Origin of the sequence: Alkalicoccus chagannorensis DSM 18086 (genome assembly GCF_000429725.1) — a bacterium.
Lineage (GTDB): Bacteria > Bacillota > Bacilli > Bacillales > Salisediminibacteriaceae > Alkalicoccus > Alkalicoccus chagannorensis.
The window spans coordinates 226,538-284,208 of record NZ_KE386944.1; the positions used below are offsets into that span (position 1 = coordinate 226,538).

The following is a 57,671-nucleotide window of genomic DNA, read 5'->3' on the forward strand; positions in this document are numbered from 1 at the left end:
AAAGTGTCCGAGGAAGAGCTGACTTTTTTGACGGGGGAAGAAGATCTCGACCGAGGCGCAGCGAGGCTGGAACCGTATGCTATTCCGCTGCTTGTCGTCACGCTCGGAGCAGACGGCAGCTGGCTGTACCTGCAGGGGGAAGAACCGGTCCACGTGCCCGCAGTGAAGGTGGAGGCGGTCGATACGACAGGCGCCGGCGATGCCTTTGTCTCGGGGATGCTGTATCAGCTTGCCCGGCTGGAGCATGACCTGCGTGAACTCTCTCCCGAGGAAGCGGCTGACATGGCACGATTTGCTGCTGTGTCCGGGGCTCTCGCCGCTTCGACAAAAGGGGCCATGACCGCACTTCCGACGCTCGATCAGGTAAAGGAGGCACTCTCATGACGGATAGAGAACAAGAGCTGCGCAGGCTTGCAGCGGAAAGTACAGCTGAGAAGAAAGACCTTGCCGCATCCGACCCGCACCGGCAGCGTTATCATCAAATGCCGACAGCAGGCCTGCTGAACGACCCGAACGGCTGGGTGCAGTGGAAAGGGACGTACCATCTGTTTTTTCAGTGGAACCCGTTTCAGCCGGATCACAGTCAAAAATTCTGGGGACACTGGACATCGAAAGATCTGGTGCACTGGACCGAGCATGAACCGGCGCTCGTCCCGTCAGAATGGTATGAAAAGAACGGCTGCTATTCCGGAAGCGGATTCGAAAAAGATGGGAAGCTTCATCTCCTCTATACCGGGAACGTCAAGGATGCTGAAGGGAATCGGGAATCCTATCAATGTCTCGCCGTCTCGACGGACGGGCGGACGTTTGAAAAGCAGGGGCCGGTCGTGAATACACTGCCTGCCGGTTATACGGCCCATTTCCGTGACCCGAAAGTATGGGAAGAAGACGGCACGTACTACTTTGTGATCGGCGCACAGACGGAACAGGAGACCGGGCAGGTGCTGCTCTACCGCTCGGAGGATGCGCATACGTGGACGTTTGCCGGTCCGCTTGCCGGATCCCATTTGAACGGCCTCGGCGCGTTCGGTTACATGTGGGAATGCCCGGACGCCTTTCATCTTAACGGGACGGACGTGCTGGTTGTTTCGCCGCAGGGACTCGATTCGGAAGGGAATCGATTCCAGAACGTGTACCAGGCAGGATACTTCCTCGGCACTATCGACAAAGAAATGCCGTCCTTTGACCACGGCGCCTTCCATGAGCTGGATGAAGGTTTTGATTTTTATGCGCCACAGACGACCGAAGACGAGCTCGGACGCCGCATTCTCGTCGGCTGGATGGGCGTGCCGGATTCCGATGAAGCGTATCAGCCGACCGTCGCCTACGAATGGGTGCACTGCATGACGATCCCGCGCGAGCTGCAGGTGACAAATGGCCGTCTGATCCAGCGGCCCGTCGACGAGCTTAAGACTCTCCGTTCCGGAGACCCGCTGGAAATGAGGATGCAGCTCTCGTTCGGGCAGGAAATTGCAGTCACGCCGGCTGCAGAAATCGACATCGACTGTTCGGCTGCCAATCGGATCGAGCTGGAGCTGCGCAGCGAAATGACGCTGTCCTGGGACAAAGATACCGGGGAGTTGACGCTGCAGCGTCCGAGCTTCCGCGACGGCAGCACGGAAACCCGCAGCTGCACGGTGCCGGAGCTGCATCACCTGCAGCTGTTTCTCGATCATTCTTCTGTGGAAGTATTTGTCAACGGCGGCGAAGCGGTGCTGACGTCGAGGTACTTCCCTCATCCGCAGCACAACGTGGTCGCTGCCGGCGGCGACGGTACGGTCGTCTGGACCTCGTGGGAACTTCGTAAAGAGGAGTAGCAGCCGATTTTTCGATCGAATATGGAAGAGACCATGGTTTCTCTTTCCTGTGCGTGTGAGCCCCCTCTGCTGTGTGCGGACGGGGCTCGTTCCTCGTTCAAATGATGACATAAGATTGGATAAGAGAAAGGCACCGCCTGCATACGCTGGATGGAAAGGAAGAACGGTTTGTTCTCCATCCTGTGAAGCGACAGCCGGCAACGAAGGAAAACACAGGACGGGAGGTGCTGGCGTGTACTTGTTTCTGGTGCGGAGTGGACGTTCCCGCCGCCGGCTCGGACGTTCAGCAGCAGCGGGCGGTCACCCAGCGGGCGGAAGCGGCCGTTCAGAAGGGAAAAGCGGCCGTTCGGGCGCTGGGCGGTCACTCCGTGACTGGTCTCGGACATTCAGCACGAAGCAGCGGACGTTCAGAGATAAGTGGCGGCCACTCCGCTTAGGCTGCGCGACCGTAGTCTGCCGTTATGTTGATAGGACATCTGATGCATTCTTATAAACGAAGCTCTGTTAAAGCTTGTTGCTCTTACTTGATGAAAGTAGCGATAGGCGGTGACGCTCAAGGGATAAGCGCCGTCCGAAAATCCTCCTTCGCTTCGCGAAGGATAGTTGAGGACAAGCCCCTGAGCAAGCGTCCGCCGAAAGCGGATGAAATCAACAACGAACGATAACATAGCCATAAACGAAAAAACCACCTCGGAAGAGAAACCTTCCGGGGTGGTCTGCGCAGCAGCGTTTCCTAGGTGATAAGAATGTACACGCCGTTCCGATCAAAAAGGCGCTGCGCGCTTTATTCAGCATCAGGAAGCCCGTTCTTCTGATGTTGCTTCGTCGGGTTCCTCGAGTGCATGCGGCAGTTCTCCGTCTGATGGTGTTTCTTCGGTTACGCGGAACTGCTGCACGGCCTGCTGCATGTCTTCAGCCATCCGACTGAGCGTTTCAGCAGAAGACGTGATCTCTTCCATGGAAGCGTGCTGTTCTTCGGCGGAAGCGGCCACGTTCTGTGTTTGATCGGACGCCGTTCTGGCAGCTTCTGCTGCCTCGCCGGCGCTCGTCTGAAGATCTGATGTACCTGCGGTGATCTGCTGGGCGGCCGCCGAAATATCGGTCATACGCGAGCTGACATCCTGGACCGACGCTTGAATGGCCTGGAACGCTTCGCCGGCAGCCTGCGCCCGGCGCTGTCCTTCTTCGGCAGACGTCCGGCCGTTTTTCATCGCAGCAGCGGAAGCATTCACGCCCTGCTGCATGTCCTCGAGCAGGCGCTGAATGTCGCCGGCAGAGCGTCCGGACTGTTCCGCCAGCTTGCGCACTTCATCGGCGACGACAGCGAAGCCTTTGCCGTGTTCCCCGGCTCGTGCCGCTTCGATGGCGGCATTCAGGGCCAGCAGGTTCGTCTGCTCGGCGACGTTTGTGATCAGGTCAATGATGGAGCCGATTTCCTGCGACTGCTGCTGCAGGGTGACCATGGATTCCGATGCCGCAGCAGTACTGCTGCTGATGTCATGCATCTGGGCGATTGTATCCTCCATGACGCGGGAGCCCTCCTCGGATCGGGAGGCAGCTTCTGCTGAAGCGTTGTTGGTCTCTTCAATCCCCGCTGAAATCTGTTCCATTCCTTTCGACATATCGTCGGTTGTCCGGGTGAAATCGGACGAGCGCTGCTGCTGCTGGTCCGCACCGCTGGAAAGTTCTTCGATCGAGCCGGTGATCGTCTCCGTCGCCCGGCTGGACTCTTCGGCACTTGCCGTCAGTTCTTCCGCGGAGGCGGCGACCTGCTGGGCGTGGTCGGTAATGGAGAGAAGCAGCGTGCGCAGCTGGTCTGTCATGTCATTCATATAGCTTTCCAACGTGCCGAATTCATCCTTCGTCTCCGCCGGCAGCGGCTCCGCGGGAATATCCCCTTCGCTGATCCGGCTCGCCCTTGTCATGATCCGCTGCAGGCTTCTCGTGATCGTTCTTGTCAGCAGCCAGATGATGACGGCGGCCGCTGCTGCCGCCAGAGCCATGACGACGATATACGTGGTCTGTGCGGCGGTGAGGGCGCTCTGTGCGTCTTCGCCAGCTTCGTACACATCCGCCATCGTTAAATCACGGAGGTTTTCGGAAGCAGTGCTGGAAGCCGAACGGTAAGATTCCAGCGCTGCGAGCTGAGACGGATCCTCATCTCCTTCGGCCACCGAGAGCACGTCATCGATGTTGTTATTGGAAGCGCTCAGCGTGGAGAACCAGCGCTCATGATCATTGGACGTAAGCTGTCCATCCAGCGCTGCTGCATGTTCTTCAAACATTTCGTTGTACTGCTGGAGGCGGTTGTCGTCGAAGTAACCGTCGGAGACAGCGCGCTCCGCCTGTATGTATTTCGCTCGAACGAGGGAGCCCATGTCCGTTGCACGGACAGCCTGCTCCGCCCGGTCTTCCAGCTCGCTGACTTCGTCGTTCACCATCTGCAGCGCGATGAAACTGCCGATCAATCCTCCGAGGAAGACGAGCAGAATGGCACCGAAGGCACCAAACAATTTCACTCGGAGTGAACTATTTTTCCATTTATTCATAAAAAACGCCTCCTCTGATCCTAGCCGGTCAGGGAGAAGATGTCCCTGCAGCTGGCTGGCATGGCCTCTCGGCTTCAGCCCCTTTAGCTTTGCGTCACTGCATTTCTGCAGCTTTGCCTATGTGTGAGCTTAATATACATCTTTATGCCCATGAAAGCAATCAATATTTTAGATTTGTTGAGAAGTGAAACAGGTATTTATCCCTGCACAGCGGATATCGCTGCCGTCTTCCCCACGTGAGGAGGAGTCTGTGCCTCCGACGACGAAAAAAAAGCACCGGAAGGGAGATGACTTCCGGCGTCTTTTTTTCAGGATGACAGCGCCAGCGTGGGTGGTCCTTTTGCGGAAAGGACATCAAGAACACAGCGGCAGTGGTGCTGCTCCTGCGTCACGACGCGTCGGTCGTGCTATTTACTCATGGCCTTCTCGAGCGATTCCTTGATCCGGGCTTCGTCGAAAGGCTTTACAATGAAATCCACGGCGCCTTTCTGAATAGCATCAACGACCATGTTCTGCTGTCCCATGGCAGAGCACATGACAACTTTGGCGGAAGGATCCTGTTCGCGGATTTTCTCCAGCGCTTCAATCCCATTCATTTCCGGCATGGTGATATCCATCGTGACCAGATCTGGTTGATGTTCTTTATACATCTCGACAGCTTCCTGTCCATTCTCCGCTTCTGCTACGACTTCATAGCCCGCGTCGGTAACCATTTTTTTCAGCGTCATCCGCATGAATGCAGCATCGTCGGTAATCAATAGTTTCGCCATTTCGTCATACAGCCTCCTCAGCACAACCTCATATTGTGGGTATTAAGAATGATGCATTATTGCGTTTCTTCCAATCGAAAGTCCTTTATTATTATGCCATACTTTCGAAAGAGAGGGAAGTCATCTGGGATAAATGTCTTTCGACAGGAGAAAAAAGACGCAGAAAGGGGGATCATCTCTCTGTAAGGATTCTACTCCGGCAGTATCGAAGGTAAGCGTCAAAGAATACGTATCTTCAAGACACGTGCGCTTTATCTATACTGAAAGCAAGCCAGTAGATAAGAGGCATGAGGTCAAGTCTGTTGTTGTTTCTATAAAAACAACAGAAATTATTTGGAATACGGAGGGACGCTCTGCTTCCGCTGGTCTGCCTCCGGCAGCCGGATCTTCGAATCGGCCTGATCCTCCCGGAGTCGCCGGCTTCGCGCCGCTCTTTTTTTAAAAAGCTCTGTGATTGTTTATTGTTGATAATGACAGAAAACGCCGCTGCAACTCGGCAGGCTTGCCGTGGAGGGAATCTCCAGCTTCCTCGGTCTAACGCCCTGCGGGATCTTCCGATCTCCTTCTTCCACAGGCGTCCGCCGGTCTTCGCTGCGTCCTTCTGAAAGAGGGGAAGAAGGACTTGAAGACAAGCCCTGCGGAAAACCCGGCGCGGCAGGCACGCCAGCGCCTGATTTCCGTACGTATTCTTTGACGCTTACTATCGAAGGACGTTTGCTGATGCCAAAAAGCAGGAAAATAAGGGTTGTATGAAGAAAAAGGAGGAGAGGACGGATGGCAGACGCATTCGCGAATGACTGGCAGGAAATTGTTGGCGGTGAAATGGAGAAATCGTACTTTCAGGAACTGAAGCAGTTTTTGAAGGAAGAGTACGAACAGCAGCGGGTCTATCCGCCAAAGCCGCTCATCATGAACGCCCTGTATACGACCCCTTACCGGAAAACGAAAGTAGTGCTCATCGGACAGGATCCCTACCATGGGGAAGGCCAGGCTCATGGTTTGAGCTTTTCCGTCCGGCCCGGCGTGAACGTGCCGCCGTCATTGAAAAATATATTTAAAGAGCTTCAGGAGGATCTCGGGCACCCGGTGCCGCAGCACGGTTGTCTGCAGCCATGGGCGGAGCAGGGAGTGCTGCTGCTCAATACGGTCCTCACCGTCCGGGCTGGAGAACCGCAGTCCCATCAGGGAAAAGGATGGGAGACGTTTACGAACGAAGTCATCGATCAGCTCAACCTCCGGGAAGAACCAGTGATTTTTCTACTGTGGGGGCGATCGGCCCAGGCGAAGAAGGAACGTATTGATACGTCCCGTCACGCCGTGCTGGAATCCCCGCATCCGAGTCCCTTTTCCGCCAACCGCGGATTTTTTGGGAGTCGGCCGTTTTCGACAATCAACACCCAGCTCGAGTCATGGGGCATGGACCCGATTGACTGGGAGCTGCCGGTGACATGGGAGGAATCAACGTGAAACACCTGCAGGATACTGTCAAGCTCCATAATGGAACAGAGATGCCGTGGGTTGGTCTCGGCGTCTACAAGGTCGATGAAGCAACCGAAGTCGAACAGGCCGTGGAAACAGCGCTCGAGACCGGGTACCGCAGCATCGATACCGCGTCTTTCTACGATAACGAGGCCGGGGTGGGCCGGGCTGTGAAGCGGTCCGGTGTCCCGGAGGACGAGATTTTCATCACGACGAAAGTATGGAATGACCAGCAGGGATACGAGGAGACGCTCCGCGCGTTTGAAGCAAGCCGGGAGAAGCTCGGAATGGATATCGACCTGTACTTGATCCACTGGCCGGTCAAAGAAACGTACCGCGACACGTGGCGTGCGCTGGAAAAACTGTATGCACGCGGGGACGTCCGTGCCGTCGGGGTCAGCAACTTCGAGCCGCATCATCTGCAGGAGCTCCGGCAGGTATCCGATCTGGTGCCAATGGTCAACCAAGTGGAGTATCATCCGTGGCTTGCCCAGAAAGAACTGCTCGAATACTGCCGAACGAACGGCATACAGCTCGAAGCGTGGAGTCCGTTGACGCGGGGCCGGAAGCTCGACGATCCGATCGTCGGCAGAATCGCCGGGCGCCATGGCAAAACTCCGGCGCAGGTCATTCTCCGCTGGGATCTGCAGCAGGAGGTTGTCACGATTCCGAAGTCTGTTACGCCGGCGCGGATCCGGGAAAATGCGGACATCTTTGACTTTGAGCTCTCTGCGGAGGAGCAGCGGGAATTGAATGCGCTCGACGCCGGCATCCGGTTCGGGAAGCATCCGGACGAATTTGCCTGACTGTACGACGGGGTGGAACAACCGAACAGCGGCCGTGAACGAAGGCTTGCTGAGAGCGGCATCATAACGCAGAAAGGATGAGAAAGGATGAAGACAGCATTTATTGGAACGGGTGTGATGGGCGCGGGCATGGTCCGCAACCTGATGAAAGGCGGCCACGAACTGATTCTGTATACGAGGACGAAGGCGAAAGCAGACCCGCTGCTCGCCGAGGGCGCTTCCTGGGCTGACTCTCCAGCAGAAGCCGCCGCCGGAGCAGATGCTGTTATTACTATGGTTGGGTATCCGGAAGACGTCCGTCAGGTGTATGATGAAATCATACCAGCAGCTTCAGAAGGAACGCTGCTGATTGATATGACAACCTCCCGTCCGGACCTGGCGGCAGCCATTGCCGCCGAGGCGGAGAAAGCCGGGCTGCACGCACTGGATGCGCCCGTCTCCGGAGGGGATACCGGAGCGCGGGATGGAAAGCTCGCGATCATGACAGGCGGCAGCACGCGTGCTTTCACTCTGGCCGAACCTTTGTTTCAGCTCATGGGAACGAACATCCAGCATCTTGGTGACGCGGGAGCGGGGCAGTACACGAAAATGGCGAATCAGATTTCGGTTGCCTCGATTATGATGGCAGTGAGTGAATCGCTCGCTTATGCGGACAAAGCCGGTCTTGACCCGCGGCAGGTGCTGGAGACGATCGAGACTGGGGCGGCAGGAAGCTTCGCGTTGACGAACCTCGGCCGCCGCATGCTCAACGAAGACTATGAACCCGGATTTTACGTGAAACACTTCATCAAGGATATGCGGATTGCGATTGAATCCGCACAGGATATGGGACTGGAGCTTCCAGGATTGACGCTCGCGGAGAAGCTCTATACAGAACTGGCAGAAAACGGGGAGGAGAATGCAGGGACGCAGGCGCTGATCAAAGCGTATCTCTCCTGACCCGCAGGGGGGAGTCTATGTTTCAACATTTACGAGGAAAGCTGTTTGCGTTTATGCTGCTCGTTTCGCTCGGACCGATGCTGCTGATCGGTATCGCGGGCTTTACCGCGCAGCAGGAAGAGATGTCAGAAGGCGCCGAACAAGCGCTGCAGGACCAGAGCGGCAGGCTCTCGGATGAAGTCGGCCGATATCTGCAGGAGCGGATGCAGGATGTGGAATACTTATCACAGAATCCGATCCTCCGCATGGGCAGTACAGGCGCCGAAGCATCCGGCACCGAGCTGGAGACGTTCCTCGAAACGCATGACATGTATGAGGACGTGTATCTTGCGTACACGAGCGGCATCATTCTCACCGACGTGCACAGCGGCTTCCGTGGAGAAAACCTCCGCGACCGGCCGTGGTTTTCAGACATAACGTCGGGAGAAGCCGTGATCTCCCGCATGTACTACTCGGATCTGCGTGAGGAGCCGGTGATGGTCATGGCGGCCCCGCTGTATGACGCGGGCGGTCAATGGACGAGAATCATCATTCCGGCTTTCGATATCGAATCCTTTCACAGGGAAATGACAGGATTTTTAGAACGGGAAAGCGGCGCCTGGGAGACGGACAGCGTGCTGATGAACGAATCGGGCGAGGTCATTATCCACGAAGACATGGATCAGGTGCTCCGTGACAATTACCTGGAACAAAGGAACATCGAGCAGGCAGTGGAAGACGACGCGCTCGTCCGTGCGAATGGGGATGTTCATGCCTTTACATCGGTGGACAGCTTCCCGGGGTTTGACCATAACTGGTACATATCCGTCTCCGCGGCTGAAGAGGAGATGTTTGCCCCGCTGGATGCCCTGCTCCGGGACTACCTGCTCATTGCCCTCCTGGTGCTGCTCGGCGTCATTCCGGCGGTGTTCTGGCTCTCGAGCAGGCTGACGGTGCCTGTCCATCAGCTCATGGAAAAAGCCGCTGCTCTTGCTGCCGGACGGGAGCCGGTGCCCGCTTTTAAAGGCACGTACGCCGAGATCACCCAGCTGAACGAGACGTTCGATTCGATGGCAAACGAAATCAAAGACCGCGAAGAACTGCACCGGCGCTCCACGCTCGTACTCGAATCAACAGACAACGGCGTGTTCTCCTTTGAAGCAGCTTCCGGCAGCATCACGCTCTGGAACCGGCGCTGCCGCAGCATGTTCGGTCTCGACAAGCCGGATACCATCGCCGATATCGCAGCAGCTTCCCCGGCGTTCCGCACGCTGCTGCCGTCGCTGTCTTTCTCTGCCGGCAGTACCGAACGGGAGATGAAGCTGGAAGAGGACGGCTCCGTGCGGACGTTTACAGTTTCGACCACCCCGCTGGACGGGGCGGAGAAAGAAGAGTGGCTCGTGCTCTTTTTTGATATGACCGACAAGCGGAACATGGAGCAGGAGATGGTCCGGTCGGAGAAGTTGAAGGTCATTGCCCAGATGGCGGCCGGTTTTGCCCACGAAGTGCGCAATCCGCTGACGACCATCCGCGGGTTCATTCAGCTGGCCCATGAGAAGCAGGAGCCGATCGGAGAAGCGTATTATTCGCTCGTCATGGAAGAGATCGACCGGGTGAACAAGATCATCCATGAACTGCTGCAGACGGCAGATCCGGACCCGGATACCGAGGTCACGGTGATCGATGTCAATCGCGTGCTTCACGATGTGATGGCGCTGCAGGAGATGCAGCTGCGCTCCCGTTCGATTTCCTGGGTGCAGGATCTCGATCCGCAGGTGCCCCAGGTTTTCGCCGACGAAGGGAAACTGAAACAGGCGCTGATCAACCTGATCCAGAATGCGGTGGAAGCGATGCCGGCAGGCGGAGAGCTGACGATACGCACGTTCCCGAAGGAGGAAGCGGCGGCGGTCGAAATTGAAGATACCGGCATCGGCATGGATGAGGACACGATGGACAAGCTGGGCACCCCCTTTTTCACGAAGAAAGAGACGGGAACGGGCCTCGGCCTGACGGTGAGCTACGGTCTGGTGGAGGAGATGCAGGGCCGGATGGTGGTCGCTTCCCGTCCGGAAGAGGGGACATGTTTTCAGATGATGCTTCCGGCTTATGATCCGGCCGGATAGCTGCGTAGAACAAAACGGCTTCGCGCTTTTGTTCTATGCTGGATTGCTGTAGGATACAAAGTAGGACAATAGGTACTGATACTATAAAACCGAGGTGAAGCAGATTGAAAAAAGCACTGGTAGCCGGGGCAACCGGCCTGATTGGAAGAGAACTTGTGACACAGCTGACAGAGAGCGGGGAGTACGAAGAGATCCACCTGCTGACGCGGCGCCGGACGCCGTTTTATGAAGAAGAAAAAGTGACCGAGCATGTCGTGTCGTTTGAGGAGCTGGAGGAGAACAAGCATCTGTTCGATGGTGTGGACGATGTGTTTGTCACGCTTGGCACAACGATGAAAAAGGCGAAGTCACGCGAAGGTTTCATGCAGGTTGACTACTTGTATCCGCTGAAGCTGGCGGAAATTGCGAAGGAGCAGGGAACAGAACGGTTTCTCGTGATTTCAGCCGCAGGAGCGGACCGGGACGCGCGCTTTTTCTACAGTCAGGTGAAGGGAAGCATGGAAGAGAGCCTTATGTCGCTTGATATGAAGGCCCTCCATATCATCCGGCCGTCACTCATTACCGGGGACCGCTACGAATTCCGCCTCGGAGAGAAGTCGGCAGAGCTGCTGTCGAAACCGCTGCAGGGACTCATGACAGGTGCGCTCGGCAAGTATAAGCCGATCGAAGCGGCCGCAGTGGCCGAAGCCATGGTATGGATCGCGCGCACGGACAGCACCGGGCTGCACATGTATGAAAACGAGGACCTGCATGACATCCAGACGGCGCTTCATGGAGAGCCGGAACAGGAGAAAAAGCAGGAGCCTTCCGAGCAGAAATACAGCCAGCAGTGGAATCTCGACACGATTTTCCCCGGTGGAAGCAGCTCGAAGCAGTTCCAGCAGTTTCTCGTGAACGTGGAAACCGACTTGAGCCTGGCGAAGACGAAAGTCGATAAGGCGCGGGAGAAGGACACGCCGGACCAGGAAGAATGGGCCGGTATCATCACGAAGATTCAGCAGATCGGCATGAAAGTGCGGGAAGTGAACGCCTTTGTCAGCTGTCTGACTGCGCAGGATACAACCGATGAGGATGCCGTGCTGCTCGGCGGCCGTACGAAGCAGGCAGCATCTGCGTACGGACAGCTGCTCTCCGCGATCGATGAAGAGCTGCTGCACATGACCGATGCCCAGTGGCAGGATTTCGTGAAGCAGGACAGCATGCAGCAGATTCTTTTCAACCTGGAAGAACGTCGTGAGCGCGCGAAGGAAAAACTTCCTGCTGATAAAGAACAGCTCATTCAGAAGCTTGCTGTCGACGGCTACCAGGCATGGGGCGATCTGTATAACGTGATTACCGGCCGCATGAAGGTCGAGATCCGCGAAAAAGGGCGCCGCCGGAAGTACTCCGTCGGGCAGGCAGCCAACAAGCTTTCCGATAAGAACCGGAATGTGCGCAAGCACGTCTTTGAGCAGTTTGAGAAAGCGTGGGAAGACGAAGCGGATCTGTTTGCCTCGTCGCTGAACCACCTCGCCGGCTTCCGGCTGGAAACGTACGATGCACGCGGCTGGGACAGTGTCCTGAAAGAGCCGCTCATGATCAACCGTATGCAGCAGGAAACGCTGGACGTGATGTGGGATACGATCACGAAGAACAAAGATGTTTTCACGGGCTACCTGCACCGCAAGGCAGAGCTGCTCGGCGTGGATAAGCTCGCCATGTATGACATCAGTGCGCCGCTGTCCAAAAAAGTACCGCAGGTCAGCTACGACGACGCCGCGGATATGATTGTGACGCAGTTCGGTAAATTCAGCCCGCAGATGGCCGAATTCGCCCAGACGGCGTTTGATAATGAATGGATCGAAGCGGAAGACCGGGACAACAAGCGTCCGGGCGGCTTCTGTACGAGCTTCCCGATCCGCGAGCAGTCGCGTATTTTCATGACGTATGACGGATCGGCGTCGAACGTGGCCACCCTTGCCCACGAGCTCGGTCACGCGTACCACCAGCACGTCATGAACGATCTGCCGTACATGGCTCAGGGGTATGCGATGAATGTGGCGGAGACGGCATCAACGTTTGCCGAGATGATTGTAGCCGATGCCTCGATTAAGCAGGCGTCTTCGGAAGAGGAGCGCATTCAGCTGCTCGACGACAAGCTGAATCGCAGCATTGCCTTCTTTATGAACATTCATTCCCGGTTCCTCTTTGAGACCCGCTTCTACGAAGAACGCCGGAACGGGCTCGTCAGCAAAGACCGGCTCAATGAACTGATGACCGAAGCGCAGGAAGAAGCCTACTGCGGGGCACTCAGTGAATATTCACCGACGTTCTGGGCATCGAAGCTGCACTTCCACATTACCGGCGTTCCGTTCTACAACTTCCCGTACACGTTCGGCTACCTCTTCAGCATGGGCATCTATGCGAAGGCGGCGAAAGAAGGCGCTGATTTTGACCAGAAGTATGTAGATCTGCTCCGGGATACCGGCCGTCTTGACGTGGAGACACTCGCGGACAAGCACCTCGGTGTCGACTTGACGAAGCCGGACTTCTGGCAGGAAGCGATTGATTTCCTGAAAGAAGACGTGCGTACGTTCATGGCATTGACGGAAGAAAGAGTGAAAGGCTAAAGACAGGCAGCGGGGGCGGCTCATCCAAGGATGGACCGGCCCCTGATGCGCGAAGGGGAAAAGGAGAAGATCGTTATGGATATTCCAGCAAAACTGGTCGTTGAGAAAATGGAATCCGAGCTCGCGCGGTTGAAAGAAACGCTGGATGACAGCAGTGCCGGATCGTACCGGGATCATGCCCAGTCGTTGAAAACGTACTGCGAGCTCCTGCTGGAATCCCAGCATACCGGCACGTACTACAAAGCACCGCCGGTACAGCATGCATCCCCGGAAGACGTGCGGCAGCCGCAGACGCCGGCGGAGTCGTACAAGCCGGGAGCCGCTGCAGAAAAGCAGCCGAAACAGCGGCCGTCGTTTTACGACGAAGGCGATAAGCCGGAAAGTGACAGCCTGCTCGACTTTTGATGTCATCGACACGTTGAAACCAGCGTGCATCGTTATTTCTAATGGCTATGTTATCGTTCGTTGTTGATTTCATCCGCTTTCGGCGGACGCTTGCTCAGGGGCTTGTCCTCAACTATCCCTTGAGCGTCGCCGCCTATCGCTGCTTTCATCAAATAACAACATCAAGTTTTAACAGCGCTTTTCTAATAAAGAAAGCTGCCTTTCTGGATGGAGCCAGGAAGGCAGCTTTCTTAGCATGTATGAAAGTATAGAGTGTCATCAAAGGCAGGCAGAGCACTCTACCTGCTTACGACATCTTTGCCGCTTGCTGGGTAGAAACGTTTGGTCACGTTTTTGGCTGCAGTCGACGAGGTTCAGATGCGAGTCGACAGGCTTTGTGTGAGCAGCCTTCTCCTCCTGCTCTATCCTCAGGAGAAATCAGGGTTCCGCCACTCCACCAGCACCCCGTAGTTCCCGGATTCTTCATCATCCAGATAGTCCGGGATGGCCTCTACGATATGCAGCCCCTGCTTCAGCATAAAGGAGAGCACTTGATCTTTTTTCTCCCCGGCTGCCACGGCTTCCAGATACGCGTCGATACCAAGCTCCTGTCCCTGGAAGTCCGGAATGCGGGCGCCTGCTACGTACCGGCGGAGACCGAGGCGTCGTACCAGGTCAAAACGCGCCTGATACAGCGCACCTGCAGCGCCGGCTCCCCGGAACGACGGCCGCACGCACAGATCAATCCCGTACAGCGTATCCCCGTCCGGATCGTGCGTACCACGGATATATCCGTCATCCGCCACTTCCTCCCACGTATGATGCCCGTTTTGCAGCGTCGTCACGAGCGAAGTCGCCGACCCCGCCGGCTCCCCATCTGCAAACACCATCATCCCCCCTTCGGGAAACGTGGATACGTGTGCCTCGATGTGCTCCCGCGACCACCACAGCTCCTCAGGAAACGGGGGCGGAAAAGCTTCCTTCTGTATCTGCAGCAGGGCATCAAAATCAGCGATTGTATACGGACGAACGGTTAGTTCCGGCATGTAAGCACCTCCTGAATAGTCGTCCCTTCATTATAGTAGGACGTCGGCGCAGGCGCAAAAGAGAGCCCGACAAAGCGAGAGACAGAGCGGGTTCACATTTTCTCCATTCCTGTCCGGGCCGAATCCTGATAAGATAGACGAGAGACTCTACGGAAAAAGAGGGATATCTATGCAGTTATTTTTGATTATCGGAGGCATCATGGCCTTTTTGTTTGTTGCGATCGGTGCATTCGGCGCGCATGCGCTGGAGGCGAGACTCGAAGAACTCGGCCGGACCGCCACGTTCGAGACGGGTGTGCAGTATCATATGATCCACGCCCTGGCGATCGTCGCTGTCGCCATCCTGACGCAGCACTTGGAAGCTTCCGGCCTGCTCTACGGCGCCGGCTGGGCCTTCACAATCGGCATCATCATTTTCTCCGGCAGCCTCTACGTGCTGAGCCTGACCGGCATCGGCATCCTCGGTGCGATCACCCCGATCGGCGGCCTAGCCTTTCTCACCGGCTGGGTGCTGCTCGTGATTGCCGCTGTTTCAGGCGGCGCGTAACCAAACAGAGGTTCAGCAGCCAAGCTGCTGTACGCTCCAACGCTTGATGCTTATACGATACAAAAAGAGCGCCGTCTCCCTGATAAAGGAACGGCGCTTTTTTCATAGTATAGGAATGTATACGTGTTCATACAAGAAGCCTGCAGCGATGCCGCACACCGTTCCGACCTAAAGGCGCTCTGCGCCCTTTGTTCTGACGTGCAGATGACGGCCAACGTGGTGGATCAGACAGCAAAGAGCGGCTTCACGTCGTCTTCACTCATCGTCTTTCCGACGTAAAAGGTACCGAAGTCGCCATATCTGGCGCTGACTTCGTCAAAGCGCATTTCATAGACGAGCTTTTTGAATTCCAGCACGTCGTGCGCGAAGAGCGTCACGCCCCATTCCCAGTCGTCGAATCCGACAGAGCCGGAAATGATCTGGCGCACTTTCCCTGCGTACTGCCGGCCGATCATACCGTGGGAGCGCATCATGCTGGACCGCTCTTCCATCGACAGCATGTACCAGTTATCGTTGCCCTGGCGGCGTTTGTCCATTGGATAGAAGCAGACATACTTCCATTTCGGCAGAATCGGTTTCAGCCGTGCCTGAATCTCCGGATCTTCGTTTGGATCTTTTTCTGCCGGAAGATAGTTACTCAGTTCTACTACAGAGACATAGGAATAGGTCGAGGTCAGGAACTCTGCCAGCCGTGTTTTGTTGAACTGCTGTTCCAGGTCCATCAGCTCGTCCATCGTCGGACGGAGCCAGAAAAACATGATGTCTGCTTTCTGTCCCATAATCTGATACATGCCGTGACTTCCTTCGAGCTTGTCCTGTACGCTGGACCATTCCTGCTGCAGATCGAGGAACTCCTGTAAAATCTGATGCCGCTCTTCTTCCGAGATCTTCTTCCATTCTGCCCAGTTCACTTTGCGCAGGTCGTGGTAGCAGTACCACCCATCCAACGTTTTTGCCGGTTCTGCCATATTAGGTCACTCCATTTCATCATCTAATCTCACAGGGACCATTATACAAGGCAGAGCGTACAAAAGCCAAATCTACTGCCGGTTCCGCTGAACGAATGCCTGCAGCGCCTCCTGGTGGGCGCGGGATCGTCCGGCGATGCGCTGGGAGCGGACCTCCATGTCGAGGATGTCCGGAAGGGACGCGTCAAAGCCGTGTTTCATGTTCTGCTTCATCAGTCCGTACGCCGGCAGCGGGGCAACGACAAGCCGTTTTAAAAGCTCTTCCGGCCAGCCGGTGCCGTGGATCAGCCCGATTTCTTCGGCCTCTGCCGGAAGGACTTTTTTGCCGGTGCCGAGTTCGAGGGCTTTCGAGAGGCCGACGAGGCGCGGAAGGTAGTAGGAAGCGCCCGCGTCTGGAGCAAGCCCGATGTTGAGAAAACTGAGCGAGCAGACGGCGTCCGGCGCGGCGTAACGGAAGTCACAGGCGAGCGCGATACTCAGCCCTGCTCCGACGGCCATGCCATTCAAATAGGCAACGGTCGGTTTTTCCATCCGCTCCAGCAGGAAAATAAGCCGGTTGTACGTTTCTTCGAGGTAGTCGCCGTGATCAAACGTCTCTAATTCCTCGAGCGGAATGCTCTTCAGATCGGCCCCGCTGGAGAACGCATCGCCGGAACCAGTCAGGATGACGACACGCACTTCGGGATCTTCGTTCGCTCTCGAAAGACAGTTGTACAGGTCCTCGTGCATCTCTTTGTTGATGGCATTTTTAACATCGGGACGGTTCAACGTAATAACACCCGTCTTCTGTTGTTTTTCATACGTTACGGTTCGCATCAGGATAACCCCTCTCTTGGATTAAAGTGCCCGGCCGGTGACGGCACCATCATAAATGGCTTTTTTCGCATCGAGTCCAAGGGCGTCGGCGGCTCCACCGATGACGTGGACACTCCGGCCTCGTGCCTGCAGCTCGTCTGCCAGTGTCGTATTCGTCAGCTGCCCGGCAGCGGTGACGACGACGGCAGCTTCGATCGTCCGTGGCTGTCCATCGATCGTGACGTGCACGGCACCGGGTTCAATCCGATCGTACGATTCGATGCCGCCGGTCATGCGGATGCCCTTCTGCTTCATCTCCATCAACGTTGCCCAGCGCGTCGTTTTGCCGAGGCCGCGGCCGAAAGAGGTGGAGCGCTGCAGCAGCTGAATCGGGGAAGTGCCCCGTTCGGCGCTGTAGAGTGCGAGGTCACATGCGATGCCGCCGCCGCCGATAACGACCATCGGGCCGTCCGGCGTCGTGTCACGCTGGAAGATCTCCTGGTAGGAAACGGCGTGCTCGATTCCCGGGATCTCCGGCTGGCGCGGGGTGATCCCGGCAGCGATGATCACTTCATCTGTATGAAGAAGCGGATCGTCTGCATCCACACGGGTGCCGAGGCGGACATCGACACCGAGCTTGTCGAGCTGCACGCGGTAATAACGAAGCGTTTCGTAAAACTCTTCTTTGCCCGGAATCCGTTTCGAGTAGTTCAGCTGCCCGCCCAGCTCTTCCCGCGCATCGATCAGCGTCACGTGATGGCCGCGGAGAGCGGCAACACGGGCGGCTTCCATGCCGGCGGGACCGGCGCCGACGATGCTGATCCGCTTCACGTGATCCGTCTCTTCCAGCGGCAGGTCGAGCTCCCTTCCTGCCTCTGGATTCACGAGGCAGGTGGCAGCTTTTCCTTCGAAAACGTGGTCCAGGCATGCCTGGTTGCAGGCGATACAGGTGTTGATTTCTTCATGCCGCGCTTCCTTCGCTTTTGTTAAAATATCCGGGTCGGCAAGAAACGGCCGTGCCATCGAAATGAGCTGAACGTTGCCGCGCTGAAGTACTTTTTCGGCATCGTGGGCGTTGTTGATCCGATTGCTCGCAATAACGGGAATGTCGACCGCACCGGCAATGGATTCCGCTACGGGCACGAACTGCATGCGGGGCACCTTCATCGAAATCGTCGGCACCTTCGATTCGTGCCAGCCGATGCCGATATTGAGTGCATCTGCTCCGTGCTGCTCCAGCTCCCGTGCCCAGCGGAGCGTCTCTTCTTCGGTAGTGGAACCTTCGATGAGGTCGATGCCGGACATGCGGAAAATGACCGGATAGTCCGGACCGACCGCCTGTCGGACCGCCCGCAGTACATCGAGCGGGAAGCGGAGGCGTCTCTCGATATCCCCTCCCCAGGCGTCCGTCCGCTGATTTGTGACAGGGGAGACGAACTCGTTAATCAAGTAGCCTTCTGAGCCCATGATTTCGACAGCGTCAAAGCCGGCGCGCACGGCCCGTTCTGCACCGGAGGCAAAGGCAGCTATCGTGTTTTGAATATCGTCTTCCGTCATTTCTTTCGGCGTATCCGGATTGATGGGGGACTTGATGGCCGATGGTGCAAACGACGTCATGCCGGTCATCGCCTGATACGCGTAGCGGCCCGAGTGGAACAGCTGCAGCGCAATAGCGCCGCCTTCCTCATGGACAGCCCGGGTCAACGGCTGCCAGCGGGAGGCATCCTCTTCCTCGTAGATCGACATAAACTCTTCTCCGCCGCCGCTGCCTTCCGGTGAGACAGCCGCTCCGCCGGTAACAATCAGACCGACATCGGCTGCAGCACGCCTCCGGTAAAACTCCGTCAGCCTTTCTTCTCCGCGGTCCAGTCCTTCCAGACCGACGTGCATCGATCCCATCATGACACGGCTCCTCAGCTTTAACGGGCCTATGTGTACAGGTTCAAACAGCATCGTACTCCTCCTTTGTAATCGTCCCGGCAGCAGCGTCCGCACCGGGAATGACTGAACATTCATTCATTATTGTCAGTATACCTGACACACTGCCGGCTGTCAGCATGATTCTGAAAATTAGAACTTTCCACCGTAAGCCTTTTCACTATTTTGCAAATGGCGCAGGAAAGAGTATGCTGGAGATAATGGATAATATAAAGGAGGAATTCCTGTGAGCAGCATGTTTACAGCGATCGCAGATAAAGTCAAGACAGCCAAGCCGTCCATCGTCTTTCCAGAAGGAAACGATGAGCGCATTCTGGAGGCGGCAGTCCGCCTGCAGCAGGACGGAGTGCTTGAACCGCTCGTCATCGGCAGCGAAACCGAGGTGACCGGACTGGCAGATAAGAACGGGTGGGACGCATCCGGCCTGCACATTCTCGACCCGGCTGTGTACGATGCTTTTGATGAACTCGCGGATGCGTTTGTCGAACGACGCAAAGGAAAGAATACGAAAGAAGAAGCGATGGACATTCTCAAGCAGCCGAACTATTTCGGAACGATGCTCGTCCACACCGGCCGTGCAGCAGGGCTGGTGAGTGGAGCGGTTCATTCCACGGGCGATACCGTCCGTCCAGCGCTGCAGATCATCAAAACTAAAGAAGGCGTCAAGAAAACGTCCGGCGTCTTTGTCATGGTCAAAGACGACGAGCGCTATATCTTCGGCGACTGTGCCATCAACATCGCACCGAGCAGCGACGACTTGGCGGAAACAGCGGTGGAAGCAGCGAAAACCGCAGAAGTCTTCGGCATCGACCCGCGCGTCGCGATGCTGAGCTTTTCCACGAAAGGTTCAGCGAAAAGTGAAGAAACCGAGCGTGTTGTAGAAGCGACCCAGCTCGCGCAGGAGAAGGCACCGGAGCTGAACGTCGACGGCGAATTTCAGTTTGACGCAGCCTTCGTACCGGAAGTAGCGGCGAAAAAAGCGCCGGACTCGCCACTGGAAGGGAAAGCGAACACCTTTATCTTCCCGAGTCTTGAAGCCGGCAATATCGGCTACAAAATCGCCCAGCGCCTCGGCGGCTATGAAGCGGTAGGACCAATTCTCCAAGGCTTGAACAAGCCGGTGAATGATCTCTCCCGCGGCTGCAGCACCGAGGATGTTTACAACCTTGCTTTGATCACCGCGATGCAGAGCCTTCAGGACGAAGCGTAACGAGGTGAATGAAAAAAGCCTGTCAGGAGGAGTCTCTCTGGCAGGCTTTTTTTGCGGTTTGAGAAAATATACGCTTCACAGGAGGAAGACGGTGTCCTTGTATGATGCATAGGAAGAAGCCTGCATTGCACGCGGGTGTGGTTGAGAAGCAGGACGAAGCGTCGATGAGCGGATTTTCGCCGGCTGGCCGTGGCAGCCGGGGATCGGAAGGGTTAGGTGGATGACGGGCTGACGTCAGCGTGGCGCAATAAGCGGGCAACGTATCGGGTTTGCTGCTGGAACAGGCGCAAAACGGTCGCAAGGTGGCTCAAAAACAGCGGCGTGGCGCAAAAATTCCGGGAAGCGACGCGCGGGCGGTGCCAGGGCGCCCGCTTCCGAGTGGGAAGCAGCGCAAAAAGTTGGTGAAGTGACGCAGATATGGATTCGGCACAGCATAAGCGTCAATCACCTCGTTTTCGCCGGCTGCCAGTAGCAGCCGGGGGACCGGAACGGAAGAAGAGCTGGGACAAAAAAGTTTTCTAAGAAGGCCGTTCATTGCTCGTCTAACAAGCATCAAAAACTTCTTCCAGTATCGATGCAATGAGGTTAGTCACCGCAAATGGACCATCATGTTTTGTTATCGTGAAAAGACAAGCCCGAGGGAAAAGCAAGGGCTGAAGATGTCCCGTCGCTGTTTTTGCGACGGTTAGCTGAAGCCTTACCCATGGCAAGCGATTGTCATTGGAAGGATCAATCCCCTCATACAAAAAGCCCTCACCGACATGGTAAGGGCTTCTTTCTATTTTGGTTTTGTCCCAGCCTCTTCTTCTATCTCTTCTGCCGTCCGAGAGCGGCTGTCTACCTCAAGTAGAGGCGGTTCAGTTTATCCCGCACATTCACATAGATGAGCAGGACCGCAATGCCGTAGAGGATAAAGACGGCAAAGGAAGTTAAGTTCGGGGCGCCGTCCAGAATGCTCCGTAAAAGAAAGGCCGCGGCGCCGAGCGGAAGAAAGAGAAACAGCATCAGAGGCTGCAGCTGATGCAACAACTTGAGCCGGCCGTCGCTCCACGTTTTGTTGATGCCGAACAGCCAGATGGAGACGCCGGCGATGATCATGATCGGAAGGGCGGTGCGGCCCGGTGCCAATTCACCGATGAAAATGACGGCGATGACGAGACCGAAGCCGACGCCGAGGGCATTCACCGCCATCTTGAAAGAAAAATCCGCCACGGGACTGTCATGCTGCAGGTCGAGCGCCAGCTCCTTCGGCGTTCCGATCCCTGCGACGGCTTCTTCGACCGCCGCTTCCCAGGCGGTACCTGCTTCATGTTTTTCCTTGGCGATCTGATACAATTCTTCTTTGATTTCCTGCGCGTGCGTTTTTTTCTCTTTTTCCGTCTTGTCGTTTAAATGATCCATGACTTCTTCTACATACTCTTCAATTAACGGTTCCTTCATCCTCTGATCGCTCCGTTTCTGTCTGAGTTCCTGCTCCCTACAGCATAGCATCGGAAAAATTTTCTGTCTACGTGCCTGATATGGCGGGAATTCTCCAGATTTCTCTCAAAAAAGGCATGTTTTTTTGAAAAAAGCGCTTGCAATCTTTTTGTCTTGATATATAATAGATTTTATAAACATCAACTGTTATAAAACAGTTTGAAATTCAGCAGCTTGAAGGAGGTTGTCATGGTCAAACAAGAGAAGCATGGACTGCAGGTAGATCAGGCGCTGGTAACGTTTCTGGAAGCCCGGGTGCTCCCGGAAACAGCCGTCGATTCCGCGTCCTTCTGGAAGGGGTTCGCCTCCTTAACGGAAGAACTGGAGCCGGAAATCAACCGCTGTCTTCACCGGCGAACCGAGCTGCAGGAGGCACTGGATTCGTATCACCTGAAGCATCCAGGCAGACCCGATCCGGCCCATTATCAATCGTACTTAAAGGAGATCGGCTACCTGGAGGAACCGCCGGAAGTTCAGCCGGTGACAGCCGCAGCGCTCGATCCGGAAGTCTTCGAGCAGGCAGGACCGCAGCTGGTCGTTCCCTTGACGAACGCCCGCTACGTGCTTAATGCAGCAAACGCCCGGTGGGGCAGTCTCTACGACGCGCTGTACGGGTCAGATGTCATTTCCGACGTCAACGGCGCCGAAGCCGGAACGGCATATAATCCGGTGCGGGGGGAGAGGGTCATCCGTTTCGCCAGACTGCTGCTCGATGAGTGGCTGCCGCTGGAACAGGGGAGTCATGCCGATGCAGCCTCGTACGATGTAGAAGAAGGGGAACTGGTCGTCCAGCTGGAGGAAAGCAGCATCCGTACACGACTTCAGGATCCCGCACAGTTTCTCGGGCCGACGGAAAACGGCGGACGGATGTTCCGTCACCACCGGCTTCACATAGAAATGCAGGTCGATCCGGGACACCCAGTCGGCAGGCAGGACCCAGCCGGTGTGAAGGATATTCTCATGGAAGCGGCACTCACGTCGATCATGGACGCCGAGGATAGTGTGGCGGCGGTGGATACCGAGGACAAGCTGCTCGTCTACAGCAACTGGCTCGGTTTGATGGATGGAACACTCGAGACCGAGATGGAAAAGGGAGGACGGACGTTCACCCGGAGGCTTGCGGAAGACCGGACGTACATCGACCGGGACGGCCGGGAGCAGCAGCTGAAAGGCCGCGCGCTCATGCTCATCCGAAACGTCGGACACCTGATGAAAACAGACATGGTGACGTGGAACGGGCAGCCGGTGTCGGAAGGTATCGTGGATGCCGTCGTTACTGCCGCCGCAGCCATGATCGACCGGAAAAAACGGCGCAACTCCGAACATGGATCCATGTATATCGTGAAGCCGAAAATGCACGGAACGGCAGAGGCTGCCCTGACCAACGAGCTGTTTTCGAAAGTGGAAACCCTGCTCGGGCTTCCGCAGCAGACGATAAAAGTCGGCGTCATGGATGAAGAAAGACGAACGTCGCTGCACCTGGATGGCGCTATTCAAGCCGTAAGGGAACGCATTTTTTTCATCAACACCGGTTTTCTCGACCGGACCGGGGATGAGATCCATACTTCGTTCCTTTCAGGGCCGCTGCTGCGGAAACAGGAAATGAAACAGGCAGACTGGTTCCTTTCCTATGAAGAAGCGAACGTAACGAAGGGGCGGAAGGCCGAACTGCATAAAAGCGGTCAGATCGGCAAAGGCATGTGGCCGATGCCGGATGAAATGAAACAGATGGTGGAACAGAAGAACGGGCAGCTGCTCGCCGGAGGAACGACCGCCTGGGTACCGTCACCAACGGCTGCTGTGCTGCATGCCCTTCATTATCATGATGTGGATACGGCGAACGTGCAGCCGCCGGAGAACGACGGGAAGGCCATGCTTGAGATTCCGATTGCCGAACCCGGCTGGAGCAGGGAAGAAATCCGCTATGAAATGGAGACGAACGTCCAGGCCGTGCTCGGCTACGTCGTCCGCTGGGTGGAACACGGCATCGGCTGTTCCAAAGTCCCGAATCTGGAAGGTACCGGACTGATGGAAGACCGGGCCACACTCCGCATCGCCAGTCAGCTCATGGCAAACTGGCTCCATCAAGGAATTTATACCGAAGCGGAGCTGACGGAGGTTATGGAGAAAATGGCAGCACTCGTGGATGCACAGAATGCGCACGACCCGGACTACCGGCCGATGATGCCGGAGCCGGAACAATCGGCTGCCTACCGCGCCGCCCGGGCCCTCATAGTCGAGGGGAAAAAGCAGCCGAACGGGTATACCGAACCGATTCTGCACGAATACCGGAAAGCATATAAAGAAGCGCAGAAGCAGACACTGTAAACAAACCAAAATCAGGAGAGGGGAAATGAGAAATGAAGACGCAGGAGAGAACATCGGGGATCATGTTGGCACAGCGTTGGATGGACGAGCAGCGGAAGCAGGGGCGCAGCGAGGAAGAGATGATGCGCACGATGTTCGTTTACGAGGATGCGGTGATGGAAATCATCACCGACGAACACGGAGAGATGCAGATCGAAGCGCAGAAGCCGGAGCAGCTCGTCATTTTCCGCTCTCCGGAAGAGCGGAAAGACCCGGGGCACATCTGCCGCTGCTGTACGATGGAGCACGACAATGAAAAAGAAGCGATGCAGTGCTGTGCTTTCATCGATGATTAAAAAATTTGTCACGTCTGTTATATAACATATGAATAATTTGTTTTTTGTTTAGTACAGAGGGGCGGGCACTGCCTTCCCCCTCCACCATAAAAAAGGAGATGGGATAAACATGAAGAAGGAACAGCAGATGCAGGAAATGTGGGAGTCCGGACGATTTCAAGGAGTAGAACGACCGTATTCAACGGAAGACGTGATGCGCCTGCGCGGCTCGGTGCAGATCGAACATACCCTGGCTGAGCTCGGTTCCGAGCGGCTCTGGCAGCTGATGCAGGACAAGCCTTACGTCCATGCTCTCGGTGCACTGACAGGGAACCAGGCAATGCAGCAGGTGAAAGCCGGCCTCGATGCCATTTACTTAAGCGGGTGGCAGGTGGCAGCTGATGCCAACCTCTCCGGTGAAATGTACCCGGACCAGAGCCTCTACCCGGCGAACAGCGTGCCGCATGTTGTGAAGCGGATCAACCAGACTTTTCAGCGGGCGGACGAGATTCAGACAGCAGAAGGAACCGGCGACACGTACTGGTTTGCACCGATCGTGGCCGACATGGAAGCCGGCTTCGGCGGACCGCTCAACGTCTTTGAACTGACGAAACAGATGATCGAAGCCGGCGCTGCCGGGGTCCACCTTGAGGATCAGCTGTCTTCGGAGAAAAAGTGCGGCCATCTCGGCGGCAAAGTGCTGCAGCCGACGCAGGTAGCTGTCCGCAACCTGATTTCAGCCAGGCTGGCAGCGGATGTGAGCGGGGTTCCGACGGTGATCATTGCCCGCACCGATGCCAACGCAGCGAATTTGATTACGAGCGACATCGACGAATACGACCATCCGTTCCTCACCGGCGAGCGCACGCCGGAAGGGTTCTACCGCACAAATCCGGGGATTGAACAGGCGATCAGCCGTGGATTGGCTTATGCTCCTTACGCAGATCTCATCTGGTGTGAAACGAGCGAGCCGGATCTGGAGGAGGCGAAGCGCTTTGCCGATGCGATTCATGCCGAGTACCCGGATAAGCTGCTTGCCTACAACTGCTCTCCGTCCTTCAACTGGAAGAAGAAGCTCGATGACGACACGATCGCGAGCTTCCAGGAGGAACTCGGGAAAATGGGGTATAAGTTCCAGTTTGTCACGCTTGCCGGCTTCCATGCGCTGAACCACAGCATGTTTGAGCTGGCAGATGGATACCGTGACCGCGGCATGGCTGCCTACTCGGAGCTCCAGCAGCAGGAATTTGCGGCCGAGTCCCGCGGCTACACGGCGACGAAGCATCAGAGAGAAGTCGGAACCGGCTACTTTGATGAAGTAGCGCAGGTCATCTCCAGCGGCACGTCTTCCACCACGGCTCTGGCCGGATCGACCGAAACAGCGCAGTTCTAGATGTAAAAACGAGCAAAGCCGCTGCAGAAACGAGCAGGACCCTCTTCTTTCCTATCCGGGAAGGAGAGGGTTTTTGGCGTCGTGTTATTTCCGCACTTTCAGCATTGGATAACAGTTCAACCAATGGAGGCCATACAGGAAGGGAGCGAATAGCATCCGGAACGTTTCACGTGAAACATGAGCGTACGCACTGAGCCTCAAACGAAACGAGCCGTCCAAGGATCCTTGGACGGCTCGTTGAGCGTGAAGACACGGATGCCGGACGACGCGGTTAACGGTCCGTTCCAGCCTGCTGCGGCGGCTGTTCCCAGTTGTAGTTCTCGTACTCCTGGTCCGGGTACTTCCGACGGATGATACGGCGGAAGGACAAGACGGTCAGGGCGATCGACAGCATCACCAGGGCAATGCCGAACGCCTGCCACCAGGTCAGGACATCCTGCAGGACGAACACGCTCAGCATGACGGAGATAACGAGCTCGGTCGAAGAAAGGATGGCGGCCCTGCTCGATTCAATATATTTCAGCCCCATCGTAAACAAAATGTAGGCTGCAAGCGTCGAAATAAGCGTGATGCCCGTGATAGGCAGCAGAAGCGAACCGTCGGTCAAGGTACCGGTGTGCTCCCACACCCCACTCGTCGGGAACGAGACGAGCGCCCCGCCTGCCAGCGCATAGCTCGTGATCGTCAGTGGATGATAACGGCCGCTCACGAACTTGCCGATCAAGCTGTAGGAAGAACAGAACAGCCCTGCGAGCAGGCCGATGAAGACGATCGGCCACGTGATCGTCATGTTCCCAGCCGGAAACAGGCCGATGGCAAACGCACATCCGAGGATCGTCAGCATGATCGCCACATTTTTCTGGAGGGTGAGTTGTTCTCCGTACACGAACCGGGCGATGAGCGCAGCGAAAATCGGCGACGTGTAGACGAAAACGACCGCGATGGCCAGCGAGGCTTGTTCCATGACGATGAAGTAGAAGCCGTTAAACAAGGCCATGCCGCATACACCGAGCAGAATGAGCACCGGCATGTCTCGAAGCCGGATGCGCAGGTGGTGCCTGGCTGTCAGCAGGAGAAACGTAAGAAGAATCAACGCGGAAACCGTGTGCCGGACGGTCACGACCTGCCACGGACTGAAGCCGGCATCATACAGCTGCTGCACAAACAGTCCTGTCACTCCCCAGCAGGCAGCACCTCCAATGACAAACACATACCCAGCAGCCTGATTCCACATCCGGATCCCTCCTTGTAAACGTCTGTTACCGCTAACGTACCGCAGAGGTGCAGGCAAAAGCAACATACTTTTTCAATATAGTTTCTTCGCGAGGGGGAAGCTGTGATACAGTAGGGTCAGAAACGATTAAAGGGGTAATGGCAATGAATCTTGTGAAACCGCTCCTCTGGATCAACTTCATCGGCAGCCTCGGGGCCCTGCTCGTGTACGTCTTTACATACGAACAGCTCGATTATCGGGAGGACTTCCTCGTGCTCGTCGGGCTGTTCGCCGGTGTAAGCGCAGTCGGGCTGCTGCTGCAGCGGAAGCTGGAAAAAGAGCATCAATAACGAACAAGAGCGCAGCGGCATCTGCTACAGCAGACGCTCGTTGCGCTTTTCCATTCGTGCAAGGTGATAGGCAAATCGCTCTTCTTCCTCGGGGGAAAAGGTGTGCACCCCGATTTCCTCACTGTTGGCTTTAAGCGCCCGGAGTATGCGCCCGGTGACCTCATCGACGGTGATCGTGCTTCCGGTGATTTCTGTCAGCGACGCCATGCAGGACGGTTCAATGTCCGGATAATGATACTTCACCGGTCCATCTGCCGCGTAGTCGTAAAACCCGCGGATCAGCTCCGCCCGCGCGGCGCCGCTTTCCTGCAGGGCGAGGTAGATCTGGACGGCAATACCGCCGCGGATGCGGCGCTGGGAGATGCCGGCGAACTTCTTTCCGTCCACGCTCAAGTCATAGCGTCCGGGGCAGTAGGAGGCCGCAATCTCGCCATCTTTGATCCGGCTGCCAAGTTCCGGGAAGAGGCCGCGGGTAAAGGAAACCATCGCTTCGTAGCCCTCGTCAATGGAGAGTGAAGCCTGCTCGGGGAACAGGAGCGACAGGTTGTACACGGTCGGATCCAGTACGACGGCCAGTCCGCCGGAATTGCGGACGATGACGCGGTAGCCGTTCATCCGGAGAAAATCCACGCCGGCATCGATCGATGGGAGCCGGCTGTCCTGGATGCCGAGCACGACCGTATTATGGTGGACCCACGTGCGGGCGATGCCGGTTGCTTCCATGCGGCCGACGGATTCACACAGCGTATCATCGGCCGCAAACGAGCGCATCGGATTCATCGAGAGGCCGGTCACAGACTGATCCATGACGAGCCACTGATCCTGTTTTAAAGCAGAGGGAATAGCAAACATAAGATTCGTTCCTTTCTTGGTTCGTCAAAAAACAGGAGATAATGAGGGAAGAAAGAAGGTCTCTATCTTCCTTCAACACATCCTGCAGCACACGCGCTCGGTGCTTCTGATCGCGCCTTTGTCAGAAGCATACGTACCGGACCAGCGGGCGCTCGGCGCTGCTGGTCCACAATCGCGGTTCATTATATCATATCGCGGATTGTCCGGGGGAGAAGAGAAAGGTACAATAGAAGCAGTTCATTCAGGAGACAGACAGGGTATAGAAAACGAGGTCCGCGCGCCCACCACCGGGAACGGTCCGGAAAGGCTGGCACCAGGGTGCTTCTCTTCCGCGGGCGGCTGCAGGGCCATCCGGGACTCGTACCCTTCCGCCCTGTGCCGGATGCATCCGGCAGTATTCCGCAACAGAAAAAGAGACTGGAGGAGACAGGCATGGCACGTCCCGACGGACACCTGGAAGAAGAGAAAGTATTCAAAGATCCTGTGCACCGCTACATACATGTACGTGACGAATTGATATGGGAACTGATTGCAGCAAGGGAATTTCAGCGGCTGCGCCGGATCCGGCAGCTCGGGACGACGTACCTGACCTTCCACGGGGCCGAGCACAGCCGTTTCACCCACTCGCTCGGCGTCTATGAAATCATGCGCCGCATGGTGGAGAACCTCGAGAAGAAGATGACGTGGGACCCGGATGAGCGGCTCGTCTGCCTTGCAGCTGCCCTGCTGCACGACATCGGACACGGTCCCTTTTCCCACTCGTTTGAGAAAGTTTTTCAGACCGACCACGAAGAATGGACACAGGCGATCATTACCGGTGATTCAGAAGTGAACGCTGTGCTGTCCCGGATGGGGGAGGACTTTGCAGGCCGCGTGGCAGACGTCATTGCGAAGACGTATGACAACAAGCTCATTGTAAGCCTGATTTCGAGTCAGATCGACGCCGACCGGATGGACTACCTGCTCCGGGATGCGTTTTATACGGGCGTGAGCTACGGCCAGTTCGACATGGAGCGGCTGCTGCGCGTCATGCGGCCGGAAGAAGATCAGGCCGTGTTCAAACACAGCGGGATGCACGCCGTAGAAGATTATATTTTGAGCCGGTACCAGATGTACTGGCAGGTCTACTTTCACCCGGTGACCCGCAGTGCTGAAGTCATTTTGAGCAGGATTTTGAACCGGGCGCGTGAACTGCTGGAAGAGAACTACGAATTTCGGCAGCAGCCGGTGCATTTCGTTTCGCTGTTCAATGCAACGATGACGCTGGAGGATTACGTGCGGCTGGACGAATCCATTATCTTCTATTATTTCCAGGAATGGGTGAAGGAAACCGACCCGATCCTGAGTGATCTCTGTACGCGCTTCATGGACCGGCATTTGTTCAAGTATGTCGAATGTGATCCGAGTCAGCAGATGCTCATCTGGCCGGAGCTGCAGGAACTGTTCCGAAAAATTGGACTTCATCCGTCCTACTATCTCGTGATTGACTCCTCCTCCGACCTCCCGTATGATTTTTACCGGCCGGGGGAAAAAGATGAACGCATGCCGATCCACCTGCAGATGCCGGATGGATCGCTGCGGGAGCTCTCCCGTGAATCGGACATCGTCGAAGCCATTTCAGGAAAAAAGCGCACGGATCATAAATTGTACTTTCCAGCGGACCTGCTGGAGGACCAGACCACATTTGCGGAAGAGAAGCAGCGAATTTTGACGCTGCTGCACCAACAGGAGGGATCATAATGCTGCAGGAACATGCCAAGCTGCTCGCGATGATGCAGCACACAGGGGAAATCGTCGGACGAAAGAAGCTGCAGAAGCTCGTTTACATAGCGAAGCAGATGAATCAGCCCTTCCGCGAAAAATACCAGTTCCATATGTACGGCCCGTATTCCGAAGAGCTGACGCTTCAGGTGGAGGAAATGTGCCAGGCACAGTTCGTCTCCGAAGAACGCGAGAAAAAATCCGGCTACTACCAGTACCGGTACAGCCTGACCGAGCAGGGGAAAACGTTCGTAGATGCGGTACTTCCGGAAAGCACGGCGCTCGACAGCGCGCTGCTTGCCGAGCTGAATGAAGCCTCATCGAAATTTCTCGAGCTCGTCTCTACGATCCTGTACTTTGAGCATCTGCCGAGAGACGAGGTGCGTGCCAAAGTATACAAAGTGAAGGCCCGCCAGAATTACAGCGACGAAGACATGGACGAAGCGTTCGACTACATCGACAGGCTTCGCCGGCAGTAGAGATACGGATGCTTCTTAAAGAACGTAAAGAAACCAGCGCCGGGAAGGGGATTCCTTCCGGCGCTGGTTTTTCATCGCAGTATAAAAGCGGCTCCAGCCTTTGTGCTTACTGATCGCTGGCGCGGACACCGGCTTTCCCAAAGTTCTGCGGCTGCATTTCTTCAATCACGACAGAGACGCGCTCGGCGTCAGCACCGGTCGTGCTCGTCACAGCCTCCGTCATCTTTTCTACGAGCTCGCGCTTCTGCTCGTCTGTGCGTCCTTCCAGCATTTTGACTGTTACAATGGGCATACGTCATCCTCCTTTATCATACCGCTGTCGAACGTGGAACTGTATCCGTTCCGGCAGGCGGCTTCTGCATGGTTCCCAGTATAACGAATTCCGGAGAGGAAGACCAGCTGCACGCTGAACGGAGGCAGAAAAAGGAGGCTGGGTCAAAATCAGTATAGAAAGAAGCGCTTCGCCTTTCGGTGAGGGCTTTCTGTATGAGAGGGGGGGATCCTTCCAATGACAATCGCTTGCCGCGGGCAAGGCTTCAGCTAACCGTCTCAACTGCAGCGACGGGGCATCTTCAGCCCTTGCTTTTCCCGCAGGCGTCTCTTGTCTTTTCAGGATCGACCCCAGATAGAGACCGTACGGTCTTGATTTCTCCAGAACAAAAGCGCAGGGCGCCTTTTTAGTCGGAACGGCGTGCGGCGCATGAAGCCGCCGTCTTCTTGTATGAAATCTTATACATTCCTATACTTTTAAAAAAATACCTTCAGGTTAAGGTAGAACGACCACATTGAATCCATTTCGGTGCTTTCGAAAGAGAATCTACGGTCGGCGCAAAACCGACGTTGAAGCCGTTTTTGGATTTCTGTAGGAGCATATGCGTTTCGCCAGCATGTCGGTGAGGGGCAGAGCGAAGGTAAAACAGGAACTGGGATTTGCACGTATGGCCGTAAACGTGAGAGCGTTCACGGCCATGAGACAGATTCGGCATCATTTCTTACGAACAAAACGCTTTCGACGACCCCCTTTGGGTCATCGAAAGCGTTTATTACGTGCTCGAGAACGATTTCGTCACAGCCTCTTTTTTTCGTTCTATGCGCTGGCTCAGCCCTGCTTTACCTGCAGCTGCTCGTTTTCGACGGTTACGTGAATCACGTTGACCTCATCGTGCTCGAGCATCAGATCGGCGATGCCGTCTTCCACGTGCTCCGCGATGGCTCGTCGCAGGGGACGGGCACCGAAGGCCGGATCGTAGCCGATTTCTGCCAGCTTGGCTTTCGCTTCGTCATCCACGTGCAGCGTCATACCCTGCTCGGACGAGGCTTCGCGGATATCCACGAGCATCAGATCGACAATCTCCAGCAGGTTCTCCCGGCTCAGCTCCGAGAACTGCACGATGCCGTCAAACCGGTTGAGGAACTCCGGCTTGAAGAAGTCGGAGAGCGACTCCACGAGCTTCGACTGTGCTTCCTTCTCTTCGAGGCCGAACCCAACGGCCTGCTGTTTGTTGCCGGTACCGGCGTTCGTCGTCATGATGATCACGGTATCTTTGAAGCTCACGGTACGACCCTGGCTGTCAGTCAGGCGGCCGTCCTCCATGATCTGCAGGAACATATGCTGCACATCCGGATGCGCTTTCTCCATCTCGTCGAGAAGGATGATGCTGTACGGGCGGCGTCGGACGCGCTCGGTCAGCTGACCAGCTTCGTCATATCCGACATATCCCGGCGGCGACCCGATCAGCTTCGACACCGTATGCTTCTCCATATACTCACTCATATCAAACCGGATCATCGCTTCTTTGTCCCCGAACATTTCCTGCGCGAGCTGCTTGGAGAGTTCCGTCTTTCCAACGCCCGTCGGTCCGGCAAAAAGGAAGGAACCGATCGGCCGCGAACCTTTTCGCAGCCCTGCGCGGTTGCGGCGGATCGCCCGGGACACTTTGTTCACTGCTTCGCCCTGCCCGATGACGCTGGCATTCAGGCGTTCCGGCAGGTCGCGCATTTTCTGCTGTTCGTCCTGCTGCAGCCGGCGTACCGGAATGCCGGTTTTGTTCTCCAGAATTTCCTGGATGTGCTCGGCATCCACAACCGATTGTTTCGACGAGCCGATGTTGTCCAGCTGCTCCTGCAGCGAAGCTTCTTCGTCCCGGAGGCGGGCAGCTTCTTCATAGTTCTCCTGACGGGTGGCGCGTTCTTTTTCTGCCCGGACCTGCTCCAGACGGCTTTCCACGCTGCCGGTATCCGATTCGGCATCCAGCAGGTTGCGCTTGGAGCCGGCTTCGTCCATGAGATCAATCGCCTTATCCGGCAGGAAGCGGTCTTGCACATAACGGTCGGAGAGCGTGACGCAGGCGCGGAGTGCTTCTTCCGTGAACGATACGCTGTGGTAGGCTTCGTAGTTCGGCTGAAGTCCTTTCAGGATCTCCACGGCCTCTTCCATCGACGGTTCATGCACCATGACCGGCTGCAGCCGCCGCTCCAGCGCAGCGTCTTTCTCGATTTTGCGGTACTCTGCGAGCGTCGTTGCCCCGATGACCTGCACTTCGCCTCTTGCCAGCGCCGGCTTCAGCAGATCGCCTGCTCCGGAGGATCCTTCCGCCGCACCGGCGTTGACAATCTGGTGGATTTCATCGATAAAGACGATGGTATCCTGCTGCTCCTGCAGTTCTTTCAAGAGCTGCTTCATCCGTTCTTCAAATTGACCGCGGACGCCGGTGTTGGCGACAAGGGACCCGACGTCGAGCAGGTAGATCGTTTTGTTTTTCAGCTTGTTCGGGACAGTGCCTTCATGGATTTTGAGCGCCAGTCCTTCGGCAATGGCTGTTTTCCCGACACCCGGCTCACCAATCAGCACCGGATTGTTCTTGTTGCGCCGGTTCAATGTCTCTATGACGCGCTCGACTTCTTTTGTCCGTCCAATGACTGGATCAATCGCGCCTGAAGCGGCGGCATCAGAGAGGTTTCTTCCGAGTTCATCGAGCAGGGAAGCTCCGTCTTCCTGCGCCGGTGCTTCCTGTTCCATGCTGCCGAAGCCGTGTCCGGAATGCCCGGTTTGGCCGGAAGCGGACGGCTGCTGCATTTCCTGCTGAATGCCGCGGTAGCATGATTCACATACGTACATCTGCTGTTGGTTTCCATTGATGTTGAGCCGCAGCTGGACTCGTGCCTGTCGCTGCTGGCAGTGTTCACATCGTTTCATCATCCATCTCCTCCTTGGTTTCATTTCGTTGGATTTATTCATGTGTTTGACTTTGACTATATTTAACCTTTGATAATTTTATTATATACTGACCTTCTTTGACTTTCAACCTTGAGGACTTACTTTTTTAAAACTTTTGCGGAAAGGAAAGGGATGTCTGCCGGGAGATGCTGGTGACGTCGGTGGCTCTGTTGGAGGATGCGACCGGTAGATCATCCGTCCCTTCTGCCAGGACGTGCTGGACACGTACGACGGTTCAGAAGGCACCGCTTGCCAGCAGGCGCCTGCAGTATGATAAAATGGCAATAATGATTGTTTCAAGGAGGCGACCAGCATGAACGAAGAGGATCAGAAGAAAAACGAAAAGATCAAGAAAATGAGCGGCAGTTTCAATATTTTAAGCAATGACTCCACCGATGGACACGGAGGATACGGGGTCGGCACGATGAACTTAAACAACGTCACCCCTGTCTTCATCGATCCGGAAGGCGATGAGGCCTTTGTCGATATGGGGGCCCTTCATGCCCGCAGCGCGGTCGAAAAGCGGATCAAATTCCTGAAAGAGCGTGAGGCCGTTCCGAATGGCAAGCTGTTCTGGCTCGTCTGGGTGACGGTCGAACATATCGAAGGCAAGCCGGCGTACACCGGTGTCGGCGCCTGCGAAATGATTGTCGACCGGGAGATCCGCCGAGGGTATAAGAGCATGCCTGAACATGTGAACAACATGGATAAATCCTTAAAAGGCAAAATTATTGTCGATCACATGGATGATAAATCCAAGCAGGTGCTGCGGCGCTATTTGAAAGACTTCAACGAAGAGTTCTGGGAAGCTTCCACTGAAGAACTGAAGCAGGGACTCGGCGGAGAGTAAGCAGTGTGTGAGAAGGGAAGGAGCGTCTCCAGCGTCCGAGACGCTCCTCCTGCTTTTGATAAGAAGATAAGCTCGGCACCATGCCCATCCGGAAAGCCGGAAGGTACGCGCTGTTCTCTATTTGTTCACTTGTTTGTGAACAAACTGTGAAGAAGCTGGAGTTTTCTTGCGGACTGCTGCCGATTTTTAGTAGAATGAGGATTACACACACGCAACATGCTAAGACAGGAAAGCAGACGAAGGTGGACCCACACACATCCCTTTCGTCTGTTTTTCTTTTTGTGAAGGCTGGGTTATCGTTCCTTGTTCATTTTAGGTTCTACCGTACATGGTGGAGAAGTGGTTCCTTTCCATGGCATCTTTTCTTCCGTTTCAGGCGGCGCTGCCTTTGAGCGCCGCCGCAGGTCGCTGCTCTCATCAAATAACAACAAGCTTGAACAGAACTTTTGTGAAAAGAACCGCACGGATCGGTTTGTTTCGCAGGTTCTCTAAGAAAAGCAAGGATTCTTCGCACAGCGGCAAAGCTGCCGTTACGCTCGACGATGGGGCAGATCTTCCTATCATGTAAAAAAAGCAGCACGCTTTTCCAGCCAGTGATAAGAAAGAAAAACCTTGCGGCGTCGGATGGTATCGGCTATTTTAATAAGGAAAGCATCGGCGGGCAGAGAGAGGCGGCAGCGTCTACTCCTCGTTCCGGATCGGAACGGGCAGCGCTTTTGGCTTGTACATAACAGAGGAGGACACGTCCAATGAGTATCTGGTTTACAGAGAAACAGACCGAGCATTTCGGTATTACCGCGGAAATCGTCCGCACCCACGTCAGTGAGCAGACCGAGTTCCAGCAGCTGGATATGGTCGAAACGAAGGAATTCGGCAACATGCTTCTGCTCGATGGCATGGTGATGACGACCGAGAAAGATGAATTCGTCTATCACGAGATGGCCGCCCACGTGCCGCTGCATACGCACCCGAACCCCGAGCACGTCCTCGTCGTCGGCGGTGGCGACGGCGGCGTGATCCGTGAAATTTTAAAGCACCCGGAAGTAAAAACAGCGACCCTCGCCGAAATCGATGGGAAAGTGGTCGAATATTCGAAACAGTACCTGCCGTCGATTGCCGGAGCCCTGGAGGACGTTCGTGTAGACGTCCGTATCATCGACGGCTTCATGCATATCGCCGAGAGCGAGAACCGCTACGACGTCATCATGGTTGATTCAACGGAGCCGGTCGGACCGGCTGTGCAGCTGTTTACGAAAGGCTTTTACGAAGGCATCAACCGCGCACTGAAAGAAGACGGTCTCTTCATCGCCCAGACCGATAATCCGTGGTTCCAGCCGGAGCTGATCCGTACGGCGTTCCGCGACATCCGCGCCACGTTCCCGGTGACACGGCTGTACACCGCGGCGATCCCGACGTACCCGAGCGGTCTCTGGACGTTTACGCTCGGCTCGAAAAAACACGACCCGCTGGAAGCCGATCCATCGCGTTTTCATGAGCTGGAGACGTCGTACTACACGCCGGACATCCACCGCGCGGCATTCGCCCTGCCCGCCTTCGTCGAAAAACTGACCCGGGAGGACCAGCATGCTCTTTGATGAAGGCTACTCCGGACGAAAATTTATCATGGCCGACAAAACATACGACAACGCCGACATCGTGCTTTTCGGGCTCCCGATGGACTACACGGTCAGCTTCCGGCCGGGCTCGCGCTTCGGCCCGAACCGGATCCGCGAAGCCTCGATCGGGCTGGAGGAATACAGCGTGTATCTCGACGATCACCTTGAGCATCTGCGCGTGCATGACGCCGGGGACATGCTTCTCCCGTTCGGCAATGCGGGCAAAAGCCTGGAGCTGATGCGCGGCTATGCCGAAACCCTCTTTGCCGATGGGAAATTCCCGGTGGCCCTCGGCGGCGAGCACCTCGTCACCTGGCCGCTGCTGCAGGCAGCCGCTGCAGCCCATGACAACCCGGCACTCATCCATATTGATGCCCATGCCGATCTGCGGGAAGAGTACGAAGGAGAGACGCTGTCCCACTCCACGCCGGTGAGAAAAGCATGCGGGCTGCTCGGGCCGGAAAACGTCTATTCCTTCGGCATCCGTTCAGGATCCCGGGAAGAGTTCGCGTTCGCTGCCTCTTCCGGGATGCATATGAGCAGGTTCGAAGCGGCGGCTCCGCTTCGGGACGTGCTCCCTTCCCTGAAGGGCAGAAAGGTGTACGTCACGGTGGATATCGACGTGCTGGATCCTGCCTATGCTCCGGGAACCGGAACCCCGGAAGCAGGAGGCATCACCTCGGCCGAACTGCTGGCGTGCATCCATGCGATTGCCGCTTCCGGCGTGCAGGTCATCGGCTGTGATCTCGTCGAAGTAGCTCCGGCCTACGACCCGGCCGAGCAGACGAGCACCGCCGCGTGCAAAATCATCCGCGAGATGATGCTCGGATTCGGACCGAGAAAGCCATAAAAAGCCTTCCCGCCTCTTGAATTAGAGGCGGGTTGTTCGATATAATTAGCAGGTTAAACCAACAAGGAACGGGTGAACACGATGACGCAGAATAAAATGGATGTCGATATTTCCATCCAGACGACTATACGCGACGGCGGGCAGCGGGAACGGCATACAATGGAAACAAACGGAGAGCTTATCTGGCGCGGAGGTCTGCTTGCGCTGCAGTTCGATGAACCGGTAGAAGAAGGCGAACCCCAGGGGACGAGCCAGGTGATGCAGCTGCGGGACGGCCGGCTTTCGGTGAAACGGAAAGGGGCCGTGCAGATGGACCAGCGATTCGTCGAAGGGGAGAAGACACGCGGCATGTTCACGAGCCAGGCGGGGCCGATGCAGATGGAGACCGATACGAAGGAGCTCCAGTACGACTGGGACGACATGCAGTCCCGCGGCACGATTCTGCTCGTCTATGTACTCCGGCTCGCCGGACAGAAAACAGGCACGTATACGATGAAAGTGACATTCGAGGAGGGGTCGGACGTATGAGTCAAGTAGAACAGCTGAAAACAGACGTGAAAAACCAGCTGCATCAAGCAGTCATTTCCGCCGGACTGGCTGCGGAAGAAGAAATGCCGGATATCATTATCGAAACGCCGAAAGATAAATCACACGGTGATTTCGCCACGAACCTCGCGATGCAGCTGGCGCGCGTAGCGAAAAAAGCACCGCGGGCGATTGCCGAAGACATTACCGCACACCTCGACCAGGAAGCGGCTTCGATTGATGCTGTCGACATCGCCGGGCCGGGCTTTATCAACTTCTTCATGAAAACAGACTACTTGAGCGACATTATCCAAACCGTGCTCGATGCTCCGGAGCACTACGGACGCTCGAACGCTGGAGAGGGAAAGAAGGTCCAGGTGGAGTTCGTTTCCGCCAACCCGACCGGCACGCTTCATCTCGGCCATGCCCGCGGTGCAGCCGTCGGCGATTCCCTCTGCAACCTGCTCGATAAAGCCGGCTACGACGTGTCGCGTGAATACTACATCAACGACGCCGGCAACCAGATCGACAACTTGACGCTCTCCCTCGAAGCCCGCTACCTGCAGGCAGTCGGTGCGGAAGCGGAAATGCCGGAGGACGGCTATCAGGGCAAAGATATCATTGGTTTTGCTGACGAAATCGTCTCGACCTACGGCGAACGGTTCCGTGAGGCCGAAGTAGAGAAGCGCCGCGCGTTTTTCCGTGATTACGGCCTGAAGCGCGAGCTCGATAAGCTGAAAGCCGATCTGGAGGACTTCCGCGTGACGTTTGACGAGTGGTTCTCAGAAACCTCTCTGTATGACGAGAACAAAATCCAGCCTGTCCTCGATGAACTGAAGGCGAACGGAGAAACGTATGAAGCGGACGGCGCGACCTGGTTCCGCTCCACGTCCTACGGCGATGACAAGGACCGCGTTCTGATCAAAAATGACGGCACGTACACGTACCTGACGCCGGACATTGCTTATCATAAGGACAAGCTGAACCGCGGCTTTGAAGAGCTGATCAACATCTGGGGAGCCGACCACCACGGTTACATTCCACGCATGAGCGCAGCCGTGCAGGCCCTCGGCTATGATAAAGAACAGCTGACCGTCCAGATCATTCAGATGGTCAACCTGTTTGAGAACGGGGAAAAGGTGAAGATGAGCAAGCGTACCGGCAATGCCGTCACGATGCGGGAGCTGATGGACGAAGTCGGCATCGATGCCACGCGCTATTTCTTCGCGATGCGAGCAGCAGAAACGCACCTCGACTTCGATCTGGATCTCGCTAAGTCCGAGTCCAACGAAAATCCGGTCTACTACGTGCAGTATGCGCATGCGAGAATCTGTTCCATGCTCCGTCAAGCAGAAGAAAAAGGCTTCTCCGTCGACCGGAAAGCAGACCTTTCCCCGCTGACGAGTGAGAAGGATCAGGATCTCATGAAGAAAATCGGCGAGTATCCGGAAACGGTGGCTGACGCAGCGGCCAAACACGCACCGCACCGCCTGACCAACTACGTGTACGACCTCGCGCAGACGCTGCACAGCTTCTATAATGCAGAAAAGGTACTGACCGAGGACCAAACATTGACGAAAGCCCGTCTGGCTCTCGTTGAAGCATGCCGCATCACACTCGCGGATGCGCTGCGTGTCGTCGGCGTCGAAGCACCGGAGCGCATGTAAGTCCAAAAGCACCTTGTGCGTGTGAATTCCCCGGTCGACAGCGGCACCGGACACAGAAAGAACTCTACATGCTGCACCGGAAGAAGCAGGGCCATATGGTTCCTGCTTCTTTTGCTGTGGGCGTGCATGCCATACCTACATGCAGAGGAAGGGCGGGTTTCGGAGACGACAAGCAGGCGCGTCAACGCATGCGTTCGGAAACAGCCGCTGTGTCTCCTGCGACAAAAAGCCGTATACCGCCCTCTTTTATTTAAGAGCGGTATACGGGGTCAGGTGCCGTTTGGCGGTTTGGCAGGAGTGGCTCAAAACGCGGAGCGGACCGTCCCAAAACGGCGGCAGGGCGGCGTGTTCTCGGCGTTCACCGGCTCAATATCAAGCCGATGGCTCCTTTTTTCTTCCGGGCGTCCCGCCTGTGTCCGGTACCCGCCCGCTTCAGGCAGGCGGGCGTCTCCTTTTTTTCGTGAAGCGACCCGCTTTCCGCCGCGGCCGTGCCTTCGAGGCAGCGGAAACGTCCAAGAGGACGTACGGAAACAGGCGCTGTGCCTGCCGCTCCGTTGAACGCAGCCAGAATTTCCGTGCAGAAGGTGGGGACGTTTCGATAAACGTCCCCCGTCGGCATGGATGTCCGGGGGGACGCGGGATGTGATATGATGATGGCACGACATCAAACAGAAGGGCCGACGTATCCATGCGCATGACAATCAAACAAATTGCGGAGCTCGCTGGTGTCTCCCGGGCCACCGTATCCAAAATTATTAATAACTACGACGACGTAGGCGAGAAAACGAAGAAAAAAGTACTCGATATTATGGAAGAGCATAATTACCGACCTTCGTATTCCGCTCAGTCTCTTGCCAAGAAAAAAACCAACGTGATCGGCGTCGTGTACGCCGGAGAAGTGAATGCCGACTTCAACCACCCGTTCTTCGTAGAGGTCATGAACGCCTTCAAGAAAAAGATCGGCTTCCTCGGCTACGACCTGCTTTTCTTTTCCAACGAGAAGTTCCACCGCGGAGAGGAAGACTACCTCGAGCGCTGTCTTCACTATAATGTCGATGGGTGCATCATCGTCAGTGGGGCGAACGTGCAGCCATCCGTGTATGAACTGGATCGAAGTGAGGTGCCCTGCATCGGTATCGATGTAGAGCTTACGGGGCCAAAGTCTGCCTATGTAACGACTGACAACGAAACGGCCGTGGACCTCGTCCTGGAGCATCTAGCCGGAATCGGGCATCAGAAAATCGGGTATGTCACAGGGGTGCAGGGATCGGACATTACGGAAGTCCGGAACGAGTATTTCCGCCGGGCGGTAAAGAAGCGGAATCTGACCGTGCACGAAGCATGGGTAGTAGAAGGAGACTTCTTCGAAGAGAGCGGTTATCTAGCTGGACAGCAGCTGCTTACGCTGAACGAACAGCCGACGGCGGTTTTCGCGGCGTCGGACATGATGGCTCTCGGTCTGCAGCGGGCACTGCGGGAAGCCGGAGAAGCCGGCCGCTTCGGGGTCGTCGGCATCGATGATATTACAGCCGCGAGGCATGTCGATCCGCCGCTGACAACAGTCCGTCAGCAGCAGAAAGAGTTCGGAAACACGGCTGCGGACATGCTCGATGCGCTGATCCGCGGGGAAGAAGTCAAACAAAAAATGGTACTTCCGGCAGAACTGATTGTACGGGACTCCTGCAGGGGCCGACTCCTTTCCTGATCGTTCGCTGCACGGACGCTTTTCGTGTAAAACCTGGCAGCAGCTCCTTGAAGAGAGGCGACCCGCACGAGTCCTGCCGGCACAGGCCGCCCCTGCTGTCCGCCGGGGCGGCCTGTCCTTTGGTCGAACCCGAGGCAGAAATAGGCTTTGACGCTCAGAGAGATGGAACCACGGCGCGGGAAGCAGGCGGCAGCTCCGCTCTGTGCTGCATTTCAAACATTTTCCCAGAAGAAGATGAACTTTTTTTCAAAAAGAGTAGATGTCCGTACCTCTTTTCTGATACACTGGCAGAGCAGGTGAGATAATCTCACCAGGTTAATGTTAAGGAAGGTGACAAATATGCAGGATGTACTGCTGGCCATGCTCGCAGGACTGATCGTAGGTTTCGTTTTTGCATGGATTAAACTGCCGATTCCGGCTCCGCCGGCTCTTCCGGGAATCATGGGTATTTTCGGGATTTACTTTGGATATAAACTATTTCAGTGGGTCTCCACGTCCTTTTTCGGATAACTCCCGCCGCTCTCTGTCTACCAGCAGCAGGGCGGTTTTTTGTATAGAAAGAGTGGTACTGTCCCTCCTGTTTTGACCTCTTTCCGGAATATCAGAAATGCCAGCTTGTTTCGCACGGGGGTCTTTCAGGCGAAAGGGTTTTCACTTTCACGGAAAAAGGGAATGGAAACTACAAGATCAAACGGGAGGGATTGCTGTGCACCATAACCACTACATCAACAAATGTATCCGGATGGCCGCCAAGAATGTGGAACAGGGGGAGATGCCCTTTGCCGCGATGATCGTCAAGGATGGAGAAACGATTTCCCATGGCATCAACGACGGATTATCCGAGAACGATCCGACAGCACATGGGGAAATGCGCGCTATTCAGCAGGCTGGACGCGTGTTGAAGACCACCGACCTCTCGGACTGCATTCTCTACACGAACTGTGAGCCGTGTCCGATGTGCTACGCTGCAGCTTATTGGGCCGGCATCAAGCACGTGTACTATGGCTTATCGATCGACGAGCAGGCCGACTATGACAACAAGCCGATAGAACTGTATGCAGACATCGCCAAGCCGAGAGCGGAGCGTGCCGTTGCTGTCGAAGCTGGAGAGGCGGACGAAGATCCGCGCGGCCCCTTCGATCTGCTGGCTGCGAAACAGGAATAGTCTGCAGAAGGAAAAGCGGACGAATCCGCCTTTATCCTGCTGTGGTCTCTTTTCTGTAACGAAAACAAGCGTGCATCCTGACGATCGGGATGCACGCTTTTATTTGGCGATAAGCATGTAGACGTTCTCATCGAGGGTGACGGCGACGCGCGCTGCGAGGGAAGAACGAAGAACCCTTTCTTCCGCTTAGAAGCCTGCGGTACACGCCGCTCCGATCAAAAGGCGGACAGTCTGTTGGAGGACCGATCAGGCCAGGGTGATCCGCATCTGCTGGATGTGTCCCCCGCGGAGAGCCTCTGCTTCGTGCTGTTCGAGAAAGCTGCTCTCCACCACCTGGCTGCGGCCGTCTTTCCAGGTGAGTTCGTACTGCACCGGACGGGCCGCATCCGGGCCGTACGTGGCGCGCGGGGGATCCTGTACATACGTCACTTCACATGATGTGAACAACCGGAAAGAAAGCGTTCCGTCTTCACGGAAGAGCGATGCCGGAAGGACCGGCTCCGGACAGAAGCGCAGCGTGCCTTCCGCGACGGAAAAGGGGGCGGCGCCGGTCAGCATGTGCTGCCGCATCTCCAGGAATTCCACCGTCGATCCGCTCAGGCGGGCGACAAAGCCGCGCCCGTGCAGCGACGGATCCGGGTTCGCGGAGCTTGCGAGAAACGAGGAATTCTCCAGCGTACTCCTCCCATAAACGGCTGGATCCTGATACGGAATCAGCGCCGCCGCGGTTTCCTCGTAAAACGTATCTGGCAGTCCGCGTTTTAAGAGTTCGAGCAGGTATTTGTATTCCATATGAAGAAAAATCGACTCGTTTTCAAGCCACCCGGGCGTGAAGGCCCGTACCCGGCCGAGCTCGGCAGGCGTATCGGCGAGGTTTTCCGAAGTCCGGTACATGCCCAGTTTTTCGTCATACAACGACGTCTTACGGACGGCGTCATGTATACGGGCCGCTTCCGCAGCAGTGCGGGCCGTCTTCAGCTGCTTGACCGCCCCTTCCAGAAAGAGCGGTACCGGTACAGGCTCCAGCGCCTTCCCGGAGAGAATGTCTTCGGTCTCAGCGCCGGGAGCAGCTTCGAAATAAAAGAACGTCGGCATCAGGGTGCCATACGAAGCGGCCTCGTGAAGACCGGCTCCTACTCTGGCTGCAAACAGGGTGAGCAGATGCTGTACCCGGTCCGCCGTCAGCAGCTCCGTCTGCCCGGAAATCCCGGTGTCCAGCTTCTCCCGGTACGTTTCGAGGGCCGTGACGACCGAATCCCACGTCTCCGGCTTCAGATCGCTGCCGGCCTGCTCCAGCGTATCGAGCAGCGCCAGCAGCTCTGTCGGGACGGAGGCGGACGCGCCGATGCGCTGCAGCTGCCCGAGAAGCCGCTGCAGTTCCATCAGCTCCGAGGTCGACGCGCCGAGCATGCCCGGCAGGCCGTTCAGGGAATCGTTCCAGCCTGGTTTTTCCGTTTCCATCGATATACCGAGACCGCCGGGGGCCATCGAGGCGATTTTCACCGCAGCCAGGACGACCAGCTTGCTGTAGAGGTTCGTTGTGAGCGGACGACCGTCAGCCGTCGTTACCCAGCTGCCGGATCCGCTGCTGGACGGAGCGACAGCTTCATACTGCCGCACCTGTCCCTGCCGGGTGACATACTTGTCCTTCCGGGGAAGGATACGTGCCGGGCTGCTGAACCAATGGTATTTATCCGTGAAAAACAACTCCTGTTCCCGGTCTGGATAGACAGCAAGGAACTGTTCGATCAAGTCCAGGTTGTAGGTCCAGTGATCAATCCAGAAGCCTTCTTTATGCGCGGCGGGCTGGATCTCTTCGGCCTTATCCAGAAGGGTGCCGAGCCATGCATCCATAGACGCTGGAATAGCATCATACCGCTCGAGTAGAGCGAGGGCACTTCCGGGCGTGAATCCTTCCACAAGATGGTGCTGCAGTACGTGGCTGCAGGACGGGAAATCGGCCGCCGCGGAAGAAGCATCCTCTTCTGAAAGCCGGAAGAAGACCGCCTGGACTTCGAGTGGATTGGCGCCGTCCAGTTGAATCAAATTCATGAAGTAGTGAATGTTGCGGTCGTAGACGGCTGGTTCCGTATAGACGTCCATCCGCCGGTTTTGGTTAATGTCACGGTAGTTCCCGTTCCCCTGTGGGTAATAGCCGGGCTGGATCGAGAAGAAGTTGTAGTCCCGCTCGAGGTCGCCATGTTTGCGCGAATACAAGTAATAAACGTGGGAAGCTTCTCGTCCGGCAATCACGGACGGAAAACCGCCCCGCAGGCCGTTATCGAGAAAACATTGGGACGCGTAGGCGTCGAGCCGCGGATCGGCTGTCTGCATGGCCGCCGGAAGAGTCACTTCGCGGGAGATGGCAGCAGCTTCCTGTTCCTTGGCTGCAAGGACAGCCGGATCCATAAGAGCGTCTACGAGTCCCGCCGCTGTCGCCGCATCCGCGGACGCACCGGCAGCCGACCAGATGTCCAGCGGCTGGTCCGCCTGGAGTTCAATAGAAACCGGGGTGAACGCACAGGAGACTTTGTTGGTTGTCCTCTGCGGGGCCGCCGCAAGCGAGGTGGCTTCATGACGGAGGAACCCTGCCGGTACGGTCAGCGATGTATCGTGATCGAACACGAGGGAGGGGTCGACAACCGGCTGGATCCGTCTGCTTTTGCCGCTGCTGTCATGAAGCAGTGAGGCATAAAAGCTGCCTTCGTCCACGGGCTTTACTTCCGCCTCATCCCCGAAGCTCCCGCGCAGCGTATAGAAGGGCGCGGTTTCATCGAGCCACTCTACATCAAACCAGCTTTTGAGCGTATTCGATATTTCTTTATAGGCAGCATTCGGCACGCCGGCCGGAAGGACAGCCGGCAGGCCGTCGAGCACTTCCATCACCATCGGTTCCGTACCCGTATTCGTCAGACGCACCCGACGGATCAGTGCGCCGACGGGGGCGGAGGGAAGCGTGAAGTACCGCACTTCGAGAAAAAGGGAATAAGCCGGATAGAAGCAGGTAAGGGAAAGCCCTTCGGCTTCGACCGTCATCGTTTCCTCTACGGATGGATCCGCAGCAGAAGCAGGAGAGAACGGCTCAAGCAGAACCGTTCCCTCCGGCTGGTGTAGTTTGATAAACGTGCGGAACCCTTCGGTATAGACGTTCCGGTATGCTTTGTCGGCCGGATGGAATTCCATGACGGCGTGATCTTTGTTTTCCAAACCAAATCCGGCAATCCCCTGCCCGCGGTTGACGTAAAACGCCCAGACGGGAACGCCCTGCTTTCCGGCAATGCCTGGCAGAAAACCGGCAAACGGAGGGAGCGAAGCGAACTGCTCCATCCGGAAAGCGCCGTTGTCGAGAATCGTGTAAGGACCTGTTGTTGTCGATGGGTGCATCAGCTTTTCACCGCCCCGTCGGTAATACTCTTAATAAACAGTCGGTTGAACAGAAGGAAGACGACAATCAGAGGCACTGTTGCCCAGAACGTTCCCGAGAGAATCATCCCGAAGTCGCGGACACGGTCGTCCATGAGGGAACGCAGCGCAACCTGGATTGTATGCATCGACTGATCCTGCAGCACAACGAGCGGCCAGAGGTAGTCGCCCCAGATCGCCATGAAGACGATGATCCCGAGTGTTGCAAACGCCGGCAGAACGATCGGCACGATAACATTCCAATAAATACGGAAATTACTGCACCCGTCAATCCGCGCGGCTTCGATAATATCGTCCGGCACGGCGCTGGCAATGTACTGGCGCATCCAGAAGATACCGAAGGCATTCATCAGACCAGGGACAATCACCGCGCGCAGGTCACTGAGCCAGCCGAGTTCGGTAATGATGAAGTATTGCGGAATCAGACCAAGCTGCGGTGGAATCATCATCGTTCCGAGAATGAACACGAAGAGCAGCGTTCGTCCTGGAAATTCAAATTTAGCGAAAGCAAACCCTGCCAGAGAACAGAGAATCAAGACCCCGAGCGTGATCGACGAGGCGACGATAAACGAGTTCAGCATCGCACCGAAAAAGGGAATGCTGTTCAGGACAGCTTCAAAGTTACTGACCAGGTTGCCCCCCGGCACCATCGCCGGAGGAGTCTGGTTGATGGCATCGTTCGTATTCGTCGCCATAACAAACATCCAGTAAAACGGGAATAAAGAGGCGAGGGAGACGAGCACGAGACCAGAGTAGATGACAAATTGAGCGCCGCGGATTTTATTTTTTTCAGACTTCATGCCTTCACCTTCTTCCTTTTCGCCGGCTGGCCGATGCGGTTCGTTACGTACATGTTCATCGTCGAGAAGATAATGATAATAAAGAAGAGAACGATGGCGGTAGCGGATGCTGTACCAAAGGCGTTACTGTTGAACGCATCACGATAGAGGTACAGCACGACACTGATCCCTTCCGGACGCCCGCCGCGTCCCTGGAAAATGTGCGGCTCTGCGAAGATCTGCAGGGCACCGATCGTCGCTGTGAACACGGTAAAGAGAATGAACGGCTTCAGCATCGGAATCGTAATGTACTGGATCTGCTGGCGGATGGTGGCGCCGTCCATTTTGGCAGCTTCGTACAAGTCATTCGGGATACTCTGCATGCCGGCGAGGTAAATGATCGTATTGTACCCGACCCACCGCCAGAAAACCATAGCCGAAATGGCGAATTTCGTCCCCCATTCGGATCGTGTCCATGTCACCGGGTCCCCGCCGAAGAACACGATGACCGAGTTGACGAGGCCGGAGTCCTGGTTGCTGAAAATGACGGAGAAGACGATGGCAACCGCGACGATGGAGGTAACGTACGGCAGGAAGATCGCGAGCCGGAAAATGCTTTTCATGCGGATCAGCGCCGAATTGAGCGCGAAAGCAATCAAAATGGCCACAATAAGCTGCGGTGCGGTACCCATGATACCGATGATGATCGTGTTATAAATCGACTTCCAAAACAAGGGGTCGTTGAAGATGATCGCAAAGTTGTTAAAACCGACAAACTCCATCGGACCCAGTCCGTCCCAGCGGAAAAAAGCCAGGTAGAAGCTGAAAAGGATTGGGAAAACGCCGAAGACCGCGAAAAGCAGGTAAAACGGCGAAATAAATAAGTATCCTGATGCTATGTTCCGCTGCCGCTGGGTGAAGTTCCGTTTCTTTGGCGTATCGGACCCCGGCTGCTTCGACGGTTTCTGATCCTTTTCATCTATGTTCGTATCATTAGGGTAATCGTGTTTTGGTTCCGCCATGAGATGTCCCTCCAATCTATAAATAGCGGGTATGGTGGTGAGTCCACCATACCCACGTTTTCATTCTGTTCTTTATCTGGCCAGACGCTGCTCGACACGCTGGAGGATGTCTTCCCACTCTTCATCCGGGTCGGCTCCGTCCAGAACGTTGAACAGGCCGTCGAGGATTTCTGCGTTCACATCGCCGTAATCGGCACCTTTGTAGACATAATCGACTTCTTCTGCTGCTTCAGCGAAAATCCGGGCGGTGTTCTGGCCGCCGAAGTAGTCATCGCTGTACTCTGAAAATGCTTCATCTTCATAAGATTCCGGTGTGGAAGGGAAGAGCCCCATGTTTTCAAAGGCCTTTACCTGCTGCTCCGGTGCAAGGAGCCACTCGAGGAAATCGAAGGCTTCTTCCGGGTGGTCCGACTGTTCCGGGATCGTCACGTATGAACCGCCCCAGTTTCCTGCGCCTTCCGGCATATTAGCAATTCTCCAGTTTTCCTGATCTGGAGCATTGTCTTTGATGACACCCTGCATCCAGGCCGGTGCAAGCAGTGTCGCGTAGTCGCCGTCAGCCATGCCTGCGCCCCACTCCGGTGTCCACATTTCGAAGTTGCCGATATGGTCATCCATGATCATCTCTGCAGCATCGTCATAGGCGCTGCGTACATAAGGAGACTCATCGAGAATCAGTTCATCTTCTTCATTGAAGTAGTTCTCAGGAGCCTGGTCCCGCTTCGCGTTGAACACGGATTCCGGGTTGTCTGCCATCGGTCCGCCGGTTGCTTCGAGAATCTGATCAGCAGCATCACGGTACGCGTCCCACGTATCGATTTCTGCTTCGACGTCTTCCGGCTCTGTCGGCAGGCCGGCTTCTTCAAAGATGTCCTGTCGGTAGAACATCACCGTCGGTCCAATGTCTGTCGGAATCCCGAGCTGGAAATCTCCATCCACATCCGCGCCGACTTCCCAGACCCAATCGAGGAAATCGTCTTCGATGTCACCGGCGCCAAGGTCGTACAAGTTATGGAACTGATCGGTTGCTTCTTTATAGTTATCGATTTCAGATACTTCCACTGCTGCCATATCCGGAGCACCGCTGCCCGCAGACAGGGACGTGAAAAGGTTGTTGTGGTGATCTTCCATGTCGATCTCCTGGAACGTGATGCTCACATCCGGGTTTTCTTCGACGTATTCTTCTGCAAGTTCCGGATAGCCTGTTGCACCAAAGAGCCAGAACGAAAGCTCGATGTCAGCATCGTCGTCCCCGAGATCGGTCACCTCTGCGTCGTCTTCGTTCATCGCCACGTTTTCTTCCCCGTTATTGTCCCCGTTGCCGCCGTTCTCGGCTGCGGCGTTCTCATCGCCGTTCTCATTGCCACCACAAGCTGCCAAGACCGCTGCTGTTGCTGTAAAAGCTGAAATCTTCCAGAATCTGTTCATCCTTGATTCCCTCCATATCATGAAATGGTATTCAGTAAGCGAAACCGGTTTCGAAATGAGCAAAATAAAAAGCAGCAGGTCGTACATCAGCAGTGGTTTCTCTGAACCTGCGCCGAAACTAAATCGGTTTCGTAACTTAAACTTAGTTTATAACCGTCCGTCCAAAATGTCAACGCTTTCTTTTTTATTTTTTAAATATTTTATTGGCTTCAGCCTCCGTACCCTTGGCGCTGTTGATAAAAAACCTCTCATGCACATCCGTCAGCAGCCGGGATCGAGCCGCAGTCATGATGAGGGCAGCAGGAAGCGGAGGGACCCTCCTCATCCTGCCTGCTTTTCCTGCTGAGCCGGGGCGGGGCCGAACTGGACCTTCCGGGCATTCTTGGAGACGACAGCGACGGTAAGAAATGCCATCACGCTTACGGTGAAGAAAAGGTGGATGACGGGTGTCAACGTCGAAAGCCAAAAGAGAATGCCGGCGCTGAGAAGAAGCGCCAATGTATCGAGCGGAAAACTCACGCCGTAAATGAACGCACAGGCAATCGATGCAAAGAGCCCGCGCTCCTCCACAAGATAGAGAGGGAAGCTGTAGAGCAGCAGCGTCGTGTAGAGCAGCACGGCTGCAGCACTGAGGCCGAGAACAGCTGGAGAAGCGGAAGTATCCCATTGAAGAAAGAAAGAAATGTTCCAGTACAGCAGCACTCCGGCACCGAGACAGATCCAGAAAAGCGCGTTCGCTTTAAAGAACCATCGTTTGCACTCTCGGAAAAACACAAGGGGAATCGGACCGTCCAGTTCGTCTCCCTGCTGCCAGGACCGGGTAATGCGCAGCACGGCAGCCGCGGCGGGAGCGGCACCGAATACGAAAAGACCGGCCGCGGCAACGACACACCATAGTATATTCAACAGCGACAGCCGATAAATCCATTCGGACCAAAGCTGTATTTTTGTCATAGGACAGGCTCCTCTCCGGCAGGCGACGGCGGCTTTGTGCCACAGGAAGACCGGATGATCAGCTGGGGATCGATTTTGACCCCGCTCCCCTGTATCCGGTCATGAATCAAGTCCTCCAGCATGAAGGCCGCCATCTTGCCGATTTTTTCCTTATCCTGACGCAGGGTCGTCAAAGGTGGGTCGACGAACCGGGCTGCCGGTATATCGTCACAGCCGATGACGGCGATTTCCGCGGGAGCAAGGCCGGCGTCTCTCATGGCACGCATTGCTCCGAGGGCCATGGCATCGGAAGCGGCAAAGACCGCTTCGGGAAGGACCGGCTGCTCCAGCAGGCGCTTCATGGAATGATAGCCGCTTGCTTCAAAGAAATCTCCCTCCAAAATCCACTCATCCATCACCTTCATGCCGTAAACCCGGGCGGTATGGAGAAAGGCTTCCTTCCGTTCATTGGATATCGTTGAATGCGGCTGGCCGCCGATGAAGCCGGTGGAACGTCTGCCGAGCAGATAGAAATGTTCGGCAGCCTGAGACGCGACCTGCTCGTTGTCTGTCATCAAATGCGCGGACCTCGGACCCGTCAGTACGATATCGATGCCGACACACGGGATGCTGCTCTGATCAAGGTCGTAGACAGAGGGTTCCACTTTCTCACCGCCGATGATGAAACAACCATCCACGTTGTAATGCTGACAGCGCTCGAGGTAGTTCTCATCTTTTTTATGAAACTTCTCATTCGAAAAGAAGAGCAGATCGTAGCCTTCCGCACCGATGTTTTTCTTGAATGCATTGACGACTTCGACGAAAAAGGGGTGATTGAAGTTGGCGTTGATTTCGCCGGCATAAATAACGCCGATGACTTTTGTTGCCTTTTTGGCCAGGCTCTGGGCGGCATAGGTCGGACGGTAGCTGTGCTCTTCGATAACGCGGAGGACTTTCGCTTTTGTCGTTGGACCGACGTCCGTATAATTGTTGATGATTTTGGAAACGGTGGACTGGGATACGCCGGCAAGCCCGGCAATTTCTTTGATTGTCAGTTTCATGTAGATTCACCCCTGGCTTCTGTCGTTCTGAATCCGCTGATGAAGGCGGATACAAAAAAGTTTTGACAAACGGCGGCAACTGGATTATGATTTGAACGAAACCGATTTCGTTTTCTTTTATTCTACCCGGGTCCATGTTATTTGTAAACAACCTCTTTTGAAGAACATCCAGACGACAAAGAAGGAGTGGTAACGATGATACACCGTCAGCTGCAGCCGTTTCCGGCAGATTTCCTGTGGGGCTCCGCCTCCGCAGCGTACCAGATTGAAGGCGCCTGGGATACAGATGGCAAAGGCCCGTCTGTATGGGACGTCTATACGAAGCAGGAAGGAACAACCTATAAAGGGACGAACGGCGATACGGCCGTCGACCATTATCACCGGATGGAGGAAGACGTCGCGCTCATGAAAGAAATGGGTCTGAAGGCGTACCGCTTCTCGATCGCCTGGACGCGTATCTATCCGGAAGGGAATACGCACGTGAACAAAACCGGTTTAGGATTTTACGACAAGCTGATCGATCACCTGATTGCCGCAGACATTGAACCGATTGTCACGGTCTATCACTGGGATCTGCCCCAGGCGCTGATGGATGCCTACGGCGGCTGGGAATCCAGGCAGATTGTCGATGACTTCGACCGCTACTGCCGGACGCTTTTCACCCGCTACGGCGACCGCGTGAAGTACTGGGTCACCTTGAATGAACAGAACGTGTTTATCGGCCTCGGCTACAATGCCGGGATTCATCCACCGGGCGTGCAGGATGAAAAGCGCATGCACCAGGCGAACCATCATGCGTTTCTTGCCAATGCCAAAGCCACCACCTCCTTCCGTGAGCTGGTTCCAGACGGAAAAGTCGGGCCGAGCTTTGCTTACGGTCCCGTCTATGCCTTGGATGCGAAGCCGGAAAACATCCTGGCGGCGGAAAACGCAGAAGAGCTGAATAACCACTGGTACATGGACGTTTATGCCCACGGGACCTACCCGCAGACGATGTTCCGTTACTTACAGGAGAAAGGAACGGCGCCGCAGCTGGAGCCGGGGGATGATGCCATTCTCAAGCAGGGCTCTGCTCCGGACTTTATGGGTGTCAACTACTACCGGACAACGACGGTGGAGGCAAATCCGCTGGACGGGGTCAGCAGCGGGAAGATGAACACAACCGGGAAAAAAGGGACGTCCGAGGATACCGGGGTGCCGGGGCTGTTTAAAACGGTGAAGAACCCGAATCTCGAGGCAACGAACTGGGACTGGGAAATCGATCCACAGGGGCTTCGTATCGGCCTGCGCCGCATCAAGAATCGCTACGAGCTGCCGGTGTTGATTTCAGAGAACGGGCTTGGCGAATTCGATAAGCTGGAGGAGGGGGACCGGGTGCACGATCCGTACCGGATTGATTACCTGGCGTCTCATCTCGAAGCGATCCAGGAGGCCGTCAGTGACGGGGTCGACGTGCTCGGCTACTGTACCTGGTCGTTTACGGATCTGCTCAGCTGGCTGAACGGGTATCAGAAGCGCTACGGCTTCGTTTATATCGACCGGGATGAGGAAAGTGAACGGTCGCTGCGCCGGATCAGGAAAGAGAGCTTTTACTGGTACCAGGAGGTTATCCGCACGCAGGGCGCTTCGCTGCTGCAGAGAGCGGGTGGCTCGTCATGACGATCCGCCGCTACATCTGCTTTGATCTCGGCGGTACCGACATTAAATGGGGACTCGTCCGTGAAGATGGGGCCGTGCTCCACAAGGCCTCGTTTCCAACACGGGAAGGCTCGAGGGAGGAACTGCTCGGAGACATTATCGCTGCCATCGAACCGTACCAGGGGACGATCGAGGGCGCTGCCTTTTCTGCACCGGGGTTTATTCACCCGGACGGATATATTGAAATGGGCGGTGCATTGGAACAGCTGCACGAATTTCATTTTAGGAAGTATATGGAAGAAAAACTCGGGCTGCCTGTGACGGTAGAAAACGACGTGAACTGCGTCGCACTGGCGGAACAGTGGCTCGGCAGCGCCTCTGACATCGAGGATTTCTACTGCATGACGGTCGGCACTGGGATCGGCGGAGCTGTCGTCATCAATGGCAGGATTCACCGCGGCCACGGCTTTCGCGCGGGAGAAGCAGGGTATATGGTGACGCACGGCCTGCACGGGGACGTACCGGAAGCAGACAGTCTGTCGGCACAGGCGTCGATGTACGGGCTGCGGCGTCGGTTTGCGGCCTACAAAGAAAAAGAAGTGCAGGACGTGACTGGAGAAGACGTATTTGAAGCTTATGATGCCGGTGATCCGCTCGCTGTGCGCAGTGTCACTCATTTTTATGAGGCGCTCGCGATCGGCATCTACAATACCGTCTCGGTACTGAACCCGGAAAAGGTTCTGATCGGCGGCGGCATTACGAGCCGTCCAACGTTTCTGGATGAACTGCAGTTCCACCTTGATTACGTCGACCGCGTATTCCACTGTCCAGTCACGTTATGCCGCTTCAAAAATGACGCAGGTCTGATCGGCGCCCTTGCCTATCATCTATCCAATCAGCCGGAGCAGGCATCACCGGTGGATCCAGCTACACAGGTCGGCGGAGAATCCTGATTCCGGGATGAGACGGCCGGGTTGAAAAATTGAACAAATGGTGACACTTTCATCAAGAAAGAAACCTCCTGGAGCCGGTTCCGTATACGGTGCGGGAGGTTTTTTCGTTATGCAGCAGAACATTACAGCTATCATCAAACAAGACATGAAAAATATTAGGCGGGTCCCGCTGATTGCGGTTCTCCTGGGCGGGCTTGCGGTACTGCCTGCCCTCTATGCATGGCTCAATTTGAGCGCGGCGTGGGATCCGTACGACAACACAGGGGACGTCCCGGTAGCCGTCGTCAACGAGGATGACGGGGTGACGGTGGACGACACTTACGTATCGGTTGGAAATGAAGTGGAGAAGGCGCTCCAGGAGAATCCGGATCTCGGCTGGACGTTCGTATCAAGATCAGAAGCGGAAGCCGGGGTCGAGTCCGGCGACTACTATGCCAGTGTCTACCTCGACCGGACGTTTTCCCAGGATATGATCGAGACGGTCGAAGGGGAGCTGGACGAAGCCGTTGTGCAGTATGAAGTGAACGAAAAAATCAACGCGATTGCGCCGACCATGACGGAGACCGGAGCGACGACGCTGACGGAGCAGTTGAATCAAACCTTTGTAGAAACGGCGGCTGCAGAACTGCTCGAAGAGGCGGACGCTCTTGGTCTGCAGCTGGAAGAGCGCCTGCCGCAGGCGGAAGAAACCGCGCAGCTCGTCTATGACGTTGAGGCCATGATGCCGGAGCTTCAGGAAGCCGGAGATGCTGTTCTTTCCCTGGAAGATGCCTGGGAGGACGTAGAGGATGCGGCAGCTGCCTTCCGCGATCTGGAAGAAGCATCCGGCGCAGAAGCGGTGCTCCTGGAAGCGCTCGAAGAAGCCGGAGCGGCTTCGGTGCAAGTGGAAGAGGCACTTGAGGAAGCTGGAGAGGTGCAGGAACGGGCAGCGGCTGCCGAAAACAGCATCACCTCCCTGCGCGAAGAAGGCCTGATCCCGGATGAGCTCGAGACGACGGCGGGGGACGAGGCGCTGCACGATGCCGAGCAGCAGCTCGAGGAGACAGCCGTCCGTCTGGAGCAGCTGGAGGCAGACGCCGCAGCCGAGGTGCTGTCAGCGGAAGAAGCTGCAGCAGAAGCAGCGGCTGTCCGGCAGGAGGCGCTGCATACACAGTGGCAGACCGCGCGGACATCGGTACAGGAGGACACCGAAGATGCGAGAGAAACAGCGGAAGCAGCGCTGCCGGCTGTCGAACGGGTAGAGGAAGGGATCGGCCGGGAGCTGGAGGCCGGTACCCTGCTTCGGACGGTCGTGGCGGCTCCGGATGCGGTAGAGGAGGCGGAATCGACCTGGCAGGAAGCAGAAACAGAACTCTTGGAGGCAGCAGAAGAAGCGGCTCCAGCCGAGGTTCTCGGAGACGCGTGGGAGCCGGTTGGAACGGAATTAAGACAAACACTGGATGACGCAGACGACGTTCTGCGGCAGGCACGGCACGTCCAGAGGGAAGCGGCATCTGCGGTAGAAGGTGCGGAAGCGGATGCCGTCACGATGCTCGGCCAGCTGGAAAGCGGCCTGGAGACTGTGGGAGACCGTGCTGCTGCCTTGGACGCGTGGGGGCAGGAGGAGCTGCCAGCCCTTCAGCAGCAGCTGTACTCGCTGCACACCGCTGTCGAAACAGGCGCCGACGAAGCGGAAGCGGCTTATCAGCACGTAACGGCCCTGCTGGATACGTACGAAGAACCCGCGGGGGAGGTCGTTTCCCGTGGAGCAGCCTTTGCCAGAGACGAACTGCCCGGGCTGGAACGGGAAGTTACCGAGGCAGCCGGCCAGCTCCGCCGGGCGGAAGCGGAAGGGACACTGGAAGAAGCCGTCCGCACGCTCCGGCAGGAACGCGCGGACGAGGCGGACCGGCTCGCCCAGCCGGTTTCGCTCACCGAAAATACTCTTTATCCAATTCCTAACTACGGTTCAGCGAATGCCCCTTTTTATACAGCCTTGAGCCTCTGGGTCGGTGGGCTGCTGCTCGTCAATCTGATCAGCACGAGCCTGCTCGGCTCGGATGCGGACCCGCGTTTCCGCGAGAGGGATGTTTATCTTGGACGAATCGCAATCTTCTGGATCGTGGCGCTTCTGCAGGGGCTTGTCGTCAGTCTCGGCAATCTCTTCTTTTTGGATATGTATGCTGCGCACAGTGTGATGTTCGTGCTGTTTTCGATGCTGATCGGGCTTGTGTTCATGACTATGATCTACACCCTTGCCTCGATGCTCGGTAACATAGGCAAGGCCCTCGCGATCGTCCTGCTCGTGCTGCAGCTGTCTGCAGGCGGAGGGACGTTCCCGATTGAAGTGACGCCTGCCTTTTATCAGGCGGTTCATCCGTATCTGCCGTTTACGTACGCGGTCGATCTCCTTCGGGAAGCGGTCGGCGGACTGCATATGCCGACGGTGCTGCTCAGCACCGGGGTGCTCCTGTTCGTCTGGATGCTCACGCTCGGCATTGGCCTGCTCCTGAAGCCGAAGCTCGCTCCGCGCATCGCCGAAACCGCCGCCAAATCGAAATCAAGCCGGCTCGTGGAATAATTGAAAGGGAAGCAGGGAGGCGCGCGTGTTCGGACACGGTATGGCAATGTCTGGACGGGAACCCGGAAATGATGTAGGCGTGCCTGCTGCGGGTATCGGCAGCAACCGACTCCATGCGTGTTTTCGGCTTGAGGAGGCAAAAGCGGGTCGGTCCGCCGCAGATTCGAGACGCTTTGGCTGACAGAGCGGGCGGCCCGGAAGCGCTTGCGGGTCGCATGCTGTTTTTTTGAGCCACATGACTGTTTTTGAGCCACTTCGCGACAGCTTTGAGCCGCGCCGATCGGCAATGCCGACGCTTCGCCTGGATTTTGCGCCGCGACGTCGTGACTTCCCGACGCCGTGACGCCGCGAAGTCGCGAAACCGTCAGCTGCTTCTCCACCGAGTTCAGCCGCCCGCACATTCTATGAAGCGAGTGGGAAGTCGTTCTCTCCGAACAGAAGACAACAACCTGCGTCTCCCTTCAGAAAAGCACCTATCAATAAAAAAAGACCGCTTCCCGTAAAACGGAAAGCGGCAGTCACCTGTGTAGTCATGGTGTCTTTTCATGCTGTATTCATTATATACCACTTGTACAGAGGTTCTAAACATCTTTTGCGTCGAACGTCCTGATCACATCCATGATGACAGCAGACGCGCAGCCTGCTCCCGGGTTTTGTCCCACGCGTTCCGCTCCTCGAGCATCTCGTACGTGATTTTTTCGGCATCCACGTGAAAGTCATGCTCAATATGACGGGCGACCTGCTCGACCCAGGCCGGCTCGCGGATCGTGCAGTTCACCTCATGATTAATATAGAAACTGCGCATATCGTAGTTGGCTGTTCCGATATCCAGCACCGTTTGATCGACCAGCACCACCTTCGCATGGTAGAACCCGTGCTGGAATTGGCGCACATCGACACCGGCATCGAGCAGTTCCTTCATATAAAGCATCGCGCCATCGCGGACGAGCGGATGATCCGGATGCTTCGGGAAAAGCAGCTGCACGGAAACACCGCGCCTGCGGAGGTGGAGAATCGCCTCGTGCATCCGGCTGTCCGGAATGTAGTACGGCGTCCCGATAAACACCGACGACTCCGCTTCCGCAAACAAGCCCTCAAAATGATCCGGCACATGATTGCCATCCGTCGACAGCAGCTGCAGCGGCATTTCCTCTTGGCTCGACTCCTCCGGTACAGGCAGGTGCAGCTTTTCCCCGGAGGCATGATACCAGTCCCGGGCAAACTGCCGCGCCAGAGAAGACGTCGCAAGCCCCGTCACATACAAGTGATAATCACGCCACATCCCGACCTCAGGATCATTGCCCGTATACTCATCGCCGACGTTGAATCCACCGACATAGGCATGATCACCGTCGATCACCGTCACCTTCCGATGATTCCGCTCGTTCAGCGAATAAAACAGAAAGGGCAGCGTCGGCTTCTGCGTATACTCCAGATCCACCCCCGAATGCTTCAGCTCCCGGCGCGTCGACAGCGGCAGGCGCGCTCCGAGATAATCAATCAGCAGCTTCACCGTCACCCCTTCCTGCGCCTTCAGCTTCAGCGCATCCAGCACATCCCGTCCAGCATCATCATTGCGGAAAATATAAAAGTGCATATAAATATGATCTTCCGCCGCACGAACCCGCTTCAGAATATGCGCAAACAGCGCATCCCCATATTGGAAAAACTCTACATGCCCACTCGTCATCTCCGGAGGCGCAAACGTCTTCCTCCGCCTCGCATGTGCCCGCTTGCCCAAATACAAATCCAGCGAAATCCAGGCAGTCAGAATCGCGGCCGCCCAACGCAGTTTCTTCAGCATAATATCCCCCTGTGTCACGATAGTCTATTCTTTCCGTTACCCTTTCTGCCGCCATATCTAACCACCCGGGGTAAGCAGCACTGTGGACAGACAGGGCTCCGCCCGAACACAGTCCCCCCTTTCTCCTGCCGTCCCCTCCTTCGGTCTTCCTACAGACGGACATTTTCTTCCGTTCAGGAATAAAAGAAAGCGGTTACACAATGGCGCTGTCATGATACACTAACAGAAAAGGAGAAAATTTTTCAAAAAAGTTCTATGAATGAATACTCATTCATTCTGTTCTGTGCTATAATCAAAAGCACAAACACCGATGACTATTTTTAGGAAAGGAGTGGCGCACATGGATC

Annotated in this window: 46 protein-coding genes, 1 pseudogene and 1 riboswitch (2 of these 48 running past the window's edge); of the genes and pseudogenes, 29 read left to right on the top strand and 18 right to left on the bottom strand. The window is 56.0% G+C overall.

Going from position 1 to position 57,671, the window contains the following annotated elements:
- Nucleotides 1-384 carry the final stretch of an aminoimidazole riboside kinase gene (locus G477_RS0116045; protein WP_026698779.1) on the top strand. It extends 564 nt beyond the left edge of the window, so the window shows 384 of its 948 coding nt (coding positions 565-948); its start codon lies beyond the left edge, outside the window; its stop codon occupies nt 382-384.
- Entirely contained in the window at nt 381-1,817 is a 1,437-nt protein-coding gene (locus G477_RS0116050) for a sucrose-6-phosphate hydrolase (protein WP_026698780.1), read from the top strand. Before G477_RS0116045 ends, G477_RS0116050 begins: the two co-directional genes overlap by 4 nt.
- A 794-nt stretch (nt 1,818-2,611) precedes the next feature.
- Here G477_RS0116050 and G477_RS19990 read toward each other — a convergent pair.
- Both G477_RS19990 and G477_RS0116065 read right to left on the bottom strand, forming a co-directional pair.
- Nucleotides 2,612-4,366 (bottom strand): methyl-accepting chemotaxis protein, encoded by a 1,755-nt coding sequence (locus G477_RS19990; protein ID WP_051288136.1) that lies wholly within the window; start codon nt 4,364-4,366, stop codon nt 2,612-2,614.
- 43 nt (nt 4,367-4,409) lie between these two features.
- Nucleotides 4,410-4,494: riboswitch (cyclic di-GMP riboswitch) on the bottom strand.
- Nucleotides 4,495-4,773: 279 nt separating this feature from the next.
- Nucleotides 4,774-5,136, bottom strand: coding sequence for a response regulator (locus G477_RS0116065; protein ID WP_026698782.1), 363 nt, complete (start codon nt 5,134-5,136; stop codon nt 4,774-4,776).
- Nucleotides 5,137-5,910: 774 nt separating this feature from the next.
- Here G477_RS0116065 and G477_RS0116070 point away from each other — a divergent pair.
- The 6 genes from G477_RS0116070 (at nt 5,911) to G477_RS0116095 (ending at nt 13,476) form a co-directional block, all read left to right on the top strand.
- Nucleotides 5,911-6,603: a uracil-DNA glycosylase gene (locus tag G477_RS0116070; RefSeq protein ID WP_026698783.1), complete on the top strand. Its 693-nt coding sequence runs from the start codon at nt 5,911-5,913 to the stop codon at nt 6,601-6,603.
- A complete protein-coding gene (locus tag G477_RS0116075; RefSeq protein ID WP_026698784.1) occupies nt 6,600-7,421 on the top strand; it encodes an aldo/keto reductase in 822 nt (273 codons plus the stop codon). Before G477_RS0116070 ends, G477_RS0116075 begins: the two co-directional genes overlap by 4 nt.
- Before the next feature lie 87 nt (nt 7,422-7,508).
- Complete coding sequence (locus G477_RS0116080; RefSeq protein ID WP_026698785.1) at nt 7,509-8,360, top strand: NAD(P)-dependent oxidoreductase; 852 nt, start codon at nt 7,509-7,511, stop codon at nt 8,358-8,360.
- A gap of 17 nt (nt 8,361-8,377) precedes the next feature.
- Complete coding sequence (locus G477_RS0116085; RefSeq protein WP_026698786.1) at nt 8,378-10,462, top strand: PAS domain-containing sensor histidine kinase; 2,085 nt, start codon at nt 8,378-8,380, stop codon at nt 10,460-10,462.
- Nucleotides 10,463-10,566: 104 nt separating this feature from the next.
- Nucleotides 10,567-13,071, top strand: a complete 2,505-nt coding sequence (locus G477_RS0116090; protein ID WP_084406302.1) for a M3 family oligoendopeptidase — start codon at nt 10,567-10,569, stop codon at nt 13,069-13,071.
- 75 nt (nt 13,072-13,146) lie between these two features.
- Nucleotides 13,147-13,476 carry a YwdI family protein gene (locus G477_RS0116095; protein ID WP_156897382.1) on the top strand — a complete coding sequence of 110 codons (330 nt, stop codon included), beginning with the start codon at nt 13,147-13,149 and terminating at the stop codon, nt 13,474-13,476.
- A 407-nt stretch (nt 13,477-13,883) separates the two neighbouring features.
- On the opposite strand, the gene G477_RS0116100 is transcribed toward G477_RS0116095, so the two are convergent.
- The gene (locus tag G477_RS0116100; protein ID WP_026698789.1) at nt 13,884-14,501 is read right to left on the bottom strand and encodes a GNAT family N-acetyltransferase; all 618 of its coding nucleotides are present in this window, start codon (nt 14,499-14,501) and stop codon (nt 13,884-13,886) included.
- A gap of 169 nt (nt 14,502-14,670) precedes the next feature.
- Between G477_RS0116100 and G477_RS0116105 the strand changes: the two genes are divergently transcribed.
- On the top strand, nt 14,671-15,048 hold the full coding sequence (locus tag G477_RS0116105) for a DUF423 domain-containing protein (protein WP_026698790.1): 378 nt from the start codon (nt 14,671-14,673) through the stop codon (nt 15,046-15,048).
- Between the two features lie 224 nt (nt 15,049-15,272).
- Here G477_RS0116105 and hemQ read toward each other — a convergent pair whose 3' ends face one another.
- The 3 genes from hemQ to G477_RS0116120 form a co-directional block, all read right to left on the bottom strand.
- Nucleotides 15,273-16,016: a hydrogen peroxide-dependent heme synthase gene (gene hemQ, locus G477_RS0116110; RefSeq protein WP_026698791.1), complete on the bottom strand. Its 744-nt coding sequence runs from the start codon at nt 16,014-16,016 to the stop codon at nt 15,273-15,275.
- A gap of 72 nt (nt 16,017-16,088) precedes the next feature.
- Entirely contained in the window at nt 16,089-16,832 is a 744-nt protein-coding gene (locus G477_RS0116115) for an enoyl-CoA hydratase/isomerase family protein (RefSeq protein ID WP_026698792.1), read from the bottom strand.
- A gap of 21 nt (nt 16,833-16,853) precedes the next feature.
- Entirely contained in the window at nt 16,854-18,764 is a 1,911-nt protein-coding gene (locus G477_RS0116120; protein ID WP_035212216.1) for an oxidoreductase, read from the bottom strand.
- Nucleotides 18,765-18,975: 211 nt separating this feature from the next.
- On the opposite strand from G477_RS0116120, the gene pta reads away from it, so the two are divergent.
- A complete protein-coding gene (gene pta, locus G477_RS0116130) occupies nt 18,976-19,959 on the top strand; it encodes a phosphate acetyltransferase (protein ID WP_026698794.1) in 984 nt (327 codons plus the stop codon).
- Nucleotides 19,960-20,796: 837 nt separating this feature from the next.
- On the opposite strand, the gene G477_RS0116140 is transcribed toward pta, so the two are convergent.
- The gene (locus tag G477_RS0116140; RefSeq protein ID WP_026698795.1) at nt 20,797-21,399 is read right to left on the bottom strand and encodes a hypothetical protein; all 603 of its coding nucleotides are present in this window, start codon (nt 21,397-21,399) and stop codon (nt 20,797-20,799) included.
- 228 nt (nt 21,400-21,627) lie between these two features.
- On the opposite strand from G477_RS0116140, the gene G477_RS0116145 reads away from it, so the two are divergent.
- From G477_RS0116145 to aceA, 3 genes are all read left to right on the top strand, one after another.
- Complete coding sequence (locus G477_RS0116145; protein WP_035212218.1) at nt 21,628-23,766, top strand: malate synthase G; 2,139 nt, start codon at nt 21,628-21,630, stop codon at nt 23,764-23,766.
- A 32-nt stretch (nt 23,767-23,798) separates the two neighbouring features.
- Nucleotides 23,799-24,101, top strand: a complete 303-nt coding sequence (locus G477_RS0116150) for a hypothetical protein (RefSeq protein WP_026698797.1) — start codon at nt 23,799-23,801, stop codon at nt 24,099-24,101.
- Between the two features lie 109 nt (nt 24,102-24,210).
- Nucleotides 24,211-25,473: an isocitrate lyase gene (aceA, locus tag G477_RS0116155; RefSeq protein WP_026698798.1), complete on the top strand. Its 1,263-nt coding sequence runs from the start codon at nt 24,211-24,213 to the stop codon at nt 25,471-25,473.
- A 271-nt stretch (nt 25,474-25,744) separates the two neighbouring features.
- Here aceA and G477_RS0116160 read toward each other — a convergent pair whose 3' ends face one another.
- Nucleotides 25,745-26,707 carry a DMT family transporter gene (locus G477_RS0116160; RefSeq protein WP_051288137.1) on the bottom strand — a complete coding sequence of 321 codons (963 nt, stop codon included), beginning with the start codon at nt 26,705-26,707 and terminating at the stop codon, nt 25,745-25,747.
- Nucleotides 26,708-26,850: 143 nt separating this feature from the next.
- On the opposite strand from G477_RS0116160, the gene G477_RS0116165 reads away from it, so the two are divergent.
- Nucleotides 26,851-27,036 carry a hypothetical protein gene (locus G477_RS0116165; RefSeq protein ID WP_026698800.1) on the top strand — a complete coding sequence of 62 codons (186 nt, stop codon included), beginning with the start codon at nt 26,851-26,853 and terminating at the stop codon, nt 27,034-27,036.
- Nucleotides 27,037-27,060: 24 nt separating this feature from the next.
- On the opposite strand, the gene G477_RS0116170 is transcribed toward G477_RS0116165, so the two are convergent.
- Nucleotides 27,061-27,888 carry a lipoate--protein ligase family protein gene (locus tag G477_RS0116170; protein WP_026698801.1) on the bottom strand — a complete coding sequence of 276 codons (828 nt, stop codon included), beginning with the start codon at nt 27,886-27,888 and terminating at the stop codon, nt 27,061-27,063.
- Between the two features lie 432 nt (nt 27,889-28,320).
- Between G477_RS0116170 and G477_RS0116175 the strand changes: the two genes are divergently transcribed.
- Nucleotides 28,321-29,628: an HD domain-containing protein gene (locus G477_RS0116175; protein WP_026698802.1), complete on the top strand. Its 1,308-nt coding sequence runs from the start codon at nt 28,321-28,323 to the stop codon at nt 29,626-29,628.
- Nucleotides 29,628-30,128: a YwgA family protein gene (locus tag G477_RS0116180; RefSeq protein ID WP_026698803.1), complete on the top strand. Its 501-nt coding sequence runs from the start codon at nt 29,628-29,630 to the stop codon at nt 30,126-30,128. Before G477_RS0116175 ends, G477_RS0116180 begins: the two co-directional genes overlap by 1 nt.
- 106 nt (nt 30,129-30,234) lie before the next feature.
- On the opposite strand, the gene G477_RS0116185 is transcribed toward G477_RS0116180, so the two are convergent.
- Complete coding sequence (locus G477_RS0116185; RefSeq protein WP_026698804.1) at nt 30,235-30,420, bottom strand: 2-hydroxymuconate tautomerase; 186 nt, start codon at nt 30,418-30,420, stop codon at nt 30,235-30,237.
- Between the two features lie 523 nt (nt 30,421-30,943).
- Between G477_RS0116185 and G477_RS21585 the strand changes: the two are divergent.
- Nucleotides 30,944-31,273, top strand: a pseudogene (locus tag G477_RS21585) (transposase); the annotation flags it as partial.
- Here G477_RS21585 and G477_RS0116190 read toward each other — a convergent pair.
- Nucleotides 31,228-33,324 carry an ATP-dependent Clp protease ATP-binding subunit gene (locus G477_RS0116190; protein WP_026698805.1) on the bottom strand — a complete coding sequence of 699 codons (2,097 nt, stop codon included), beginning with the start codon at nt 33,322-33,324 and terminating at the stop codon, nt 31,228-31,230. The pseudogene G477_RS21585 and the gene G477_RS0116190 sit on opposite strands and share 46 nt — an antisense overlap.
- Nucleotides 33,325-33,658: 334 nt before the next feature.
- On the opposite strand from G477_RS0116190, the gene G477_RS0116195 reads away from it, so the two are divergent.
- The 8 genes from G477_RS0116195 (at nt 33,659) to G477_RS0116235 (ending at nt 41,723) form a co-directional block, all read left to right on the top strand.
- A complete protein-coding gene (locus tag G477_RS0116195; RefSeq protein ID WP_026698806.1) occupies nt 33,659-34,195 on the top strand; it encodes a YwhD family protein in 537 nt (178 codons plus the stop codon).
- A 749-nt stretch (nt 34,196-34,944) separates the two neighbouring features.
- Nucleotides 34,945-35,790 (top strand): polyamine aminopropyltransferase, encoded by an 846-nt coding sequence (speE, locus tag G477_RS0116200; protein WP_026698807.1) that lies wholly within the window; start codon nt 34,945-34,947, stop codon nt 35,788-35,790.
- The gene (gene speB / locus G477_RS0116205) at nt 35,780-36,661 is read left to right on the top strand and encodes an agmatinase (protein ID WP_026698808.1); all 882 of its coding nucleotides are present in this window, start codon (nt 35,780-35,782) and stop codon (nt 36,659-36,661) included. The genes speE and speB overlap by 11 nt, the downstream gene beginning before the upstream one ends.
- Before the next feature lie 81 nt (nt 36,662-36,742).
- Nucleotides 36,743-37,189, top strand: coding sequence for a YwiB family protein (locus G477_RS0116210; RefSeq protein ID WP_026698809.1), 447 nt, complete (start codon nt 36,743-36,745; stop codon nt 37,187-37,189).
- Nucleotides 37,186-38,853, top strand: a complete 1,668-nt coding sequence (gene argS / locus G477_RS0116215; protein ID WP_026698810.1) for an arginine--tRNA ligase — start codon at nt 37,186-37,188, stop codon at nt 38,851-38,853. Before G477_RS0116210 ends, argS begins: the two co-directional genes overlap by 4 nt.
- A 688-nt stretch (nt 38,854-39,541) precedes the next feature.
- Nucleotides 39,542-40,558, top strand: coding sequence for a LacI family DNA-binding transcriptional regulator (locus tag G477_RS0116220; RefSeq protein ID WP_026698811.1), 1,017 nt, complete (start codon nt 39,542-39,544; stop codon nt 40,556-40,558).
- 339 nt (nt 40,559-40,897) lie between these two features.
- Nucleotides 40,898-41,068 (top strand): XapX domain-containing protein, encoded by a 171-nt coding sequence (locus G477_RS19995; RefSeq protein ID WP_035212221.1) that lies wholly within the window; start codon nt 40,898-40,900, stop codon nt 41,066-41,068.
- Nucleotides 41,069-41,264: 196 nt separating this feature from the next.
- Entirely contained in the window at nt 41,265-41,723 is a 459-nt protein-coding gene (locus G477_RS0116235; protein WP_026698813.1) for a nucleoside deaminase, read from the top strand.
- 246 nt (nt 41,724-41,969) lie between these two features.
- On the opposite strand, the gene G477_RS0116240 is transcribed toward G477_RS0116235, so the two are convergent.
- The 6 genes from G477_RS0116240 to G477_RS0116270 form a co-directional block, all read right to left on the bottom strand.
- The gene (locus G477_RS0116240) at nt 41,970-45,107 is read right to left on the bottom strand and encodes a hypothetical protein (RefSeq protein WP_035212222.1); all 3,138 of its coding nucleotides are present in this window, start codon (nt 45,105-45,107) and stop codon (nt 41,970-41,972) included.
- Nucleotides 45,107-45,946, bottom strand: a complete 840-nt coding sequence (locus G477_RS0116245) for a carbohydrate ABC transporter permease (protein ID WP_026698815.1) — start codon at nt 45,944-45,946, stop codon at nt 45,107-45,109. Before G477_RS0116245 ends, G477_RS0116240 begins: the two co-directional genes overlap by 1 nt.
- Nucleotides 45,943-46,947: a carbohydrate ABC transporter permease gene (locus G477_RS20000; RefSeq protein WP_035212223.1), complete on the bottom strand. Its 1,005-nt coding sequence runs from the start codon at nt 46,945-46,947 to the stop codon at nt 45,943-45,945. Before G477_RS20000 ends, G477_RS0116245 begins: the two co-directional genes overlap by 4 nt.
- A 72-nt stretch (nt 46,948-47,019) precedes the next feature.
- Nucleotides 47,020-48,375 (bottom strand): ABC transporter substrate-binding protein, encoded by a 1,356-nt coding sequence (locus G477_RS0116255; RefSeq protein ID WP_026698816.1) that lies wholly within the window; start codon nt 48,373-48,375, stop codon nt 47,020-47,022.
- Between the two features lie 321 nt (nt 48,376-48,696).
- Complete coding sequence (locus tag G477_RS0116265; protein ID WP_026698817.1) at nt 48,697-49,329, bottom strand: YesL family protein; 633 nt, start codon at nt 49,327-49,329, stop codon at nt 48,697-48,699.
- On the bottom strand, nt 49,326-50,369 hold the full coding sequence (locus tag G477_RS0116270) for a LacI family DNA-binding transcriptional regulator (RefSeq protein WP_026698818.1): 1,044 nt from the start codon (nt 50,367-50,369) through the stop codon (nt 49,326-49,328). Before G477_RS0116270 ends, G477_RS0116265 begins: the two co-directional genes overlap by 4 nt.
- Before the next feature lie 195 nt (nt 50,370-50,564).
- Between G477_RS0116270 and G477_RS0116275 the strand changes: the two genes are divergently transcribed.
- The 3 genes from G477_RS0116275 (at nt 50,565) to G477_RS0116285 (ending at nt 55,520) form a co-directional block, all read left to right on the top strand.
- Nucleotides 50,565-52,028, top strand: a complete 1,464-nt coding sequence (locus G477_RS0116275; protein WP_026698819.1) for a glycoside hydrolase family 1 protein — start codon at nt 50,565-50,567, stop codon at nt 52,026-52,028.
- Nucleotides 52,025-52,960 (top strand): ROK family protein, encoded by a 936-nt coding sequence (locus tag G477_RS20005; protein WP_051288139.1) that lies wholly within the window; start codon nt 52,025-52,027, stop codon nt 52,958-52,960. The genes G477_RS0116275 and G477_RS20005 overlap by 4 nt, the downstream gene beginning before the upstream one ends.
- Nucleotides 52,961-53,069: 109 nt before the next feature.
- Nucleotides 53,070-55,520, top strand: coding sequence for a YhgE/Pip domain-containing protein (locus G477_RS0116285; RefSeq protein ID WP_026698820.1), 2,451 nt, complete (start codon nt 53,070-53,072; stop codon nt 55,518-55,520).
- A gap of 610 nt (nt 55,521-56,130) precedes the next feature.
- Here the strand turns inward: G477_RS0116285 and cls are convergent.
- The gene (cls, locus tag G477_RS0116290) at nt 56,131-57,324 is read right to left on the bottom strand and encodes a cardiolipin synthase (protein ID WP_035212224.1); all 1,194 of its coding nucleotides are present in this window, start codon (nt 57,322-57,324) and stop codon (nt 56,131-56,133) included.
- A 340-nt stretch (nt 57,325-57,664) separates the two neighbouring features.
- Here cls and G477_RS0116295 point away from each other — a divergent pair, with 340 nt between their 5' ends.
- Nucleotides 57,665-57,671: the 5' portion of a (Fe-S)-binding protein gene (locus G477_RS0116295; RefSeq protein ID WP_026698822.1), read on the top strand. Its footprint extends 2,105 nt past the window's final position; the window shows 7 of its 2,112 coding nt (coding positions 1-7); it begins with the start codon at nt 57,665-57,667; its stop codon lies beyond the right edge, outside the window.

What these genes read in the sequence shown, in the direction of transcription:
- G477_RS0116050 (WP_026698780.1), top strand. Translation starts at nt 381, where the DNA reads ATGACGGATAGAGAACAAGAGCTGCGCAGGCTTGCAGCGGAAAGTACA.
- G477_RS19990 (WP_051288136.1), bottom strand. Translation starts at nt 4,366, where the DNA reads ATGAATAAATGGAAAAATAGTTCACTCCGAGTGAAATTGTTTGGTGCC.
- G477_RS0116065 (WP_026698782.1), bottom strand. Translation starts at nt 5,136, where the DNA reads ATGGCGAAACTATTGATTACCGACGATGCTGCATTCATGCGGATGACG.
- G477_RS0116070 (WP_026698783.1), top strand. Translation starts at nt 5,911, where the DNA reads ATGGCAGACGCATTCGCGAATGACTGGCAGGAAATTGTTGGCGGTGAA.
- G477_RS0116080 (WP_026698785.1), top strand. Translation starts at nt 7,509, where the DNA reads ATGAAGACAGCATTTATTGGAACGGGTGTGATGGGCGCGGGCATGGTC.
- G477_RS0116085 (WP_026698786.1), top strand. Translation starts at nt 8,378, where the DNA reads ATGTTTCAACATTTACGAGGAAAGCTGTTTGCGTTTATGCTGCTCGTT.
- G477_RS0116095 (WP_156897382.1), top strand. Translation starts at nt 13,147, where the DNA reads ATGGATATTCCAGCAAAACTGGTCGTTGAGAAAATGGAATCCGAGCTC.
- G477_RS0116100 (WP_026698789.1), bottom strand. Translation starts at nt 14,501, where the DNA reads ATGCCGGAACTAACCGTTCGTCCGTATACAATCGCTGATTTTGATGCC.
- G477_RS0116105 (WP_026698790.1), top strand. Translation starts at nt 14,671, where the DNA reads ATGCAGTTATTTTTGATTATCGGAGGCATCATGGCCTTTTTGTTTGTT.
- hemQ (WP_026698791.1), bottom strand. Translation starts at nt 16,016, where the DNA reads ATGGCAGAACCGGCAAAAACGTTGGATGGGTGGTACTGCTACCACGAC.
- G477_RS0116115 (WP_026698792.1), bottom strand. Translation starts at nt 16,832, where the DNA reads ATGCGAACCGTAACGTATGAAAAACAACAGAAGACGGGTGTTATTACG.
- G477_RS0116120 (WP_035212216.1), bottom strand. Translation starts at nt 18,764, where the DNA reads ATGCTGTTTGAACCTGTACACATAGGCCCGTTAAAGCTGAGGAGCCGT.
- G477_RS0116140 (WP_026698795.1), bottom strand. Translation starts at nt 21,399, where the DNA reads ATGAAGGAACCGTTAATTGAAGAGTATGTAGAAGAAGTCATGGATCAT.
- G477_RS0116145 (WP_035212218.1), top strand. Translation starts at nt 21,628, where the DNA reads ATGGTCAAACAAGAGAAGCATGGACTGCAGGTAGATCAGGCGCTGGTA.
- G477_RS0116150 (WP_026698797.1), top strand. Translation starts at nt 23,799, where the DNA reads ATGAAGACGCAGGAGAGAACATCGGGGATCATGTTGGCACAGCGTTGG.
- aceA (WP_026698798.1), top strand. Translation starts at nt 24,211, where the DNA reads ATGAAGAAGGAACAGCAGATGCAGGAAATGTGGGAGTCCGGACGATTT.
- G477_RS0116160 (WP_051288137.1), bottom strand. Translation starts at nt 26,707, where the DNA reads ATGTGGAATCAGGCTGCTGGGTATGTGTTTGTCATTGGAGGTGCTGCC.
- G477_RS0116165 (WP_026698800.1), top strand. Translation starts at nt 26,851, where the DNA reads ATGAATCTTGTGAAACCGCTCCTCTGGATCAACTTCATCGGCAGCCTC.
- G477_RS0116170 (WP_026698801.1), bottom strand. Translation starts at nt 27,888, where the DNA reads ATGTTTGCTATTCCCTCTGCTTTAAAACAGGATCAGTGGCTCGTCATG.
- G477_RS0116175 (WP_026698802.1), top strand. Translation starts at nt 28,321, where the DNA reads ATGGCACGTCCCGACGGACACCTGGAAGAAGAGAAAGTATTCAAAGAT.
- G477_RS0116180 (WP_026698803.1), top strand. Translation starts at nt 29,628, where the DNA reads ATGCTGCAGGAACATGCCAAGCTGCTCGCGATGATGCAGCACACAGGG.
- G477_RS0116185 (WP_026698804.1), bottom strand. Translation starts at nt 30,420, where the DNA reads ATGCCCATTGTAACAGTCAAAATGCTGGAAGGACGCACAGACGAGCAG.
- G477_RS0116190 (WP_026698805.1), bottom strand. Translation starts at nt 33,324, where the DNA reads ATGAAACGATGTGAACACTGCCAGCAGCGACAGGCACGAGTCCAGCTG.
- G477_RS0116195 (WP_026698806.1), top strand. Translation starts at nt 33,659, where the DNA reads ATGAACGAAGAGGATCAGAAGAAAAACGAAAAGATCAAGAAAATGAGC.
- speE (WP_026698807.1), top strand. Translation starts at nt 34,945, where the DNA reads ATGAGTATCTGGTTTACAGAGAAACAGACCGAGCATTTCGGTATTACC.
- speB (WP_026698808.1), top strand. Translation starts at nt 35,780, where the DNA reads ATGCTCTTTGATGAAGGCTACTCCGGACGAAAATTTATCATGGCCGAC.
- G477_RS0116210 (WP_026698809.1), top strand. Translation starts at nt 36,743, where the DNA reads ATGACGCAGAATAAAATGGATGTCGATATTTCCATCCAGACGACTATA.
- argS (WP_026698810.1), top strand. Translation starts at nt 37,186, where the DNA reads ATGAGTCAAGTAGAACAGCTGAAAACAGACGTGAAAAACCAGCTGCAT.
- G477_RS0116220 (WP_026698811.1), top strand. Translation starts at nt 39,542, where the DNA reads ATGCGCATGACAATCAAACAAATTGCGGAGCTCGCTGGTGTCTCCCGG.
- G477_RS19995 (WP_035212221.1), top strand. Translation starts at nt 40,898, where the DNA reads ATGCAGGATGTACTGCTGGCCATGCTCGCAGGACTGATCGTAGGTTTC.
- G477_RS0116240 (WP_035212222.1), bottom strand. Translation starts at nt 45,107, where the DNA reads ATGCACCCATCGACAACAACAGGTCCTTACACGATTCTCGACAACGGC.
- G477_RS0116245 (WP_026698815.1), bottom strand. Translation starts at nt 45,946, where the DNA reads ATGAAGTCTGAAAAAAATAAAATCCGCGGCGCTCAATTTGTCATCTAC.
- G477_RS20000 (WP_035212223.1), bottom strand. Translation starts at nt 46,947, where the DNA reads ATGGCGGAACCAAAACACGATTACCCTAATGATACGAACATAGATGAA.
- G477_RS0116255 (WP_026698816.1), bottom strand. Translation starts at nt 48,375, where the DNA reads ATGAACAGATTCTGGAAGATTTCAGCTTTTACAGCAACAGCAGCGGTC.
- G477_RS0116265 (WP_026698817.1), bottom strand. Translation starts at nt 49,329, where the DNA reads ATGACAAAAATACAGCTTTGGTCCGAATGGATTTATCGGCTGTCGCTG.
- G477_RS0116270 (WP_026698818.1), bottom strand. Translation starts at nt 50,369, where the DNA reads ATGAAACTGACAATCAAAGAAATTGCCGGGCTTGCCGGCGTATCCCAG.
- G477_RS0116275 (WP_026698819.1), top strand. Translation starts at nt 50,565, where the DNA reads ATGATACACCGTCAGCTGCAGCCGTTTCCGGCAGATTTCCTGTGGGGC.
- G477_RS20005 (WP_051288139.1), top strand. Translation starts at nt 52,025, where the DNA reads ATGACGATCCGCCGCTACATCTGCTTTGATCTCGGCGGTACCGACATT.
- G477_RS0116285 (WP_026698820.1), top strand. Translation starts at nt 53,070, where the DNA reads ATGCAGCAGAACATTACAGCTATCATCAAACAAGACATGAAAAATATT.
- cls (WP_035212224.1), bottom strand. Translation starts at nt 57,324, where the DNA reads ATGCTGAAGAAACTGCGTTGGGCGGCCGCGATTCTGACTGCCTGGATT.